51 protein-coding genes and 1 tRNA gene (2 of these 52 running past the window's edge) are annotated in these 57304 nt (G+C 62.8%); 27 read left to right on the top strand and 25 right to left on the bottom strand.

The window, feature by feature from the left end:
• A protein-coding gene (locus V6767_RS00790; RefSeq protein ID WP_448471673.1) for an NAD(P)H-binding protein crosses the window boundary here: on the top strand, positions 1-123 show its end. 900 nt of this gene lie to the left of the window's left edge; 123 of the gene's 1023 nt are visible here — the last part of the coding sequence; its start codon lies off the left edge, out of view; its stop codon occupies positions 121-123.
• On the opposite strand, the gene V6767_RS00785 is transcribed toward V6767_RS00790, so the two are convergent.
• The 4 genes from V6767_RS00785 to trxB all read right to left on the bottom strand — a co-directional run bounded on the left by V6767_RS00785 (position 98) and on the right by trxB (position 5197).
• Positions 98-1192: a calcium:proton antiporter gene (locus V6767_RS00785; protein ID WP_448471672.1), complete on the bottom strand. Its 1095-nt coding sequence runs from the start codon at positions 1190-1192 to the stop codon at positions 98-100. The two genes, V6767_RS00790 and V6767_RS00785, sit on opposite strands and share 26 nt — an antisense overlap.
• A gap of 66 nt (positions 1193-1258) precedes the next feature.
• The gene (locus V6767_RS00780; protein ID WP_448471671.1) at positions 1259-2374 is read right to left on the bottom strand and encodes an alkene reductase; all 1116 of its coding nucleotides are present in this window, start codon (positions 2372-2374) and stop codon (positions 1259-1261) included.
• Between the two features lie 928 nt (positions 2375-3302).
• On the bottom strand, positions 3303-4199 hold the full coding sequence (locus V6767_RS00775; RefSeq protein ID WP_448429865.1) for a LysR family transcriptional regulator VtlR: 897 nt from the start codon (positions 4197-4199) through the stop codon (positions 3303-3305).
• A 20-nt stretch (positions 4200-4219) separates the two neighbouring features.
• Positions 4220-5197 (bottom strand): thioredoxin-disulfide reductase, encoded by a 978-nt coding sequence (gene trxB / locus V6767_RS00770; RefSeq protein ID WP_448471670.1) that lies wholly within the window; start codon positions 5195-5197, stop codon positions 4220-4222.
• 198 nt (positions 5198-5395) lie between these two features.
• On the opposite strand from trxB, the gene V6767_RS00765 reads away from it, so the two are divergent.
• Positions 5396-5863, top strand: coding sequence for an Lrp/AsnC family transcriptional regulator (locus tag V6767_RS00765; protein ID WP_230719010.1), 468 nt, complete (start codon positions 5396-5398; stop codon positions 5861-5863).
• Positions 5864-5907: 44 nt separating this feature from the next.
• Here V6767_RS00765 and V6767_RS00760 read toward each other — a convergent pair whose 3' ends face one another.
• Positions 5908-7044 carry a glycosyltransferase family 4 protein gene (locus V6767_RS00760; protein ID WP_448471669.1) on the bottom strand — a complete coding sequence of 379 codons (1137 nt, stop codon included), beginning with the start codon at positions 7042-7044 and terminating at the stop codon, positions 5908-5910.
• 235 nt (positions 7045-7279) lie between these two features.
• On the opposite strand from V6767_RS00760, the gene V6767_RS00755 reads away from it, so the two are divergent.
• Complete coding sequence (locus V6767_RS00755) at positions 7280-8011, top strand: hypothetical protein (protein WP_448471668.1); 732 nt, start codon at positions 7280-7282, stop codon at positions 8009-8011.
• 3 nt (positions 8012-8014) lie between these two features.
• On the opposite strand, the gene V6767_RS00750 is transcribed toward V6767_RS00755, so the two are convergent.
• Complete coding sequence (locus V6767_RS00750) at positions 8015-8344, bottom strand: hypothetical protein (RefSeq protein ID WP_448471667.1); 330 nt, start codon at positions 8342-8344, stop codon at positions 8015-8017.
• Positions 8345-8873: 529 nt separating this feature from the next.
• Here V6767_RS00750 and V6767_RS00745 point away from each other — a divergent pair.
• Positions 8874-10313: a cation:proton antiporter domain-containing protein gene (locus V6767_RS00745; RefSeq protein ID WP_448471666.1), complete on the top strand. Its 1440-nt coding sequence runs from the start codon at positions 8874-8876 to the stop codon at positions 10311-10313.
• A 226-nt stretch (positions 10314-10539) separates the two neighbouring features.
• Here V6767_RS00745 and V6767_RS00740 read toward each other — a convergent pair.
• Positions 10540-10629 (bottom strand) — tRNA-Ser (locus V6767_RS00740).
• A gap of 198 nt (positions 10630-10827) precedes the next feature.
• Between V6767_RS00740 and V6767_RS00735 the strand changes: the two genes are divergently transcribed.
• The 10 genes from V6767_RS00735 (at position 10828) to V6767_RS00690 (ending at position 21750) form a co-directional block, all read left to right on the top strand.
• Positions 10828-11994: a nucleotide sugar dehydrogenase gene (locus V6767_RS00735; RefSeq protein ID WP_448471665.1), complete on the top strand. Its 1167-nt coding sequence runs from the start codon at positions 10828-10830 to the stop codon at positions 11992-11994.
• Positions 11995-12220: 226 nt separating this feature from the next.
• Positions 12221-13375: a Gfo/Idh/MocA family protein gene (locus V6767_RS00730; protein ID WP_448471664.1), complete on the top strand. Its 1155-nt coding sequence runs from the start codon at positions 12221-12223 to the stop codon at positions 13373-13375.
• A 2-nt stretch (positions 13376-13377) separates the two neighbouring features.
• Positions 13378-14535: a dihydrodipicolinate synthase family protein gene (locus tag V6767_RS00725; RefSeq protein ID WP_448471663.1), complete on the top strand. Its 1158-nt coding sequence runs from the start codon at positions 13378-13380 to the stop codon at positions 14533-14535.
• Positions 14536-14539: 4 nt separating this feature from the next.
• Entirely contained in the window at positions 14540-15367 is an 828-nt protein-coding gene (locus tag V6767_RS00720; RefSeq protein ID WP_448471662.1) for a sugar phosphate isomerase/epimerase family protein, read from the top strand.
• Between the two features lie 161 nt (positions 15368-15528).
• Positions 15529-16539, top strand: coding sequence for a Bug family tripartite tricarboxylate transporter substrate binding protein (locus V6767_RS00715; RefSeq protein WP_448471661.1), 1011 nt, complete (start codon positions 15529-15531; stop codon positions 16537-16539).
• A 309-nt stretch (positions 16540-16848) separates the two neighbouring features.
• Complete coding sequence (locus tag V6767_RS00710; RefSeq protein ID WP_448471660.1) at positions 16849-17349, top strand: tripartite tricarboxylate transporter TctB family protein; 501 nt, start codon at positions 16849-16851, stop codon at positions 17347-17349.
• The gene (locus V6767_RS00705; RefSeq protein ID WP_448471659.1) at positions 17346-18884 is read left to right on the top strand and encodes a tripartite tricarboxylate transporter permease; all 1539 of its coding nucleotides are present in this window, start codon (positions 17346-17348) and stop codon (positions 18882-18884) included. The genes V6767_RS00710 and V6767_RS00705 overlap by 4 nt, the downstream gene beginning before the upstream one ends.
• Positions 18885-18896: 12 nt before the next feature.
• On the top strand, positions 18897-19553 hold the full coding sequence (locus tag V6767_RS00700; protein WP_448471658.1) for a TetR/AcrR family transcriptional regulator: 657 nt from the start codon (positions 18897-18899) through the stop codon (positions 19551-19553).
• Entirely contained in the window at positions 19553-20398 is an 846-nt protein-coding gene (locus V6767_RS00695) for a sugar phosphate isomerase/epimerase family protein (RefSeq protein ID WP_448471657.1), read from the top strand. The genes V6767_RS00700 and V6767_RS00695 overlap by 1 nt, the downstream gene beginning before the upstream one ends.
• Positions 20395-21750: an enolase C-terminal domain-like protein gene (locus V6767_RS00690; protein ID WP_448471656.1), complete on the top strand. Its 1356-nt coding sequence runs from the start codon at positions 20395-20397 to the stop codon at positions 21748-21750. Before V6767_RS00695 ends, V6767_RS00690 begins: the two co-directional genes overlap by 4 nt.
• 39 nt (positions 21751-21789) lie before the next feature.
• Here the strand turns inward: V6767_RS00690 and ggt are convergent, their stop codons facing one another.
• Entirely contained in the window at positions 21790-23373 is a 1584-nt protein-coding gene (gene ggt / locus V6767_RS00685) for a gamma-glutamyltransferase (protein ID WP_448471850.1), read from the bottom strand.
• A 185-nt stretch (positions 23374-23558) separates the two neighbouring features.
• The gene (locus tag V6767_RS00680) at positions 23559-23858 is read right to left on the bottom strand and encodes an ArsR/SmtB family transcription factor (RefSeq protein ID WP_018064143.1); all 300 of its coding nucleotides are present in this window, start codon (positions 23856-23858) and stop codon (positions 23559-23561) included.
• Between the two features lie 135 nt (positions 23859-23993).
• Between V6767_RS00680 and V6767_RS00675 the strand changes: the two genes are divergently transcribed.
• The 3 genes from V6767_RS00675 (at position 23994) to V6767_RS00665 (ending at position 28532) form a co-directional block, all read left to right on the top strand.
• Positions 23994-24197 (top strand): YgaP family membrane protein, encoded by a 204-nt coding sequence (locus V6767_RS00675; protein WP_230722567.1) that lies wholly within the window; start codon positions 23994-23996, stop codon positions 24195-24197.
• 76 nt (positions 24198-24273) lie between these two features.
• A complete protein-coding gene (locus V6767_RS00670) occupies positions 24274-25284 on the top strand; it encodes an efflux RND transporter periplasmic adaptor subunit (RefSeq protein WP_448471655.1) in 1011 nt (336 codons plus the stop codon).
• Positions 25281-28532 carry an efflux RND transporter permease subunit gene (locus V6767_RS00665; protein WP_448471654.1) on the top strand — a complete coding sequence of 1084 codons (3252 nt, stop codon included), beginning with the start codon at positions 25281-25283 and terminating at the stop codon, positions 28530-28532. Before V6767_RS00670 ends, V6767_RS00665 begins: the two co-directional genes overlap by 4 nt.
• 23 nt (positions 28533-28555) lie before the next feature.
• Here V6767_RS00665 and V6767_RS00660 read toward each other — a convergent pair whose 3' ends face one another.
• Positions 28556-30202, bottom strand: a complete 1647-nt coding sequence (locus tag V6767_RS00660; protein WP_448471653.1) for a sulfatase-like hydrolase/transferase — start codon at positions 30200-30202, stop codon at positions 28556-28558.
• 80 nt (positions 30203-30282) lie between these two features.
• Between V6767_RS00660 and V6767_RS00655 the strand changes: the two genes are divergently transcribed.
• Positions 30283-31209, top strand: coding sequence for a lysylphosphatidylglycerol synthase transmembrane domain-containing protein (locus V6767_RS00655; RefSeq protein WP_448471652.1), 927 nt, complete (start codon positions 30283-30285; stop codon positions 31207-31209).
• Between the two features lie 11 nt (positions 31210-31220).
• On the opposite strand, the gene V6767_RS00650 is transcribed toward V6767_RS00655, so the two are convergent.
• Together V6767_RS00650 and ribA are read right to left on the bottom strand one after the other, a co-directional pair.
• A complete protein-coding gene (locus tag V6767_RS00650; protein WP_448471651.1) occupies positions 31221-31964 on the bottom strand; it encodes a CDP-alcohol phosphatidyltransferase family protein in 744 nt (247 codons plus the stop codon).
• Positions 31965-31977: 13 nt separating this feature from the next.
• On the bottom strand, positions 31978-33039 hold the full coding sequence (gene ribA / locus V6767_RS00645; RefSeq protein WP_448471650.1) for a GTP cyclohydrolase II RibA: 1062 nt from the start codon (positions 33037-33039) through the stop codon (positions 31978-31980).
• A 257-nt stretch (positions 33040-33296) separates the two neighbouring features.
• Between ribA and V6767_RS00640 the strand changes: the two genes are divergently transcribed.
• The 4 genes from V6767_RS00640 to V6767_RS00625 are packed head-to-tail and all read left to right on the top strand — an operon-like array spanning position 33297 to position 36538.
• On the top strand, positions 33297-34295 hold the full coding sequence (locus V6767_RS00640; protein WP_448471649.1) for a zinc-dependent alcohol dehydrogenase: 999 nt from the start codon (positions 33297-33299) through the stop codon (positions 34293-34295).
• 13 nt (positions 34296-34308) lie between these two features.
• Positions 34309-34707 (top strand): 6-pyruvoyl trahydropterin synthase family protein, encoded by a 399-nt coding sequence (locus V6767_RS00635; RefSeq protein WP_448471648.1) that lies wholly within the window; start codon positions 34309-34311, stop codon positions 34705-34707.
• Entirely contained in the window at positions 34704-35747 is a 1044-nt protein-coding gene (locus V6767_RS00630) for a glycosyltransferase family 4 protein (RefSeq protein WP_448471647.1), read from the top strand. Before V6767_RS00635 ends, V6767_RS00630 begins: the two co-directional genes overlap by 4 nt.
• On the top strand, positions 35744-36538 hold the full coding sequence (locus tag V6767_RS00625; RefSeq protein ID WP_448471646.1) for a methyltransferase domain-containing protein: 795 nt from the start codon (positions 35744-35746) through the stop codon (positions 36536-36538). The genes V6767_RS00630 and V6767_RS00625 overlap by 4 nt, the downstream gene beginning before the upstream one ends.
• Here V6767_RS00625 and V6767_RS00620 read toward each other — a convergent pair.
• The 3 genes from V6767_RS00620 to V6767_RS00610 all read right to left on the bottom strand — a co-directional run bounded on the left by V6767_RS00620 (position 36519) and on the right by V6767_RS00610 (position 39384).
• Positions 36519-37274 carry a RibD family protein gene (locus V6767_RS00620; protein ID WP_448471645.1) on the bottom strand — a complete coding sequence of 252 codons (756 nt, stop codon included), beginning with the start codon at positions 37272-37274 and terminating at the stop codon, positions 36519-36521. The two genes, V6767_RS00625 and V6767_RS00620, sit on opposite strands and share 20 nt — an antisense overlap.
• Positions 37275-37432: 158 nt before the next feature.
• Positions 37433-38311, bottom strand: a complete 879-nt coding sequence (locus V6767_RS00615) for a D-psicose 3-epimerase (RefSeq protein ID WP_448471644.1) — start codon at positions 38309-38311, stop codon at positions 37433-37435.
• A 41-nt stretch (positions 38312-38352) separates the two neighbouring features.
• Entirely contained in the window at positions 38353-39384 is a 1032-nt protein-coding gene (locus V6767_RS00610) for a hydroxyacid dehydrogenase (protein ID WP_448471643.1), read from the bottom strand.
• A gap of 105 nt (positions 39385-39489) precedes the next feature.
• On the opposite strand from V6767_RS00610, the gene V6767_RS00605 reads away from it, so the two are divergent.
• From V6767_RS00605 to V6767_RS00590, 4 genes are all read left to right on the top strand, one after another.
• Positions 39490-40527, top strand: coding sequence for a LacI family DNA-binding transcriptional regulator (locus V6767_RS00605; RefSeq protein ID WP_448471642.1), 1038 nt, complete (start codon positions 39490-39492; stop codon positions 40525-40527).
• A 49-nt stretch (positions 40528-40576) separates the two neighbouring features.
• Positions 40577-41554, top strand: coding sequence for a sugar ABC transporter substrate-binding protein (locus V6767_RS00600; RefSeq protein WP_448471641.1), 978 nt, complete (start codon positions 40577-40579; stop codon positions 41552-41554).
• Positions 41555-41662: 108 nt separating this feature from the next.
• A complete protein-coding gene (locus V6767_RS00595; protein WP_448471640.1) occupies positions 41663-42670 on the top strand; it encodes an ABC transporter permease in 1008 nt (335 codons plus the stop codon).
• Entirely contained in the window at positions 42667-43455 is a 789-nt protein-coding gene (locus tag V6767_RS00590; protein ID WP_448471639.1) for an ATP-binding cassette domain-containing protein, read from the top strand. Before V6767_RS00595 ends, V6767_RS00590 begins: the two co-directional genes overlap by 4 nt.
• 38 nt (positions 43456-43493) lie before the next feature.
• Here V6767_RS00590 and V6767_RS00585 read toward each other — a convergent pair whose 3' ends face one another.
• The 10 genes from V6767_RS00585 to V6767_RS00540 all read right to left on the bottom strand — a co-directional run bounded on the left by V6767_RS00585 (position 43494) and on the right by V6767_RS00540 (position 54653).
• Complete coding sequence (locus tag V6767_RS00585) at positions 43494-44894, bottom strand: sulfatase family protein (protein WP_448471638.1); 1401 nt, start codon at positions 44892-44894, stop codon at positions 43494-43496.
• Entirely contained in the window at positions 44873-45835 is a 963-nt protein-coding gene (locus V6767_RS00580; protein WP_448471637.1) for a carbohydrate kinase family protein, read from the bottom strand. The genes V6767_RS00585 and V6767_RS00580 overlap by 22 nt, the downstream gene beginning before the upstream one ends.
• Positions 45832-46845: an ABC transporter ATP-binding protein gene (locus V6767_RS00575; RefSeq protein WP_448471636.1), complete on the bottom strand. Its 1014-nt coding sequence runs from the start codon at positions 46843-46845 to the stop codon at positions 45832-45834. The genes V6767_RS00580 and V6767_RS00575 overlap by 4 nt, the downstream gene beginning before the upstream one ends.
• Positions 46846-46849: 4 nt before the next feature.
• Complete coding sequence (locus V6767_RS00570) at positions 46850-47683, bottom strand: carbohydrate ABC transporter permease (protein ID WP_448428542.1); 834 nt, start codon at positions 47681-47683, stop codon at positions 46850-46852.
• A complete protein-coding gene (locus tag V6767_RS00565) occupies positions 47680-48624 on the bottom strand; it encodes a carbohydrate ABC transporter permease (RefSeq protein WP_448471635.1) in 945 nt (314 codons plus the stop codon). Before V6767_RS00565 ends, V6767_RS00570 begins: the two co-directional genes overlap by 4 nt.
• A gap of 67 nt (positions 48625-48691) precedes the next feature.
• Positions 48692-49960, bottom strand: coding sequence for an ABC transporter substrate-binding protein (locus V6767_RS00560; RefSeq protein WP_448471634.1), 1269 nt, complete (start codon positions 49958-49960; stop codon positions 48692-48694).
• Positions 49961-50141: 181 nt separating this feature from the next.
• Positions 50142-51695, bottom strand: coding sequence for a hypothetical protein (locus V6767_RS00555; protein WP_448471633.1), 1554 nt, complete (start codon positions 51693-51695; stop codon positions 50142-50144).
• Complete coding sequence (locus V6767_RS00550; RefSeq protein WP_448471632.1) at positions 51692-52957, bottom strand: Gfo/Idh/MocA family protein; 1266 nt, start codon at positions 52955-52957, stop codon at positions 51692-51694. Before V6767_RS00550 ends, V6767_RS00555 begins: the two co-directional genes overlap by 4 nt.
• Before the next feature lie 78 nt (positions 52958-53035).
• Positions 53036-54127: a GntR family transcriptional regulator gene (locus V6767_RS00545; protein ID WP_448471631.1), complete on the bottom strand. Its 1092-nt coding sequence runs from the start codon at positions 54125-54127 to the stop codon at positions 53036-53038.
• A gap of 283 nt (positions 54128-54410) precedes the next feature.
• On the bottom strand, positions 54411-54653 hold the full coding sequence (locus V6767_RS00540; protein WP_448471630.1) for a hypothetical protein: 243 nt from the start codon (positions 54651-54653) through the stop codon (positions 54411-54413).
• A gap of 68 nt (positions 54654-54721) precedes the next feature.
• Between V6767_RS00540 and dnaE the strand changes: the two genes are divergently transcribed.
• Positions 54722-57304 carry the 5' portion of a DNA polymerase III subunit alpha gene (gene dnaE / locus V6767_RS00535; protein ID WP_448471629.1) on the top strand. The gene runs 885 nt beyond the window's last position, so only the first 2583 of its 3468 coding nucleotides appear in the window; the start codon lies at positions 54722-54724; its stop codon lies off the right edge, out of view.

The following is a 57304-nucleotide window of genomic DNA, read 5'->3' as shown; positions in this document are numbered from 1 at the left end:
CGCGAGCCGCGCATCCCGCTCGATACCGCGATCCGCAACGCGCTTGAGGATATCGGGGTCACCCCGCCGCGATCCTCCGCCCCGGAACCGCTGCGCATCAAAGGCCCAGTATCGAGAGCATGATGAAGGTGGCAAACAGCACGAAATGCGTCATCCCCTCGATCGCGTTGGTCTCGCCGTCATTGATGTTGATGGCGGCGACGACCAGCGTGATGGCGGTCATGGTGATCTGAACCGGGGTCATCGCCATGGTGAAGGGCTGGCCGGTGAAAAGCGCGATCGCCTCGATCACCGGAACGGTCAGGATCACCGTGGAAAGCGATGCGCCGAGCGCGATGTTGACGACTGCCTGCATGCGGTTTTGCAGCGCTGCTCGCAGCGCTGTCAGGATTTCCGGTCCGGCAGCGATCGCGGCCACCAGAATGGCGGTCAGCGCCAGCGGCGCGCCCGTGCCTTCCAGCCCGTCATTGAGAAAGGCGGACATGAACTCCGCAAGCAACCCGATCACGGCCACGCCTACGATGAGGGTGATAACGGAGGTCGTGGTGGAGCCTTCCTCTGCTGCATGGCCGGTCTCGCCTTCGGTGGCCTTCTTCATGCGCGGATAGCGATAGGCGAAGAAATAGCTGTGCTGGCCGACCTGCAGCTTCAGGAACAGCGCATAAAGCGCGATCATGGCGGCAATGGTGAAGCCGGAATAGATATGCCAGCTTGCCTGCGGCACGAAATCGGGCACGACCATGGAGATGCCCATGGCGGTCATGATCATCACCGAATAGGTCTTTCCCGAATCATCGTTATAGGGCTGCTCGCCGTGCTTCAGCCCGCCAAGCAGCGCCGCCAGCCCGAGAATGCCGTTGATGTCCAGCATGACGGCGGCATAGATGGTGTCGCGCACCAGCGTCGGCTGCTGGCTCTCGCGCATCATGATGACGAGGATGATCACCTCCACCAGCACGGCGGAAAGGGTGAGGATCATGGTGCCGTAGGGGTCGCCGGCCTTGGCGGCGAGGATTTCGGCGTGGTGGGCGACCCGCATCGAGGCGCAGGCGATCGATACGACCAGCAGGGCCGTGGCCAGAAGCGAAAAAATCTGCCCGGCATGCATAACGTCATGTTCGAGGAACCAGGCAAGCGCGCCCACAGGAAGCGCCTGCAGCAGCAGGATTTCACCGCGCAGAAAGGTCAGCATAGATTGACAAGGCCCCCATGATGGCGCCGATGGCGGCGCGTTGATCCCTGAGCGCTCCTGACGTGATCAGCCGCCGAGGGGAGGGTAGTCGACATATCCCTTGGCATCGCCGCCGAAAAGCGTTCTCTGATCCAACGCATTAAGCTGGGCATTGATCCGCAGCCGGCGCACCAAATCCGGATTGGCGATGAAGGCGCGGCCGAAGGAGATGAGGTCGGCCCGCTCGTTTTCGAGCGCATCAATCGCGAGCTGGCGGTCATAGCCGTTGTTGAGCATCCACGCGCCGGAGCCATCCGTGCGGTAGTAGGTCTGGCGCATTTCCTCGTAGTCGAAAGGCCGCGGGCCCTGGCTGTAATTGCGGTCCCCGCCGGTCGCGCCCTCTATGATATGGATATAAGCGAGGTCGTAGGCGCTGAGCTGGCTTGCCAGATAGTTGAACAGAACCTGCGGATTGTCGTCATGAACATCGTTGGAGGGAGCCACCGGCGAAAGCCGGATCGCCGTGCGGCCTGGCCCGATCTCGCGCGAGATCGTTCCGACGACGTCGAACATGAAACGCGCCCGGTTCTCGATCGGGCCGCCATAAAGATCGGTGCGATGGTTGCTGCCGGAGCGCAGGAACTGATCGATGAGATAGCCGTTGGCGCCGTGGATCTCGACGCCGTCGAAGCCGGCCTCCAGCGCGCGGGCTGCGGCGCGACGGTAATCGTCGATGATTCCCGAAATTTCGAAGGGCTTCAGCGCGCGCGGCATCGAGGTCTCGATGAAGTCGCTGGTCGCATCGGAATAGACCACGAAGGTCTTGGCGCGCGCCTGCAGGGCCGATGGCGCCACCGGCGGGTCGCCGAAGGGCTGGAGCGATTTGTGCGAAACCCGGCCGACATGCATCAGCTGGCAGAATATCTTGCCGCCGGCCTCGTGCACCGCCCTGGTGACATTTTTCCAGCCCTCGACCGCGGCATCGGTGTAGAGGCCCGGGGCGTTGGAATAGCCCTGGCCCTGCTCGGTGATCGCGGTCGCTTCCGAAATGATCAGGCCCGCGCTTGCCCGCTGGCGGTAATAATCGACATTGAGTTCGTTCGGAACGGCTTCAGGCGAGCGATTGCGCATCAGCGGCGCCATAATGATGCGGTTCTCGATTGTGACATCGCCGATCGTTATGGGGTCAAAGAGGTTAGCCATCAAATTCCTTCCGGTGCCTACTTGTAGCGGAGGCCCGGCGCAGGCGCAATTTACAGCCTCCGTCCCGGCTTGCCGTCGCGACGGCAGCTTTCCCAAGCTTGCCTGCCGTCTTTCTACATGGCTTACGCTCTAATGTATAAACCAAAAGAAAGCGTTTACGCACCTCAAAGGTCAGCGTTTCGAAGGACGCCGGCGATGCACAAAAAAAAGGGCCTCCGAAACGGGGCCCTTGTAAGTGTGAAGGTAAAACCTCCAGAGGGGAACAGCTGCTGCAATACGGCTGGGATGCCGTATCGAACGCATCAGCTATAATCGATATGGTTCTTTTTTGTGCGCGTTGCAATAGTTTTCATCGCAGATTGCGGAAAAAAACAACAAATTCCTGCGGGCAAAAAAAAGAGGGCCACCGGAAAAACCGGGGCCCTTTGAGTTAGAAGGTCTCTCAAAACCTCCAGAGGGGAACAGCTGCTGCGGTGCACCAGGGAGAAGTTGGGCACCACCTGCATCAGCTGCGCGCTATATGCCCCCGAATTAGGCATTTCACAATGCATCTTTGTGCATGGCTGCCATGCGAAAGATGAAAAATGCAGCAGTTTTTGCTCAAATTTAGGACGGACGGCAATATAGCTTAAAAAATAGGCGAAATTTACCGGAGTATTGACAGCCCTCTTCACCCCCTCGGCGTCATCCTCGGGCTTGACCCGAGGATCCAGGCAGGTTGGTACAGCGTTAAAAAACAACCCTATAATTCAATTGGTTGGTCAGTATGGATGCTCGGGTCAAGCCCGAGCATGACTCTCTGGGTGGGGCATCAACGATCGAAAACTCTGAAGCCGCGGCTCTGTCAGCAGTCTGATTTACCGCGTGTTTTTCGTGATAATGCCGCTGCAAGCGAGGGATTGCCGCGCAGCCGAAGGGGGAGGGAGCCTCAGAAGCTCCAGTTGCGGGCCTTGGCGACGATGAAATCGCGGAAGACTTTCAGCTTGGCGGAGTTCTTCAGCTCGTCCGGGTAGCAGAAATATGTGTCGAAGCTCGGTACATCGGCATGGGTGACGAGCTGCAGCAGGCCGGGATCGCGGCCGACGATATAATCCGGCAGCATGACGATGCCGATTCCCAGGAGCGCCGCCCGCTTGATCGAGGTCAGCGAATTGATCTGCAGGTGCGCCGGGCGCGGGCTGTCGGGAGATCGGCCGGCGATCTCCAGCCAGTTCACGTCGAGCAGATAGGCGGGCGCCGGCTCGCCGAAGGTGATGATTCGGTGATTGTCGAGGTCTTCCAGCGACTGCGGCTCGCCATGCCGGTTGATATAGGAGGGCGAGGCGTAAACATGCATGTGCACGGTGAACAGCTTGCGCTGGATCAGGTCCGGTTGCTGCGGCTGGCGCAGACGGATGGCGCAATCGGCATGGCGCATGTTCACGTCCAGCTCCTCATTGTCGAGGATGAGCTGGATCTGCATGTCCGGGTAAAGCTGGAGGAATTCCTGCACCTTGTCGGTGAGCCAGCCCTGGCCGAGGCCGACCGTGGTGGTGACCCTCAGCTTGCCTGACGGCTTTTCCTTGGTCTCGGTCAGCCGCGAGCGCACGCTTTCGAGCTTCAGCAGCACGTCGTTGGCGGTGCGATAAAGCAGTTCGCCCTGTTCGGTGAGAATCAGGCCGCGGGCGTGGCGGTGAAACAGCTTGACGCCGACATCCTGTTCCAGCGCGGAGACCTGCCGGCTGATCGCCGATTGCGAGAGATGGAGCTTGTCGGCGGCATGCGTGAACGATCCTGCCTCCGCCGCGGCATGAAAGATCCTGAGCTTGTCCCAGTCCAGAGGCATGCTCGTACTTTTCATTTGCCTTACTCCGCGGCAGCCAGCGTGCCGGTCTTTTGCCCTGTCAGAAAGCGTTCCGCCTCAAGTGCGGCCATGCAGCCCATGCCGGCCGCCGTCACGGCCTGACGGTAATTGTCGTCCGTGACATCGCCGGCGCCGTAGACGCCCTCGATGCTGGTCTTGGTCGTGCCCGGCTCGGTCCACAGATAGCCGTTGGGCTTCAGGCGGAGCTGGTCGCGGATCAGGTCGACCTGCGGCGTGTGCCCGATCGCGATGAACACGCCATCGGCGGGGATGGTCTGCTTCTCGCCGGTCTTGACATTCTTCACCGCAACGCCGGTCACCGAAGGCGGAAGCGGCGGCACGGCGCTGGTGCCGACGATTTCTTCCACCGCGTGATCCCAGACGATCTTCACGTTTTCGAGCGCGAACAGCCTTTCCTGAAGGATGCGTTCGGCGCGGAACGTGTCGCGCCGGTGCACGACCGTCACGGACTTGGCGATATTGGCAAGATAAAGCGCTTCCTCGACCGCCGAATTGCCGCCGCCGACGACCACCACGTCCTTGCCGCGATAGAAGAAGCCGTCGCAGGTTGCGCAAGCCGAAACGCCGCCGCCATTGAAGGTCTGCTCGCTCTCCAAGCCGAGCCATTTGGCCTTGGCACCGGTCGCGAGAATCACGGTATCGGCGGTCCAGATCTCGCCGGAATCGGTGGTCGCGGTGAAGGGCCGCCTGGAGAGGTCGAGCTTGGTCACGACATCGTTGACGATCTCGGTGCCGACGTTTTCAGCCTGGGCGAGCATCTGCTCCATCAGCCACGGGCCCTGGATCGGATCGGCAAAGCCCGGATAGTTCTCGACATCGGTGGTGATCGTCAGCTGGCCGCCCTGTTCGAGGCCCGCGATCAGCACCGGCTTCATCATCGCGCGCGCCGCATAGATCGCGGCGGTATAGCCGGCGGGACCGGAACCAATGATGAGCACCTGGGTGTGGTGGTCTGCCATCTCAAAATCCTTTTGGCGCGCCACAAAGAGGGGCACGCCGCAACAGTTGCAAGTCTGCCCCCATTTATGGCTGGAAGGCCGTCTGTTTCAAGGCCGGACGGCAAGCTACCAACAGACCATTTCTCCCAGTTGAAAGAATCTGGCTGTATGTTGTAATAAAATTGCGTATACGCCCGATTTTTCCCGCCGCAGGAGCCCTTGATGCGCGCCGATCTCGATTCTGTCGATCTTAAAATCCTGCGCGAACTCCAGCGGGACGGCCGCATGACCAATGTCGAGCTCGCCGAGCGGGTCGGCATTTCCGCTCCGCCCTGCCTGCGCCGGGTGCGCCGGCTGGAGGAGGCGGGGATCATCGAGGGCTATAATGCGATGCTGAACGGGCCGAAGCTCGGCTACGATCTCGTCGCCTTCTGCATGGTCGGTCTGAAGCATCAGTCGGAGGTGGAGCTCAAAGCGTTTTCTCGCGCGAGCGAAGACTGGCCGATCGTGCGCCAGGCCTGGATGACCTCGGGCGAGACCGATTTCCTGCTGCACTGCGTGTGTGAAAACCTGATGCAGTTCCAGGACTTCGTCATCGAGGTTCTGACCGCCAACCCCCATGTCGATACCGTGCGCACCATGCTCACCATCCGCCAGATCAAGAAGGAAGGTCTGGTGGCGATCTGAGACGCTGCCGGTGAGACAGGGCGGAAGTCCGACCCCGGTGATAGCTACGCGCTCATCACCGCCTCATAGGCCGAAAATTCCTTTTCCAGCATCATCTCCACCGTGAAATTGGCGAGCACATGGGCGCGCGCGGCCTCGCCCATCGCCTTCAGCCGCGCCGGGTCGGCAAGCGCCGCGTCGATGGCTTCGGCAAGGGCGTCGGCGTTTGCGGGCGGGACCAGAAAGCCGGTCTCGCCGTCGATGATCGTCTCGAGGCTGCCGCCATGGGCGGTCGCGATCACCGGCGTTCCCATGACTTCCGCCTCGATTGCCACCCGGCCGAAGGCTTCCGGGCGGGTGGAGGTCGAGACGACGAGGTCAGAGGCGGCCATGATGGCGGGGATATCGCGGCGGCTTCCGGCGATGGTGACGCGGCTGCCTAGGCCGCGCTCGGCGATCAGAGCCTTGAGGTCGGCGATAATGCCTTCATTGCCCGATCCGACGATGGCGAGATGCCAGGTCTTGTTCGCCGCGCGATCGGCCGCCTCGACGAGGTAGCGATGGCCTTTCCAGTCGGTGAGGCGACCGACAATGGTGACGAGCGGCGCGCCGTCTTCCGCCCCAAGCTCCTTGCGGACTTGCGAGCGCTGCTCATCGCTGACAGTGGCGGGGTCGAACAGCGTCGTGTCGACGCCGCGCGGGGAGAGGATGATGCGCTCGGCCGGAAAGCCGTAGACCGAGATGATGTGGTCGCGGATGAAGGCGGAGTTGGCCACCACGACCGGCGCCTTCAGCATCACGCTGTTATAGGCCCGCTTGAACCCGTTGCCGTGGCTGTAGACGCCGTGGAACGTGGTCAGAAACCGAGGCTTGCGGCGCGACAGGCGACAGGCGAGCCAGCCGGCCCAGGCCGGCGCGCGGCTGCGGGCGTGCACGATATCGATCCGGTTTTCATCGATGATGCGGGCAAGCTTCCTGGCATTGACGAGGATCGCGAATGGCGATTTGCGGCCGACCTCCAGCGCAATGTAATGCGTGCCGGTGGCCTTCAGAGCTTCCAACAGCGGGCCGCCCGCGCTCGCGGCCCAGTTTTCGATATGCCTGCGGGCAAGATAGGACGCCATTTCAACGCTGCCGCGCTCAACGCCGCCATCGCCGAGCGCCGGCAGCAGTTGCAGAATTCTGGGTTGTGTCTTATCCATGCTGGCCAACGCCGCATATCGTGATGTGTTTCGCCAAATTCGGGCTTGCTCCGTCTGAAACTGGGGATAAAAAGGTGTCCGGAGAACAGGGGGCCGCACAACCCATCCGAATTTTCCCCAGTTCTCGATTACTGCCAAGGTTGCATTCGATGTGCCATATTACCTACATGGCTGACAAGTATCCCGGCCTCGTCCTGATGCGTCGGGTTCCCGCCGGAATTTCAAGGATTTGAACTTGCAGACCATTGTATGCATGAAATGGGGAACACGCTACCCTGCGCTCTATGTGAACCGTCTCTGGTCCATGATCAGGCGCAACACCGTGCGCCCGACGCGGCTGGTGTGTTTTACCGATGACCCCACCGGCGTTGATCCGGCTGTAGAGGTCTTTCCGCTGCCCGAAATCCACATTCCGGACGCGATCGCCTGGACGCCGTGGCGCAAGCTCTCGCTGTGGCAGTCTCCGCTTGCGAATCTGTCGGGCGATGTCCTGTTTCTCGACCTCGATATCGTCATCACGGGCGATATCGATGCGATGTTCGATTACAAGCCGGGCGTTTTCTGCGCCTGCGAGAACTGGACCCAGATCGGCAAGGGAATCGGCAACACCTCCGTCTTCCGGTGGAATGTCGGCCGCAATACCCATATTTTCACCGATTTCGAGGCCGATGGCGAAGGCACATGGCGCAAATACGGGATCGAGCAGGTCTATATTTCAAAGGTCATCGATCGGATGGAATTCTGGCCCAGCGACTGGTGCGTCAGCTTCAAGCACACGCTCGTGCCGTACTGGCCGCTGAATTTCTTCAAAACGCCAAAGCTTCCCGACGGCACCAGGATCGTGGCCTTCACAGGCAAGCCCGACCCCGACGAGGCGGCCATCGGCGTCTGGCCGGTCGAGCAGGCCTGGAAAAAGATCTACAAACATGCCCGGCCGACGCCGTGGATCGACGAATACTGGCAATAACGCTCAGGTCGATGCGCGGCGCTTGCTCTTCATGGCGTAATAGGGCGTGCGCTTGCGGTAGACCGGCTTTCCGACGCGCGAACGCGAACGGAACAGCCGCTTCTTGGGCACGGATTCGTCATGGCCGGCATGGGCGGTGAGGAAGCCGAGCCCGAACGCCAAAAGCCCGACCAGGGCCAGCGCCGAGCCGCTGCCGGCCGGATGTTTGCGGGCGGTGCGGGCCAGCGCATCCACCTCGTCGCGCACCATCGCGCTGGCGCGTTCCACGGGTGTTTTCTGGGAAAGGCGCAGGCGATCCATGATGTCGCTTGCGGAAGTCTTCTGTTCGAACATGTCTGTACTCCCATGCGTTTTGCGCGACCGTCGCACTGAATTGCGGCGGTAAACGGGCTTCGCGGTGCGCTCGAAAGCAACGCCGCGAAGTCCAGTCGTATAACGCGAAACCAGGGCCGCCGGTTCCTTGAAGGGCTGCATGCCCATCCGGCGCGGGACGATCCTTTAGATGAACAGCATGGCCGCAACGAAAACGAAGGCGGCTCCGATCAGGATCGTATGCAGGGAACGTGATAAGCTCATATCGTCTCCTCCATTTATGGTTACGAATATATGACTATTTTCTGCGCTGACAAAGTGATTTTGTTGCTGCGGTGCGCAAACTGCGGCGAAAAAGCGGATCGTTTTTCGCGCGTTAAGGCTCGCCCGAAGCGCCTAAACCGTTTACAAACAACGGCTTAAGGTGCGATGCCTTTTGGTTATATAGTGATTGCTCAGGCTTATATCTTTTTTTCCACCGCGCGGCACGCTTGAGCTTTTGAGGCGTTACCGCCTATGTTCTGATCCATAGCAAGTCGAAAGGAAATCGATGGAGCAGGTTGTCCACGAAGCCGTTGCGCAGGCGGGGTCCCATGGCGGCGATTTCGCGGCCGTCGCGCTGGTCATTGCCATTGCCGCGCTTGCAGGTCTCGGTTTTCTGTGGCTCAGACAGCCGCCGCTCGTCGGGTTCATCCTGGCCGGCATCCTGCTCGGGCCCACCGGTCTGGGGCTGATCGAGAACAATGACAGTGTGGCCTTTCTGGGCGAAATGGGCGTTGTCGTGCTGCTGTTCTTCATCGGCATGGAGCTGTCGATCAAGGCCTTTGTGCTTTCCCTGCGACAGGCGCTTCTGGTGGTTGGTGGGCAATTGGTCAGCGCGGCCGTGCTGGCGGTGCTGATCGGTATGTTGCTGGACGTTACCGCCCGCGAAATAGTGATTCTGTCCTTCGTCATCGCGATTTCATCGACCGTGGTGGCGATGAAGATGCTGGACGAGATGGATGCGCTGCGCGGCGATGCCGGGCGGATCGCCGTCGGCGTGCTGATCGCGCAGGACATCGCGGTCGTGCCGATGCTGATCTTCGTCTCGAGCTTCGGGGGCGAGGGCTTCGATATCACCGCGACCGCGATCCGGGTGCTGGTCGCCGTGGGCATCATGGCAGGGCTGCTCTGGTATTTCGGTCGTTTCGGCAAGCTCAAGGTGCCGTTTGCCGAAAAGGTCGAGGACAAGGTGGAACTCTTGGCGCTCGGCGCGCTGGCGCTGTGCTTTTCCGCCGCCGCGATTTCGGGCGTCGCCGGGCTTTCGCCGGCCTATGGCGCGTTTCTCGCCGGGATCTGCATCGGCAATTCCACCCTGCGCAGCCGGGTCATTCCGGTGGTGGAGCCGATCCAGAGCGTGTTGCTGGTGATCTTCTTCCTGTCCATCGGGCTGTTGATCGACCTGACCTTCATCTGGGACCATCTCGCGATCGTCCTGCTGGCCGCCGTCGGCGTGGTTGCGGCGAAGTCGGTGCTCAACGTCATGTTCCTGCGCTGGACCGGCTCGTCGCCGCAGACGGCGCTGATTGCCGGGCTTTCGATGGCGCAGGTCGGCGAGTTTTCCTTTGTGCTTGCCGCCGCGGGGCTTGCCGCCGCGGCACTCAGCGACGATCTTTATCGTCTCGTGATCGCGGTCACGGCAATCACGCTGCTGGTCTCGCCGGTCTGGGTCTCTGTCATGCGGCGCGTGGAGGCAACGCTGACGGAGGGGCTGGAAAGCTACCGCAACGCGCTTGCCGTGGCCTATGCCCAGGAACTGCGCGAGGTCGGGCGCGGCCGGGCCTTTGTCGGCCACGCAGTCGCCGGTTCGCGCGCAAGGCTGATCGCCTTCAACCACGCCCGCCGCGAACGCCGCCGCCGCAAGGCAGAGCGCCGGGCGGAGAAAAAGGCGGCCAAGCATGCGACCGCTGAGGCGTCGAAAGCCGAGCCTGACGAAGGGCATCAGCACTGAGAGGGGTTGCATTGCCATCGGTCGCGGCGCCACAACCCCTAGGTTGAGCAAGCCGTTGCGTGTTCGCCGAAACTGGCCCTGCCGCTGGAGCAATTCCAGGTGAAGTAGAGGCCGGTTCATCTCCGGAACCGCGCAAAAAAGTAGGTCGCTTTCGCGATTCGAAGAACAGTGGAAACGAACTAGGTACAAACTGTGACCTAGGTCCTCGGGCTGTACAGTTCCGAAGTGGCGGAGAGGAAGGGATTCGAACCCTCGATACCATCTCTGGTATACTCCCTTAGCAGGGGAGCGCCTTCGACCACTCGGCCACCTCTCCGGTCCGGCCCTGATAGGCGCTTTTTCTACGCCGATCAAGACGCTCGGCGTATTTCTGCTTAAAAAAACAAGGGCTGTTTGCCGGGCCGGAATCGCAATTCCTGAAGGACTAGCGGCAGCGGCGAGGTTGCCAATTCAAGTGTCGCAAGCGATAAACCCAGCCGTGGTGTGCCGGTCACTGAAACAGCTGGAGTGAAACATGAAAATCGCGGTTGCCGGTATCGGCTATGTCGGGCTTTCGAACGCGGTGCTGCTGGCGCAGAACCATGATGTGGTCGCCGTTGATATTGACCCCAACCGGGTGGATGCACTGAATGCCGGCAGAAGCCCGATCGTCGACGCCGAGATCGAACGCTATCTGGCGGAAAAGCCGCTGCGGCTTAAGGCGACGACCGAAGCGGCGCCTGCCTATCGCGAGGCCGATTTCGTGATTGTCGCGACGCCGACCAATTACGATCCCGAGACCAATCACTTCGACACCTCGTCGGTGACCAAGGTTATCAGTGATGTGCTGGCCTCGGGCAGCGCCGCCACGATCATCATCAAGTCGACCGTGCCCGTCGGCTTTACCGACCGCACGCGGCTGGCCTTTCAGAGCGACCGCATCATCTTCTCGCCGGAATTCCTGCGCGAGGGGCGGGCGCTTTACGACAACCTCAACCCCTCCCGCATCGTCATCGGCGAGCGTTCCGCCCGGGCGGAGATCTTTGTCGGCCTTCTGGTCGAAGGCGCTTTGAAGAAGGATGTTCCGGTGCTCTATACCGGAGCGTCGGAGGCCGAGGCAATCAAGCTGTTCGCCAACACCTATCTTGCCATGCGCGTCGCCTATTTCAACGAACTCGACAGCTATGCCGTGACCCACGGGATGGATTCGCGGCAAATCATCGAGGGCATCGGCCTCGATCCGCGCATCGGCGACCACTACAACAATCCCTCCTTCGGCTATGGCGGCTACTGCCTTCCCAAGGACACCAGGCAGCTTCTGGCCAATTATTCCGAGGTGCCGCAGAACTTGATTCGCGCCATTGTCGATGCCAATGCCACCCGCAAGGACTTCATCGCTGAACGCATCATCGCGCTGCAACCGAAGTCGGTCGGCATCTACCGTCTGGTGATGAAAGCGGGTTCGGACAATTTCCGCCAGTCCTCCGTTCAGGGCATCATGAAGCGGATCAAGGCCAAGGGCATACCGGTCACCGTCTACGAACCGGCGCTGAAGGAAGAAGCCTTCTTCAATTCGCCGGTGGTTCGGGACCTTGAGGCATTCAAGCAGGAGGCCGACCTGATCGTCGCCAACCGAATGACCGATGAGATTCGCGATGTCGCGGAGAAGGTCTTTACCCGTGACCTGTTCGGCGCGGATTAATCGGCTGCGACACCATTGTAACGGCATGGTCAGGCGGCCTGATTTGGGAAGGCGATCTGCCAGTCTTTTGCGCTGATATGCCATCGCGGACGGTTTGTCGTGTCTGGTTTCGACCGAAAGAGCAGCTGTTTCAGTTGCCGCTTTCACCTTTCATTTTTCGAAGTTTGCCGTGTTGACGCGTTTATTACTAACTGGTAGGTAATAAACAAGTTCAGGGAGGAATTCTATGGCTGATACCAATCGTATCGGGATCATCATGCACGGCGTCACCGGCCGTATGGGAATGAACCAGCATCTTATCCGCTCGGTGCTCGCTATCCGCGATCAGGGTGGTCTGCGCTTGAGCGACGGCTCGCTGGTGATGCCGGATCCGATCATCGTCGGCCGCAACGCCGCCAAGATCGAGGAACTGGCGAAGCGCCACGGCGTCGAACGCGTCACCACCGATCTTGATGCGGCGCTTGCCGATCCCTATAACGTGATATTCTTCGATGCCGCCTCAACCAAGCTGCGCCCGACGTTGCTGAAGAAGGCGATCGATGCCGGCAAGCATGTCTATTCCGAAAAGCCGGTCTCCGAAGGTCTGGAAGAGGCCGTCGCGATCGCTCGCTATGCCAAGGAAAAGGGCGTAAAGAACGGCATCGTCCACGACAAGCTCGACCTGCCGGGCCTCGTCAAGCTGAAGCGTCTGCGCGACAATGGCTTCTTCGGCAAGATCCTCTCCGTGAAGGGCGAATTCGGCTACTGGGTTTTCACCGGCGAGGACCAGCCGGCCCAGCGCCCAAGCTGGAACTACCGCGCCGAGGATGGCGGCGGCATGGTTTCCGACATGCTGTGCCACTGGCGCTATGTGCTCGACAATGTCATTGCTCCGGTGAAATCGGTTTCCTGCACCACCGCGACCCATATTCCGACCCGCTTCGCCGAAGACGGCAAGGAATACAAGGCGACCGCCGATGACGCCGCCTATGCCACCTTCCAGCTCGAAGGCGATATCGTCGCCCACATCAATTCGAGCTGGTGCACCCGCGTTCGCCGCGACGATCTCGTGACCTTCCAGATTGACGGCACCCATGGTTCCGCCGTTGCCGGTCTGCACAAGTGCTATAGCCAGCATCGCGCCAACACGCCGAAGCCGGTCTGGAACCCCGACGAGCCGCAGAAGATGAACTTCTTCGAGGACTGGCAGGAAGTGCCGGACAACACCGTGTTCGACAACGGGTTCAAGGTGCAGTGGGAGCAGTTCCTGCGCCATGTGCTGGAAGACGGCCCCTGGGCCTATACGCTGACCGAGGGCGCAAAGGGCGTGCAGCTCGCCGAAGCCGGATATAAAAGCGCCCGTGAACGCCGCTGGGTTGACCTCGAAGATTTGGGGATTTGAGTATGACTGCCATCAAGCTTCCGGCCGCCTCCGGCGGCATCGAGACCTTCTCCTTTTCCGGCGCCAGCGTGACGCCCGATCGGGGCGAATGGAACCGCAAGGTCTTTGCCGCCGCTCATGTGGTGGTCGATCCGCTTGCAGACAACAATCCATGGTCGGACTGCAATGTCGACTGGGACAAGACGATGGCGTTTCGCCGCCATCTCTGGTCGCTCGGCTTCGGCGTGGCCGAGGCCATGGACACCGCCCAGCGCGGCATGGGCATGGACTGGCCGACCTCGCTGGAGCTGATCCAGCGCTCGGTGGCCGAAGCAAAGGCGGGCGGTCATTCGATCGCCTGCGGCGCGGGCACCGACCATCTGGACCCGGCCGACGCAAAGACCATCGATGATGTGATCGCGGCTTATGAAATGCAGTGTGAAGCCGTGGAAGCGACCGGCGGTCAGGTGATCCTGATGGCCTCGCGCGCGCTCTGCAAGGTCGCAAAAAGCGCCGATGACTATGCCCGCGTCTATGGCCGCATTCTTTCCGGCCTGGAGCAGCCGGCCGTGCTGCACTGGCTCGGCGAAATGTTCGATCCGGCGCTGGAAGGCTATTGGGCGAGCGCCGACCACATGGCGGCGATGGATACCTGCCTCAAGATCATCGAGGACAATGCCGCGAAGGTCGATGGCATCAAGATCTCGCTGCTTTCGGCGGAAAAGGAAATCGCCATGCGCCGCCGCCTGCCGGACGGCGTGAAGATGTATACCGGAGACGATTTCAACTATCCGGAGCTGATCGCGGGCGACGACCAGGGCTACAGCCATGCGCTGCTCGGCATTTTCGATCCGATCGCACCGGTTGCCGCCACCGGGCTTGCGGCCCTTGCGAAGGGCGATATGCAGCGCTGGGGCGCGGTGATGGAGCCGACCGTGCCGCTGTCGCGCCATATCTTCAAGGCGCCGACCCGCTACTACAAGACCGGCGTCGTGTTCCTTGCCTATCTGATGGGTCACCAGGACCATTTCACCATGCTCGGCGGCCAGCAGAGCGCCCGCTCGGCGCAGCATCTTGCCGATGTCGTTCGCCTTGCCGATGCGGCTGGGCTGATTGCCGACACCGAGATGGCCGCAGCCCGCACCGCGCGGGTGATGGCGACCCACGGCATTGGGGTCTGACGGCATGGCGGTGATCACCCCCGAAAGGCTTTCGCTGAACACCGCGACAACGCGCGCGCAGTGGACGCTCGGTCAGGCGATCGAAGGCTGCGCCCGTCACGGCTTCGGCGGCCTGTCGCCATGGCGTGACCAGTTGCAGGCGCTTGGTGCGGAAAAGGCGGCCCGTCAGATCCGCGATGCCGGCCTTGCTGTCTCGGGCCTTTGCCGCGGCGGCTGGTATACGGCCGAAGGCGCGCTGACGGAGGCCGTGCTGGCCGACAATCGCCTTGCCGTGGACGAGGCCGCCACCATCGGCGCCGAATGCCTGGTCATGGTGGTCGGCGGTATGCCCAAGGGAAGCCGCGATATCGCCGGTGCCCGCGCCATGATCGAGGAAGGTCTGGCAAAGACGCTCGAATACGCCCGCACCGTGAACGTGAAGATCGCCATCGAGCCGCTGCATCCGATGTATGCGGCCGACCGCGCAGCGGTGAACACGATGGCGCAGGCGCTCGACATCTGCGAACGGCTCGGCGACGGGATCGGCGTTGCAGCCGACGTCTATCACATCTGGTGGGACCCGCAGGTAAAGGCCGAGATCGCCCGCGCGGGGAAGGAACGTCTGATGGCGTTTCACCTCTGCGACTGGCTGGTGCCGACCACCGACATGCTGAACGACCGCGGCATGATGGGCGATGGCGTCATCGATATTCCGGACTTGCGCGCCGCTGTCGAGGCGGAAGGCTTTTCGGGGTTGAACGAGGTTGAGATTTTCTCGGCGGAGAACTGGTGGACGCGCGATCCGGACGAGGTGATGGCGGTCATCATCGAGCGCGCGGCCAGCTGCTGCTGAGCTTGAATTACCTGTTTGCGCAGGCAGGCGGCCGGAAGGCTGTGGGAGGAGCAAGAGGAGCGCTTCCCCGGCGGATCGGCCGGAAACTGCGGACACCGGTCACTTGACACGAGGTCGGGTGCCCGTAACCTACTATCCAGTAGTCAAGGGAGGAGACTATCATGTCCATGCTTTCGAAACTGGCTGTTTCCGCAGCCGCAATCGCTCTTTTCGCCGCCGGTTCCGCCTCGGCGCAAACCTGGCAGCCCGACCGGCCGATCAACATCATCGTGCCGTGGTCGGCGGGCGGTTCCACCGACCAGGTCACCCGCGTGGTCGCGCCCATCCTGTCCGAGGCGCTTGGAACGGAAGTCGTCGTGGTCAACCAGCCGGGCGCATCGGGCTCGATCGGCACCAAGGCGGCGATGGATGCCCCGCGGGACGGCTATACCTGGACGGCGAACGCAATCGCCAACAACGCCACCTATGCCGTCTCCGGCTTGCTCGAAGAATCCAACATCGACGATTACCGGATCTATCTCCACGTCGCCAACGCGCCGCTGATCTCGGTCAACGCCGATGCGCCCTACAAGGATTTCGCCGAACTGATGGAAGCGATGAAGACCGGCGATGTGACCGTCGGGACCGCTGGAGTCACCTCGTCCGGCGGCACGGCCTTTGCCACGCTGCAGGATGCGATGGGCGGCAACTTGTCGGCCCGCATGGTCGCCTATGACGGCGGCAACCCGGCGGTGATCGCCGCGGCTTCCGGCGAAGTCGACATGACCACCCAGCTTGCCGTGGAGCAGACCGAAATGATCAAGGCCGGCCGCCTGCGTCCGCTGGCCGTGCTTTCCGATACGCCGCTCGAGATCGAAGGCATCGACCCGGTTCCGCCGGTCACCGAATGGCTCGATATCGATGTCGCTCCGGACTATTTCGGCGTCTTCATCCCGAAGGGCGCGCCGCAGGAGGTCTATGACACGGTCGATCAGGTCTGGGCCGACAAGGTGATGAATTCCGAGGCGCTGAAGAAATACGCCAATGAGCGCGGCGCGAGCTTTGCGCCGAGCTATGGCGACGAGGCCCGCGCCCGCGCCATTCCGGTGGCGACCAACGAGGCCTGCGCCATGAAGGCCCGCGGCGAGGCGGTGAAGGACCCGTCCGAAGTCGGCCTGACCTGCCCGGAATAAGGGTGGCTTGGGAGCGAGGCCTTTGCCTCCTCCAATCTCTCCCCTTGAGGGAGAGATGCCCCGACAGGGGCAGAGAGGGGTAAACCCTCTCGATAGGTTCGGAGCTTGCGGTTTCTAGGGCTTTCGCCCTTTACCCCTCTCTGTCGCTTTCGCGACATCTCCCCCTCAAGGGGGGAGATTGTTGGCGGAGAGGCTCCCTGACAATGCCAGCGCCTGATGCGCTGAAACGTCTTGGCGGTGGGGTCGCCGACCATAAAAACAAACCGGGGCGGCGGAGCCGCCGCCTCATCCCGTTTCCTCGGAGGCTTCATGCTGAAAATCCGCTCCGTCGACATTGCCGTCTCGACCATCCTGCTCGCCGTCGGGATTGCCCAGCTCATTGGCGGCTACACCATGGACCGGCTGGAAGTGCGGCACATTCCGCCGGCAAGCTTCCCGGGCCTGCTGCCGATCGTGCTTGGTATCGCCATGACGATCGTCGCCAGCCTTCAGCTTATCGGCCTCCTGCGCAGCCGCGATGGAGACGACGAGCGCCGGGCGGGCGGGCTGGTGACCCGCGAGGAACTGGTGCGGCTTTCCGGGCTCATTGCCCTTTGCGCGGTCTACGCGATCGTGCTGGTCGGACGCGTGCATTTCTGGGTGGCGAGCAGCCTGTTCGTCGCCACCTTCATCCTGGCTTTCGAGTTCTCGCCCGGCATGCCGCGGCGCGCCATGATCATCACCATCGCTCGCGCGCTGGTGGTTGCGATCGTCTTCGGCGGCGCGGTGTCATACCTTTTTGAAGATCTGTTTCTGGTGCGCCTGCCATGACCCCTGTGATCGATGCGCTCGCCAGCGCCTTTTCCGAACTCACCACGCCGATGATGCTTTTCAACGTCGTCTGGGCGACCCTGCTCGGCATTTTCGTGGGCGCGCTCCCCGGCCTGACGGCGACGATGGGCGTGGCGCTCTTGACCACGCTCACCTATTCGCTCGACCGCAACACCGCCATCATGGTGCTGATCTGCATGTATGTCGGGGCGATCTACGGTGGTTCGCGCAGCGCCATCCTGCTCAATATTCCGGGAACGCCGGCAAGTGCGGCCACCGCGCTCGACGGCTTTCCGCTGGTGCGCAAGGGCAAGGGCAGCCTCGCCATGGCGATCGCCACCTTCGGCTCGATGCTCGGCACGCTGGTCGGCATCGCCATGCTGGTGATGATCGCGCCGCCGTTGGCGGAAGCCGCCTTCGGCTTCGGCTCCTACGAGTTCTTCTGGCTGGCGCTGTTCGGCATCATCATTTCCGGTCAGCTCACCCATTCCGGTGAACCGCTGAAGGGCTATATGGCCGGGCTGATCGGCCTCTCGGTCGCCATGATCGGCTCGGAAGGAATTCATTCCTATGTCCGCTTCAATTTCGGCATCCAGCAGATGAATGGCGGGATCGAGCTGATCCCGGCCATGGTCGGCGCCTTCGGTTTTGCCGAAGTGCTGTTCGCGATGACGCTGCCGGCGGCCGAGCTTGCCCGCAGCAAATCCGTGCCCGCGCCGCTTAAGGAGCTTTTCGGGAGCGTCTGGCGCTACAAGCGTACCGTGCTCGAATCCGGCGTCATTGGCACGCTGGTCGGCATCATTCCGGGCGTGGGCGAGGATATCGGCGCCTGGGGCTCCTATGCCGCCGCCAAGCGCCACTCGAAGGAACGCGACGAGTTCGGCAAGGGCAGCCAGGAAGGGCTGATCGCGGCCGAGACCGGTAACTCCGCCGTCGTGCCCGGCTCGCTGATCCCGACGTTAACGCTCGGCGTGCCGGGCTCGGCATCGGCCGCCGTGCTGATCGCGGCCTTGTTCCTGCATGGCGTGCGCCCCGGCCCGATGATCATGTTCGACCAGCCCGACATGATCTACACCATCGCCGTGATGCTGATCTTCGCCACCATCGCCATGGGCGTGTTCGGCATGGCGCTGACCCCGCTGTTCGTGAGGGTGCTTCAGATTCCCCGGACGATCCTGATGCCGATGGTGTTCACGCTCTGCGTCATCGGCCCCTATGCGCTGTCCCAGCGCATCTTCGATATCTGGGTAATGTTCGCCTTCGGTGTCGGCGGCTATATTCTCCGCCGTCTCAACTACCCGATGGCGCCGCTGGTGCTCGGGATCATTCTCGGAGCGCTGCTGGACAAGAGCCTCCGGCGCGGGCTGATCCTGTCGAATGGCGACATCACCGCCTTCTTCACAAGGCCCGTCTCGGCCGGTTTCGCGGTGCTGATCGCGCTCACCATCCTGTTCTCGATTCCCGCCTTCCGCCGGTTTGCAAGCTTCAAACGCTGGCGCGGCGATGCTAACGGGGAAGACGCGAAGACGAAATAGGGAGAAACGGGCGTGGCAAGGCGGACAGCGGTAAAGACGAAACGGGCAACGCGCGATGCGGAGGCCTCGCGTGCGGCGATCCTTCAGGCGGCGCTCGATGAGTTCTCGTCGGTCGGCTATGACGGCGCCCGCGTCGACCGCATCGCCGCCGAGGCCGGCCTGTCGAAACCGCTGCTCTACGACTATTTCGGCGACAAGGACGAGCTCTACAAGGCGGCGCTGCGCGAGGCCTATGTGCAGATCCGCGCCGGCGAGGAGAAACTGGCGCTCGAGGCGCTGTCGCCGGAGGAAGCGGTCGGGGCGCTGGTGAGGTTCACCATGACCCACTTCCGCACGCGGCCCTGGTTCATCACCATGCTCAATACCGAGAACCTGCGGCAGGGCTCCTCCGTCGGCAAGATAGGCGACCGGCGCGAGATCCAGTCGAAGCTTCTGATCAAGCTTGAGGAAGTGCTCAAAAGAGGCTGGAAAGACGGCGTTTTCCTGCGGAAGGCCGAGCCGGTGGATGTCTATCTGATGATTGCCTCGCTCTGCTATTTTCCGGTCTCCAACCGCTTCACGCTCGCCGAGGTCTTCGGCTTCGACGCGAGCGAGGAGGGCCTCAACGCCCACGCCCGCCGCGCCACCGAGGCGGTCGTCGGCTGGCTCAAGCAGAAAGACGCAAGCTGATGCCCCGCCTTGTCTGCTGCAACGAGTTGCTGAGCCGTCAGGGGCTCGATCTTCGCGCGCAATGCCGCTTCGCCAAGGCCGTCGGCTATGAGGCGCTGGAGCTTGCGATCGAGAGCTTTCCCGCCGATCCGCGCGCGCTTACGGACGGGCAGGTGAGGGCGATGCGGCAGACGGTGGCCGATGAGGGCATCGAGATTGCCGGCCTGCACTGGCTGCTCTCCTCCGCCCCGACACTTTCGATTACGGACCCCGCTGCTGCCGAAGAGACGACGGACTACCTGCTGAGGCTCGTTGACATCTGCGCCGCGCTCGGCGGCCATGTGCTCATCCATGGCTCGCCCCATCAGCGCCGCCCGCTTTCCGGTATCGCGGATGGGGCGACCTATGACCATGCGACGGAGCTGTTTACGCCCGTCGCCCGCGCCTGTCATGACGCCGGCCTGACCTATTGCATCGAACCGCTTTCGCGCGACCAGACGCCGTTCATCAACACGCTGGAGGATGCCCGTCGGCTTGTCGAGATGGTCGGCTCGCCGGCGTTCAAGACCATGCTCGACTGTTCCTCGGCGGCCCTTGCTGAGGAGGAGAGCGTTCCGACGCTGATCGAAAAATGGATGCCGTCCGGGCTAATTGCCCATGTGCATCTCAACGACAGCAATCGCGGCGCGCCGGGCACCGGAGCCGACGATTTTTCGACCATCATCGCCGCGATCATTGCCAGCGGATACGGCGGCGATCTTTCGGTCGAGCCTTTCACCACCCGCGTCAGCGCGGAGGTGACGCTTGCCATCGCGTCGGCCACCACGCGGGCCCATCTGCAAACCCATGGGAGGGCGATGCCATGAGCGCCGCACGGATTTCGCTGAAGGCGATCGCGTTTCGCACCCGCCCGGTCAACTTCCGCCTGCCGTTCCATTTCGGCAATACCGTGGTCACGGAAACCGATCAGGGCTTCGTTTCGGTGACCGTTGAAGTCGATGGTCGGGTCGCGGAGGGCCACGCGGCCCAGCTCATGGTGCCGCGCTGGTTCGACAAGCGCGCCAGCCGGACGAACGACGACACCGTCGCCGACCTGAAGCGCTCGCTCGCGCTTGCCTGTCGGTTGGTTGAGGACATTGCCTCCGAGACCATTGCCGCAGCCACGACCCGCATGCGTCGGGAGGTCGAGGCGGTCATGCCGGAGGGCACGCCAAGGCTCGCCGCCCATTTCGGCCCGGCGCTTGTCGAGATGGCGTTGATCGACGCGGTCTGTCGCGCGCATGACCTCAATTTTCCGCAGGCCGCAAGGGCCGACCTGTTCGGCGTCAGCACGCTGGCCGCGCCCGATATTTCGCCTGCCGCGATCACCGGCGCGCTTGCTGGCATCACGCCGCTGCCGGCGATCGCGCCGCGCCAGACCGTCGGCTTCGACGCGCCGGTTTTCGAGAGCGAAGCGGACCCGGGGAGGGTCGATGACGGGCTGCCGGTAAGCCTCGAAGCCATCATCCGCGCCACCGGCATCCGCGCTTTCAAGATCAAGCTCAAGGGCGACCCCACGGCCGATATCGACCGGCTCGCGCATATTTCCACCCTTGTGGACCAGATGGGCACTTACCGCGTCACGCTCGACGCAAACGAGCAATATCTGCCCGACCGTTTCGCAATCTTTCTCGAAAGCCTGCAGGGCGATCCCAGGCTTTCGCGTCTGCGCGCTTCCATCGCATTCGTCGAACAGCCCTTCGCGCGCGAGACGGCGCTGACGCTGGAGATCACGCCGGCGCTTTCCGTTTTCCCGCTGATCATCGATGAGAGCGATGACCATGACGACGCCTTCGCCACCGCGATTGCCCATGGCTGGTCGGGAACCTCGATCAAGAGCTGCAAGGGCGTGCTGCGCGCGCTTTTGAACTATGCCCGCATGGTCGATGGCCGCGCCCACGGAAAACGCCTGTTCATCTCGGCGGAAGACCTGACCTGCCAGCCCGGCCTCTGCTGGCAGCAGGATACGCTGGTGGCGGCAACGCTCGGCTGCCGCGATGTCGAGCGCAACGGCCATCATTTCGGCGGCGGCCTGCAGGGCTATGACGATCTCGAAAAGGCCCGCCTCCTCGCCGCCCATGCCGACCTGTACCGCCGGCGCGGTGATCGCATCGATCTCGTGATCGAAGACGGCACGGTCGCGATCGGCTCGCTGTTCGGGCCGGGTTTTGGGCGATAGTCGCCGGAGGTTGAATTTTTAGCTCTTGCTCTCCATGACCTAATAGCCGAGCGCTATGCCGTCCTTGCGGTGGTCGGAGGCCCCCCATAATATGCCGCGCTTGTGGTCGATCATGATCGCCTGGCAGCCGCCGAGCGGCTCGTCGGCGATCCGGGTGAGGTGGCCGCGCCGTTCCAGATCGCGTCTTATGTCGTCGGAAATCGTCGGTTCCAGGCTGATCGCGCCTTCGGTGAAGAAGCTGCGCGGCTGGTCCGAGGCCATCTGGATATCGAAGCCGCGATCGATGACCTGCGAGATGAAATGGGTGTGGCCGTTCGCCTGATACTGCCCGCCCATGACCCCGAAGGAGAGGAAGGGCTTGTCGCCGTCAAACATCATGGCGGGAATGATTGTGTGGAAGGGGCGTTTGGAGGGGCCGATGCAATTGGCATGGCCGTCGGCCAGCGAAAAGCCGCTGCCCCTGTTCTGCAACAGCACGCCTGACCCTTCGGCATAGATGCCGCTGCCGAATGAGGCGAAGATCGAGTTGATCAGCGACACGGCATTGCCGTCGCGGTCGACGACGCTGACATAGACGGTGTCCTTGTGGACCGGCATGTCGAGCGTCTCGGCCGGGGAAGCGCGGTCAAGGGCGATGGCGGAGCGGATGGCCGCGATCCGGTTCTCGTCCAGAAGCTCTTCCACCGAAACGGCCATGTGGGCCGGGTCGGCGATATGGAGATCGCGCTGGCGATAGGCCGATTTCGCGGCCTCCGCCAGAAGGTGGATGCGGTCCGCCGGCGAGACCTTGCCCTCGCCAAGATCGAACCCGTCGAGAATGCGCGCCATCAGTAGCGCCGCGAGACCCTGGCCGTTTGGCGGGCATTCCAGCAGTCGATAGCCGCGATAATCCGCTTCGATCGGTTCGGCGACGTCCGGCCGGGCGCGTTCAAAATCGGCGAGCGTGTGGAGTCCGCCGAGCGCATTGAGGGTGGCAACGATATCCTCTGCCACCGCGCCTTCGTAGAAGCCCTTGCGCCCCTCGCGCGCGATCTTTTCCAGCGTGTCGGCAAGCGCGGGGTTGAAGAGCCTGTCGCCGGTCACCGGCGCCTTGCCCCCTGGCAGGAACTGGCGCGCAGCGGGTTCGTGGCGGCGCAGCCGGTCGGCATAGCGCGCCCAGTCGAGCGCGACGCGCGGCGTAATGGTAAAGCCGTCGCGCGCGGCTCTGATCGCCGGCTGAAGGATCGCGTCGAGCCCGATCCGCCCGTATGTCGTGCTCAGATAATCCCACGCGCCGACGGCGCCTGGCACGGTGACCGAATGCACCGAGAGGTCGGAGATTGCGGTCATGCCCTGTTCCCGGAAAAATTCCGGATGGGCCGCCGCGGGGGCGCGGCCGGAGCCGTTGAGCGCGACCGGCCTGCCGCCGGCGGGTGTGAACATGGCGAAGCAATCGCCGCCTATTCCCGTCATATGAGGGTCGATAACGCCCTGGAGCGCGACCGCCGCAATCGCCGCGTCAACTGCATTGCCGCCGGCGCGCAGAATATCGAGCGCCGCCAGCGTCGCCTGCGGATGCGATGTCGCCGCCATCGCGTTTTCGGCAAGCGCGACGGATTTTCCCGGCGCCATGAAGTCTCGCATGATCATGTTGATCCAATCCCCCCGAACGGCTCAGCTTTCCCGGAAATGCGGAACCGCGTGCTCTCCTCGTCGGGCCGTAGTGTCACTGTCATCAGTGAATTGAACTGATGCAGCCGGCCTCCGCAACGCATTACACCAATCGGCCTGGCAACGGAATGCCGCAGGAAGGGCGTCCGGCCATGCCGCTATTCTTTCCTGCAAAAAGCGCCGTGGAGCGCGTTGATCACGGTCAACACCTCTGGACGGGTGATGGCGTAGTATACCGTGGTGCCTTCCCGGCGGGATTCGACAAGCCCGTCGGCCCTGAGCCGCATGAGTTGCTGCGACATCGGCACCTGTTCGATGCCGAGTTCCCGGCGCAATTCGGCGACCGATTTCTCGCCATCGACAAGGGCGCAAAGCACCAGCAGCCTTTGTGGATGGGAAAGGCTGCTCATGAGTTCAGCGGCCGCTTCGGCGGCGGGGATCATCTCAGTGACATTCATGTTCTTGAATTTAATATCTTTGAATGTTATATGCAAGCCAAACGTTTACGTTGTCGCGCGAACGGCGTTGAACCGGGAAGTTCCAACCGCGTCGTCCTGTGCGCAACGTATTGATCCAACAGAAGGAATGGTCAAATGACGCTCGATCGTGCCGTGATGATGTTCGCGGGTTTCATGGTTCTTCTCTCCCTGGCGCTCGGCTTTTATGTCTCGCCCTGGTGGTTTCTGCTCAATGCCTTTGTCGGTCTCAACCTGATCCAGGCATCGGTGACAGGTTTCTGTCCCGCAGCAATTGTGTTCCGGAAACTCGGAGTCAAGTCGGGTTCGGCGTTCGAATAAACGCGCCAGCCTCGTTATCACACATTTATCCCGGGCGCAGAGGTTAAACTCTGCCGCCGGGAGGAGCTTTGGTCCTATGCTACAAGCCGTTTTCCGATTGACCGCCGCCCTTGCCGTGACGACGCCGCTTGTCGTATCGGCCGCGGCTGCCGCCGAGTTTACCGTCGAGCCCGTGACGGTGACCGAGATGAAGGCCGTTTTCGGCCGGGTGGAAAGCCGGATCGTGGTGCCGGCGCGCGCCAGGATCGGCGGCGTTGTCGAGGACGTCCGGATCGGCGAAGGCGATACGGTCGCCAAGGGCGACACCATCGCGGTGATCGTCGACGACAAGATCGCGCTGGAACTGAAGGCCGCCGATGCAAGGCTCGAGGCCCTGAACTCTCAGCTCGCGAACGCGCGCACCGAACTCGATCGCGCCCAACAGTTGCGCACCTCCGGCTCCGGCACCCAGGCGCGCCTCGATCAGGCCACGATGCAGTTCGACGTCACCACCAATCAGGTTGCCGCCGCCATTGCCGAAAAGGCGGTCGTCGAGCAGCGCGCCAAGGAGGGCGAGGTTCTCGCCCCGGCAACCGGCCGGGTGCTGACCGTGCCGGTCACGCTCGGTTCGGTCGTGATGGCGGGCGAGAATGTCGCCCGCATCGCGCCGGGGCCGTATTACCTGCGCCTGTCGCTGCCTGAGCGCCATGCCGCCGAGATCGTCGAGGGCGCCGAGGTGCAGGTCGGCGAGCGCGGGCTTGTGCCCGGCACGGACGCGCTTCCGGCCGTCAGCACCGGGCGCATCAGCAAGGTCTATCCGGAAATCGCCGACGGGCGCGTGATCGCCGATGTCGAGATCGAAAGCGTCGGCGACTACTTCGTCAACGAGCGCACGCTGGTGTCGATCCCGGTCGGCAAGCGCGCAGCCCTCGTCGTGCCCCCCGAGGCCGTCAAGACAGTGCACGGCGTCGACTATGTGCGGATTGCGACCGATGACGGCGGGATGGATGTCGCGGTCGTCCTCGGCGAGATCGTGCGCGACAATGACGCAGAACGGATCGAGGTCCTGTCCGGCCTGCGCGCCGGTGATCGGGTTATACTGCCATGAAGCTCGGAATTGCAGGCGGGCTCACCCGCACCTTCATCACGTCGCCGCTCACGCCGCTCTTGCTCCTGGCCGCGATCGCGCTTGGCCTGATCGCGCTCGTCTCGCTGCCGCGCGAGGAGGAGCCGCAGATCTCGGTGCCGATGGTCGACATCCATATCAACGCCAACGGGCTGAAGGCCGAGGACGCCGTCAAGCTCGTCACCGAGCCGCTGGAAACCATCGTCAAGAGCATCGATGGCGTCGAGCATGTCTATTCGCAGACGGATGACGACGGCGCGCTCGTCACCGCCCGTTTCGAGGTCGGCACCGACGCCGATACCGCGATATTGCGGGTGCATGAAAAGATCCGCGCCAATATGGACCGCATCCCGGTCGGTGTCCCGGAGCCGCTGATCGTCGGTCGCGGCATCGACGATGTCGCTGCCGTCGTCGTCACCTTGCGGCCGACCGCAGAGGCTGCGGGGCGCTGGACGGAAAACGACCTGACCCGGCTGGCCCGCGAACTGCAGGTGGAAGTCTCCAAGCTGCCGGATATCGGGCTCACCTATATTGTCGGCGAACAGCCCGAACAGTTCCGTGTCGAGCCCGATCCCGAGCGGCTGTCGCTGTTCGGCATCACGCTGCAGCAATTGGCCGCGAAGGTCCAGGGCGCCAATCGCTCGTTCCGGGTCGGCACGATCCGCGAGGATGGCGGGCAGCTTCCGGTTATCGCCGGGCAGACGCTGCAATCCTTGCCAGAGATCGGCAATCTTCTGCTGACCGCCCGCGACGGCCGTCCGGTCTATGTCCGCGACGTCGCCGATGTCGTGCTGGCAACTTCGCCGGCCGAACACCGCGTCACCGATATCCGCCGCACGGATGCCGGGCTGGATCGCGCCGCCGCCGTGTCGCTGGCGATTGCCAAGCGTCCCGGCACCAATGCGGTCGTGATTGCCGAGGAAATCGTGCACAGGCTGGAGCAGGTGCGCGGCCAGATCTTCCCCGCCGATGTCGAAATGACGGTTACCCGCAATTACGGCGAGACCGCCAATGAGAAGGCCAACGAGCTGCTGTTCCATCTGGCGCTTGCGACCGTCTCGATCGTCGTGCTGGTGGGCATTGCCATCGGCTGGCGCGAGGCGCTGGTGGTTGCCGTCGTTATTCCGACGACCATTCTGCTGACCTTCTTCGCCTCATGGATCATGGGCTACACGATCAACCGCGTGTCGCTGTTCGCGCTGATCTTCTCGATCGGCATCCTTGTCGACGACGCCATCGTCGTGATCGAGAACATTGCCCGCCACTGGGCGATGCAGGATGATCGCTCGCGGGTTCAGTCGGCGATCGACGCCGTTGCCGAGGTCGGCAATCCCACCATCGTTGCCACGCTGACGGTGATCGCGGCGCTGCTGCCGATGATGTTCGTCTCGGGCATGATGGGCCCCTATATGAGCCCGATCCCGGCCAATGCCTCGGCGGCCATGCTGTTCTCGTTCTTCGTTGCCGTCATCCTGACGCCGTGGCTGATGATCAAGTTCGGCGGCAAGGGAGCCGGCCACGGACATGGCGACGCCGCGGCCGCTCATGGCGCTGCCGGCGGCGGCCGTCTTGGCCGGTTCTACGTCGCGGTCGCCCGGCCCGTTCTCAAAAGCCGGGCGCGGGCCTGGACGTTCATCGGTCTGGTGGCGCTGGCAACCTTTGCCTCGCTTGCGCTGTTCTACACCAAGGATGTCACCGTCAAGCTGCTGCCGTTCGACAACAAGTCCGATCTTCAGGTCGTGGTCGACTTGCCGAAAGGGGCATCCGTCGAGGATACCGACCGGGCGCTGCAATCGGTTGTCGACAGGCTTGCGGAGATGCCGGAAATCGTCTCCTTCCAGACCTATGCCGGCACCGCGGCGCCCTTCGATTTCAACGGGCTGGTGCGTCACTATTATCTGAGGGCCAATCCCGAGCAGGGGCAGGTCGCCGTCAACCTTCTGCCGAAGGGCGAGCGCGACCGGGCGAGCCACGCCATCGCGCTCGATATGCGCGAACGGCTCGATGGCCTCGATCTGCCGCAGGGCACGGTGGTGAAGGTGGTGGAACCGCCGCCCGGTCCGCCGGTGATGGGCACGCTCTTGGCCGAAATCTACGGCCCGGACCCCGAGACCCGGCGCGCGGTCGCGGACAAGGTACGCGAGGCTTTCGCGAGCGTGCCGTTCATCGTCGATCTTGACGACAGCTATCACAACCGGCCGGAACGGGTGCGGATCGCCATCGACCAGGACAATCTCGAATATTACCGGGTCGAGCAGTCCGATGTCTACGACACGCTCAGCTATCTCTATGGCGGGGCAACGGTCGGCTATTCGCATCGCGGCGACGGACGCCAGCCAATCCCGATCCGGCTTGCGCTGCCGAAGGCGCACGACACGCTGGACGAACGCGCGCTCTCCACCCCGGTGCCGGCCAATGCGCTGCCGGGCGGGCGCGGCGTGGTCGAACTCGGCGATGTCGTCAGCGTCACGCAGGAACCGGCATCCTATCCGGTGTTCCGCCACAATGGCCGCGCCGCCGAAATGGTGATGGCCGAGCTTGCCGGGGCGTATGAAGCGCCGATCTACGGCATGCTGGCGGTGCAGGATGCGATCAATGCCATGGATTGGGGAGATCTGCCCAAACCGGAGATCGTGCTCCATGGCCAGCCCGACGACGAGACCCATCCGACGCTTTTGTGGGATGGCGAGTGGGAGGTGACCTGGGTGACCTTCCGCGATATGGGCGCTGCCTTCATGGTTGCGATCATCGGGATCTATATTCTGGTCGTTGCCCAGTTCGGCTCGTTCAAGCTGCCGCTCGTCATCCTGACGCCGATCCCGCTGACCTTCATCGGCATTCTCTGCGGGCACTGGCTGTTCGGCGCGCCGTTCACCGCGACATCGATGATCGGCTTCATAGCGCTTGCCGGCATCATCGTGCGCAACTCGATCCTGCTGGTCGATTTCATCCGCCATGCGCGCACGCCCGGCCGGCCGCTGATCGACGTGCTTCTGGAAGCCGGCGCGATCCGCTTCAAGCCTATCCTGCTCACCGCGCTTGCCGCGATGATCGGGGCGGCCGTGATCCTGACCGACCCGATCTTCCAGGGGTTGGCGATCTCGCTGCTGTTCGGCCTTGCCTCCTCGACGGCGCTGACCGTGCTGGTCATTCCCGCGATCTATGTCGTGTTGCGGGGAGACCGGAAGAACAGTGCGGCGGCGAGCCCTGAAGGCACGGCATCGGCATAGGCGTCGAGCCGGGCCGGCGGGCGTTACATCGCCGGCCCGGAGCCGTCGCCAAAGATGTCGATGAGCCGCCCCCGCATCGTGTCCATGCCTCTCTCGGGCGCGTCCGGCGCAGGGATCATGCCGGGGGTGAAGCCGTCCGCCTCGAAGCGTTCGATCAACGCCTGATCCTTGCTGATGACGTGTATCGGAACCGCCCGCGAGGCATCGGGCCCGGTGACGACCGGGGCCGGCTGATGGTCGCCGAGAACGATGAATACGGCGTCATCGCCGAAGCGGGCGATGTAGTCGCCGACCGTCTGCAGCGAATAGTCGATGGTGCGGATATAGTGGTCGCGGATATCGTCGCGGTTGGACCACACCTGTTGCGGCGTTTCACCGCTCTCCGCCTGGCTATCGAACACCGTTCCGTCGCCGACATCATCCCAGTCAATCAGGCTCGGCACCGGCGTCCATGGCGCATGGCTCGATATCAGCGCGATTTCCGCCATCAGCGGCGTGCCCGCGGCATGTGCCGGCTGGCGCGCCAGCCGATCGAACGCGGATAATGTGTACTGGTCGGGCATGGTGATCCAGTTGAAGGGTTTGCCGCGATAGCCCAGATCACCCGAAGCGAAAACCTCGTCATAGCCGTAATAAGAGGCCTCCGGCCAGTCCATGGTGATGGCCGGCATGACTGCCGCCGTGCGCCATCCGGCCTGCCGGAAAAGCCGGTTCAGGCTCTGCCGGTCGCTGATCATCAGCCGGTCGTAGCGGGCCTGGCTGTCGGTCCATAGGCCGGAAAGAAACGTGCCGTGCGCAAGCCAGCTCAGCCCGCCCATGGTGGGGGAAACGAGCCAGCCGGAGGCTTCCGAAAAACCAGCATCGGCGAGTTCGTTTTGCACGTTCTCAAGCCTCGGAACCGTCACCGGACTGTAGAGCGGGTCCTCCACGGCGCTGCGCCCGTAGGATTCGATGAAGATGAGGATGACGTCGCGGCCCCTGATCGCGCCAAACAGGTTGCTGCCGGACGCGACCTCATCCGCGGCGGCCAGATCGCGCTCGAACCGCTGCATATCCGCGACCGATTTCTGCACCAGCGCCAGCCTGTTACCGAGATAGGCGACGGCCTTCATCTCCGCCCGCACCGGGGTCTCGACAAACTGAAGCGCGGCGCCGATCGCGAGCAGAACAAGCGCCGCGATCACCGGTCCGCGCTTTTGCCGGGCGCTCAACCTTATAAGCCGTCGCTCCGCGCCGAAGTAAAGCGTCAGAAGGCCGACGAACGCGGCAAGCACCGCTGCAAGCGCGAGGCCCGCCTTCCATGCGCCAAGCGTTCCAGAGAACACATTCCAGCCATCGGCCAGCATCTTCATGTCGAGATAGGGGTTGAACCGCCGCTGGAACGCGGATTGCACGCCGATATCGGCGATCTTCAGGAACAGCAGCGTGAAGATGGCCAACGCAAACAGGACAGCCAGCACGGTCGCGATCCGTCGCGGCAGCACCAGCAGCGCCAGCACCATGATCGGGACTTCCAGCTGAAACCGCAGGAAAGCCGCGCCGTAAAACGCGCCCGGATGATCCGGCAGGATCAGCGCGGCAAAGCTGAGGACGACGAAAAATACGAAGGCGATCCAACCCGCGCGGGATGAGACGGTTCGCCCCTTGTCAGGCCTGTCGCTTCTTGTCATCAAACCATCACCGCGCGCCATACGTTTCACCAACAGGCGGCGCGTGCGATTTCGGGCCGCATGTTGCGAAGGACCAGAGCTTGAACAAACTTGCCGTCTTTTCGGTTATCGCCTGTCTGGCCTTGCTTGCCGGGCTCATCGCTATGACCGGCCCGGACCGTCTGGTCGCCGCGTTCCGCGATGTTCCTCCGGCCCTCGTTATCCTGGCGCTTGCGCTGGTGCAGGTGCAGATTATCGCCTCGGCCTGCCGCTGGCGTTTCACGGCCAAAAGGCTCGGACAGGAGATCGGGCTCGGTCTCGCCATTCGCGAATATTACATCAGCAGCGCGCTCAATCTGGTCCTGCCGGGCGGCATGGCGGGCGATGCCGTGCGCGCCTATCGCAGCCGGCTGGAAGGGGCGGGCGGCTGGAAGCGACCGGCAGCGGCTGTGTTTCTGGAAAGACTGTCCGGGCAGATCGCCTTCTTCGCGCTGAGCTTTCTCGGTCTTCTCGCCTGGCCGGTGTTCCTGAGCGAACGCCTGCCGGAGCAGGCTGATGCGTTGATATGGGGCGTCAGCGCGGTGTTCATCGTTGGCGTTCTGATAGCCGCCGTATTCTGGGCGGAGTGGCTGCCGCAGCGCTTCCGCGCGCTGGGAGCCGATATTGCCGCCGTGTTCTGGAAGGACCGCGCGTTTCTGGTGCAGGCAGGGCTCAGCCTGCTGATCGTGGGCGGCTACATCGCGGTGTTCCTGATTGCGTCGCGCGCGGTCGGCGCGCCCTTGCCGGCGATCGCGGCCGTCACCGCCATTCCGCTCTGTCTGATGACCATGCTTATACCCGCCGGCATCGGCGGCTGGGGCACGCGCGAGGCGGCCGCCGCCGCGCTCTGGCCGCTCTTCGGCTTCACCAGTGCCGAGGGTGTGGCCGCAAGCCTGCTTTACGGTGTGATATCGCTGGCGGGCGCTGCCGTGCCCGGCGGCATCTCGGTTGCCGTTTCGCTCTACCGGGGCAGGATCGCCAGATCCTGAGAAGGGCGACCTCATGACCGGCTCTTGCGCAGCAGATAGAGGACGTCGGCGGCGAATGAATAGACCAGCAATGCCAACGCGATGAGCGCCGCAATTGTCGAAACCGGCGGCACAACCGTCGGAACGAGGATGACGCACAGCGTTGCCACCTGCACCACGCAGATCAGTTTCCTGCGAAATGACGGGGGCAGGGGCTCGCCCAGCGCCGGTACGAAATATTGCGCGCCGACGAAGAGATAGCGCATCAGCCCGATCAAAAGCACCCACCAGCCGGCCTTGCCCAGCATCAGGGCAGCCTCCGACAGGACCAGAATGAGAAGCGCATCGACCTCCATATCGAAGCGGGCGCCAAGGGCGGATTCCTGGCCGAACCGCCGGGCGAGATAGCCATCGAAGCCATCGAGGACGAAAGCTGTCACCACGAGCGCGATCAGAATCCAGACCGCCGATTGCCCCCCCATGTCAGCGGCGAAAAACACGAAAGCCGTCACCAGACTGACGATCGCCGTCCGGATTGCGGTGATCGCGTTGGCCGCGCCGAAAGAACTGTGCGGATGATAGGGCAGGGCGCTGAGGACGACGGTGAAGATCGCAAACAGCAGCAACGCCGCGAACATCACCGCCCAGCGTCCGAGCATCAGGTGCGGGCCAAGCACCTGATAGGAAACCAGCGCGACGGCGAAGACCACGCCCAGCACGAGAAGCGCGCTGGCTTTGAGCTGCGGCGGCGGTGCGGGGCTCGGCTTGTCGGTCATGCGGCTCCCAGTTTTATTTCGTTGTCGCGAGCATTTCGGGGTCGAATATGTGATCGGCCTTCGACGCCTTGGTGCGCAGGTAATTCAGGTTCTCCGCCGTTATCTTGCCATGAGTCGGCATCCGCCCCACTACCTTTATGCCTGCGGCATTGATCGCCGCGATCTTGGTGGGGTTGTTGGTGTGCAGAACGACGCTCGATATGCCGAGCAGCCGCAGGATCGCGATTGCCGCCTCATAGCGGCGGTGGTCCGGCTCAAGCCCGAGCTCGGCGTCGGCGTCGATCGTGTCGAGGCCCTGGTGCTGATAGCCATAGGCCCGCATCTTGGAGCCGATGCCGGTGCCGCGCCCTTCCTGATCGAGATAGATCAGCACGCCGCCGCCCGCCGCCCTCAGATTGGCAAGGCCGTTGCGCAACTGGTCGCCGCAATCGCATTTCAGCGAGCCGCAAAGGTCGCCGGTGAGGCAGGAGGAGTGAATGCGAACAGACACCGGACGGCTGAAATCCGGATCGCCGACAATGATCGCGATCTGGTCCTTCTGCGCAAGTCCGCCGCGAAATACCGCAAACTGCGCATCGCCGAGATCTTTCAGCGGAACCCGTGTGCGCACGACCTCGGTGAATTTCTGGCGTGCGTGCCGGGTATCGGAAAGGTGGGCGCAGTCGAGCCTGTGGCAGGCGTCGAAACGATCCTCTATGCCATCGATTTCGGTGCAGACCATGGCCGGCAGCAGCAGCGCCATTCGCGCCAGCTCCGCGGCGGCCGTCATTGCCGGATCGGCCTCGCGCCATTCACCCGGCGCCCTGGCATCGAGCGCGTAGGAAAGCCTTGCTGCGGCATCGAACGACATCCCTTCGGCGGGCACGGCAATGCCGAGGCTCGATGAAATGCCCAGGCAATGGGCTCGCTGCGCTGTGACGAACAGCGCGTGGTGATCCTCACTTGCGGCCGCGAAGGCATCAAAGGTCTCGGGCGCGGCGCAATCGAGCGCCAGCACGGCATGGCTTTTTTCACCCTGATTCAAAATGACCGGGCGCCCGAAGCGCAGTTCGGCGACGGCCCGTTCGATCTCCATTGCCGGGGTGCAAACTCGAAAACTGAACCTATCCATCTGTTCCTGCGTTGATCTGCTATGTTGCACGCATATGATTCCGCCGCCTGGCGACATCATCGTTTTGTCACAAAACCATCGACTCGTCCCGGTTCGCAAACGGGCAGCGCGTCGAAGTTATTGGAACCTAATACGTAATTAGAGCGTAAGTGGATTGGTTCCAGTCGCACGCTGCGACTGGACTTTAACAAAAAAGTGTTCGCCGGAAGGAGCGTCGAAAATTGAAGGGAAGTTTTGGCGATGATGACCGCGCCGGCCGCACGGCGCGGGCGCTCTGGTTCCCGGCGGCGCGGACCTGCGCCGTGCAGGAGGAAGAACTCGGCGTGGTCGACGAGGGGGCGGTGCTCGTCCGGACGCTTTTCAGCGGCATCAGCCGGGGCACGGAATCACTCGTTTTCAACGGCCTGGTGCCGGAAGGCGAGCGTGATCGCATGCGCGGACCGCATATGGCGGGCGATTTTCCGTTTCCGGTCAAATATGGGTATGCCCTGGTGGGTCGCGTGGAGACCGGCCCTGACCATCTGGCCGGCCGGATCGTCTTTTGCCTGCACCCGCATCAAAGCGCGGCCGTCGTGGCCGAAGGCATGGTCACGCCGCTGCCGGATGGGGTGCCGGCCGAACGCGCCATCCTCGCCGCCAATATGGAGACGGCGCTGAACATCGTCTGGGATGGCGGAATTATGCCCGGCGACCGGGTGGCGGTATTCGGCGCGGGCGTTGTCGGCGCGCTCACCGCCTTTATCGCGAAAGCGATCATCGGCACCGAGGTGGTTCTGGTCGACCGCAATCCGGCGCGGCGGGCGCTTGCCGATAGGCTCGGCGTCACTTTTGCCGAGAGCGGCGCGCTCGACGGCGAATTCGATCTGCTGATCAATGCCTCCGCCTCCGGCGAAGCGCTCGCGGAAGCGCTGGATCACGCCGGCTTCGAGGCCCGCATCGTCGAGGGGAGCTGGTACGGCGACAAAAAACTGACGCTGCCGCTCGGTGGCGCTTTCCATTCGCAACGGCTTTCGATCGTCGCTTCACAGGTCGGCTCGTTGCCGCCCGCGCAACGTGCCCGCTGGAGCTTTGCGCGCCGTCTGGCCAAGGCGGTTACGCTTCTTGAAGACGACCGCCTCGATGCGCTGATCTCCGGCGAGACCGCGTTCGAGGACATCGCCGCCGCCTATCCCGGCATCATCGATGATCCGGAAACGCTCTGCCACCGTATCCGATACTAAAAAGAGAGAAGTCATGTTTGCAGTCGAAGTCCGCGATCACATCATGATCGCCCACAGCCTCCCCCGACCCGTATTCGGCCCTGCCCAGGGCATGCACGGTGCCACATTCGTGGTCGATGCCGCCTTCTTCACCGAGGATGTCGATGATGACGGCCTCGCCGTCGATATCGGGGCGGCGACTGAAACGCTTGCCGAGGTGCTGAAACCGCTCAACTATCAGAATCTCGATGAGGTCGAGGCCTTCAGCGGCAAGATTTCGACCACCGAAGTGATCGCGAAGCACATCTTCGTCCAACTCGCATCCGCCGTTGGCGAGAAGAAACTCGGCCCGGGCAGTCACCGGATCGCGAGAATCCGCGTGACCCTGCACGAATCCCACGCCGCCCGCGGCTGGTATGAGGGCGCGCTTTGACGGCCCAGCTTGTCTTTGCCTATCCCGGCGATCTTTCAACCCGAACCGGCGGCTATGGTTATGACCGGCGGATGATTGCCGGGCTGGAGGCGCTCGGCTGGGACGTGGAATTGCTGGCGCTCGGCGATGGCTTTCCCGCACCGGAACCGGCGGTGAAGCAGAACGCCGAACGTCTGCTCTCGGCCCTGCCGGACGGGGCGCTGGTGATGATTGACGGGCTCGCCTTCGGCATTCTGGACGACTGGGCCGTCCGAGAGGCGACTCGCCTGCGGATCGTGGCCCTGGTGCACCATCCGCTGGCGCTGGAAACCGGGCTCGATGCCGGTCGGCAGGCCGTCTTGCGAGAAAGCGAACGCAGGGCGCTCGCTCATGTCCGCCATATCGTCGTAACCTCGCAAGCGACAGCGCAAACGCTTGTCAGCGGGTTCGCGATACCGGCGGACGACATCACCGTCGCGCTTCCCGGCACGGACCCTGCGCCGGTATCCGCCTGCGATGGCGATCCGCCCCATATCGTTTCCATTGGCTCGCTGATCCCGCGCAAGGCGCATGATGTGCTGGTCGACGCGCTGAAACGGATCGAAAACCTTCCCTGGAGAGCGACCATCGCCGGCAGTCGGGATATGGACCCGCCCACCGCTCGGGCGCTCGAACGGCAGATCGCCGCGCTCGGGCTCGACGACAGAATTCTGCTGGCCGGCGACTGCGACGACACCCGCGCCCTGCTTGCCTCGGCCGATATATTCGCGCTTGCCAGCCGCTACGAAGGCTATGGCATGGTGTTCGCCGAGGCGCTGTCGCAGGGCGTTCCGGTGATTGCCTGCCGCGCCGGTGCGATCCCCGACGTGGTGCCGACGGACGCCGGCATTCTGGTTTCCGTCGATGACAGCGCGGGTTTCGCTGAAGCCCTTGAAAGGATGATCACCGACAAGGCATTCCACGCCGAAATGGCGGCAGCGGCCCGGCGCGCGGGCGAGAGACTGCCGGGATGGGAGGATACGGCGCGCACAATTTCCGAGGCCCTGGAGGTGATTTCATGAGCGGCTTCGAGACCGATTGGCTGGCGCTGCGCGAACCGGCGGACAGGCTCGCCCGCGCCCCGGCTCTGCTCGACATCCTGTCGCGCTACCTGCAGGCCATGCTGGCGCCGGCGATTGTCGATATCGGCTGCGGCACGGGCTCGACCTGGCGCAGTCTCCAAAGCCATGTCCCCAACCACACGCGCTGGCTGCTGCTTGACCATGACCCGGCACTTCTCGAAGAAGCGGAACGTGGCATCGGAAACGATCAAGGCGTCGCCTTTCGACGCTTCGATCTCAACGATCTACAGGACCTGCCGCTAGAAGGCGTCCCAATGGTAACGGCCTCGGCGCTGTTCGATCTGGTTTCGGAGGACTTCTGCGTCGCTTTCTGTGATCGACTCGTTGATCAAGGCTGCGGTCTCTACGCGGCGCTGAACTATGACGGCATCATACGCTGGACGCACCGCCATCCGCTCGATGACGATATGGTCGAGGCCTTCAACCGTCACCAGCAAACCGACAAGGGCTTTGGTAGGGCGCTCGGCCCGGCGGCGGGCGCCTGTCTTGAGCGGCTGCTGGAAGCGAGAGGCTATCAGGTTGAGGCGATGACCAGCCCATGGCGGATGGACGCAACGGCGGCGGCCCTGCAGAAAGCCTTCCTGTCAGGTTTTCGCCAGCCCTTGCAGGAAATGTCAGGGCGCAGTGAAGCCGATATCGAGGACTGGCTTGCCTTCCGCATGGCCGCCATCGCCGCGCCGGAGAGCCTTTGCGAGGTCGGCCACATCGACCTCATTGCCATGCCGGTCTGACAACTGGCTTGAGCGGGCAATCGAACAGGATGTCGGTTCCCAGACTGTAGATCTGTGCCTCTGGCCGGAGCGCGTCCGAAAGGCGATCGACCGGGGGCAGGACGATCCCGCTCGGTCCCGATCCGATGATCAGCGGCGAAACAGCGACATGCAGCCGGTCGACCAGTCCGGCCTCGATGAAGCGGGCAATCGTGCGCGCGCCGCCCTCGACAAGCACGCGGCGCAGGCCGAGCCCGGAAAGCGCAGCCAGCATCTCCTGCGGTGCGAGCCCGTTCTCGTGGCGGCGAAGACGAATGATCTCGGCATTCGGAAGATCGTTGCGGCGGACCTCGTCGCTCTGAAAAACGATCACCCGCGCGCCGCCGTCATGAAACAGGCCTTCCCGTCCGGTAAGCCGCCCATGGCAGTCGATGACCACACGCACGGGATCGGGGCCGTCGACAAGGCGCACGGAAAGGCGCGGATCATCGCAACTGACCGTGTTCTCACCGACTATGACGGCATCGACCAGCGCGCGACACCGATGCAGATGCGCCAGACCCTCCGGTCCCGAAATATCACGCGCGTCCCCCGAAGGCGTTGCCACCCGCCCGTCCAGCGACTGGCCGACCTGCGCCAGCACGAATTGCTCTGAAGCCCCGGCGATGGGCCCGTAGAGCGCGCCTTCGGCCCCCGGCGGCGTCGGAGCGCTTCCTTCGCGCAAGGCAAGGAGTTGCGTCCATATGTCGTCGCTCATGTTGATCGCGTGTACTGTCACGGCGTCCTTTTCGGGCCCTCCGGGCCGTATTCAAATTCAGGCCGGAAACGACCGCAAGGTGACGCATTCCGCGTGACGGAATCGTGCGTCACAAACGGATAGGTAAGGCCAAAAGCGAATTTGTCCAGGCGGGTCTCTCAGGGCTTGCCGCCAGCCAGCACGTAGCGCGAAAAGGCCAGCGCCTCTCGTGCGTCCTGATCCATCCGCGCCTCGTCTGCCCCATCGCTCAGATCACGCCAGACGCGGATATCGTTCCCGATGCCGCCGCCGGTCTTGACGAAGGGCTCCATCACCACCGCGCCCTGATAGTCGATCTCGCGGAGCGCCGCGCCGATCTCGTGCCAGGGAAGGCGGCCCTTGCCGGGCACCCGCCGGTCGCTCTCGCCGGTGTGAAAATGGCCGAGCAAGGGACCTGCGGTGCGGATCGCCGCGCTGAAACTGTCTTCCTCGATATTCATATGGAATGTGTCGAGCATCACCTTGACGTTGCTCTTGCCGACATCGCGCACAAAGGCGACGCCTTCCTCCGCGGTGTTGATGACATGGTTTTCGAAGCGGTTCAGAACTTCGATGCAAAGGTCGATCCCGAGATTGGCGGCAAAATCGGCAAGGCTTGAAATCCCCTCCACGCCGCGGGCCCGGTCGCCCTCCTTGTCAACGGGTTTGGTATAGTCGACCGGCCAATAGGAATGAAGCGCGCCGCCAATGATGTGGACATCGAGCTTGGCGATGTTCACCAGCGTTTCCTCGAAGAAGGCGCGCCCGGCCTTTCGCACGGCGGCGTCCGGCGAGGACAGGTTGCGCTCCTGCGACGGACCGAGCCCGGATGTCACCGTGATGTTGTTGTCGCGGGCCGCCCGCGCGATTTCATCGATATGGGCCGGGCTGAAGCTGTTCAGGTGGTGGGCGGCGATCTCGATCACGTCGAAGCCGAGCTTTGCGACCTTCTCGACATGGCGCAGGCAGTCCGCGCTCCACTCCTGCTCCCAGTAGGAATAGTAAATCCCGAATTTCATGTCGTTCTCCCTGAGCCGACGCAGTTCGCTCTGTTTTTCTTTCAGTTCACATCAACCGGCTTGGAGCGCATGCGGCGCGCCGTTTCGCGCTCGGCGCGCTTGCAACGCATGGGCGGCAGGTCGCGGTCCATCAGCGCCATGTCCTCCAGAACCATGTCGCCCATCTGCTTGAAGGCGATATCCATGGCGCCGGCGCGGTGGGCGGAGCGCAACAGGCCCGTGGCCGTGCGAGCAGGGTGGTCAAGCGCCAGCGGTTCATCCGGAAACACGTCGCTTGCCGCAACGATATGACCGGAGCCGACCGCTTCGAGAAGCGCATCGAAATCGACGACATCGGCGCGTGACATCAGAATAAAGGCTGCGCCCTTGCGCATGGCGGCAAATTCTTCGCGCCCCAGGAAGCCGCGGTTTTCCGTGGTGACGGCGGCCATCACGAAGACAAAATCGGATTGGGTCAGTACATCATTGAGCGAGGCGGGCTTTACGCCGTGATCGCGCAGAATGGATGGCGGCAGCCAGGGATCAAAAACCTTGATATTGCATCGGAAGCCGGTCAGCAGGCGGTTGAGCGCGCGGCCGAGGTCGCCGAAGCCGATAATGCCGACATCGGCATTGGTAAGAAGGCGTGCCGAGCCGTTGCCTTCGCCGCCCCATTTTTCGGTTCCGTTGCGGAAGGCAAGATCGGCGTCGGTGATGCCGCGGGCGAGATCGATCGCTAGGCCAAGGCCGATTTCCGCAACCGGCACGGCGAATACGGCGCCGGTGGTGATGACGTGGATGCCGCGCGAAAAGACCTCCTCATAGGGCATGTTGTCGAGCAGATTCGATTCGACATTGATGACCGCGCGCAAGGATTTCAACTTCGCAAGCGTTTCGGAGGAAATCGGCGGTTGGCCGAGGATGTAGCGGGCTTCGGACAGCACGGTTTCATCCAGGTTTGCCACCTTGTCTTCCGTGGTCTCGACAAGCGTGTAGCGCTCCTCCAGAAGGCGTCGCTTTTCGGCGGTGAAGATCAGGTCGAGGCTGCGCGGCTCGGGGGCGCAGATCACGAGCGGCTTGTTGTTCATGGGCATGGGCAATCCTCCTGTCAAAAAAAATAAACCGATTTACTTTTAAAGTAAACTGATTTACTTTTTTGAGAACGACATTTTAACGGCTTCGAAAATCGCGCGAGACGCATGTCCAGAAAGAACGAAAACCGCCGGCCCACGATCCATGATGTCGCTGCCAGAGCTTCGGTCTCGGCGGCGACGGCGTCGAAGGTTGTGCGCGGCGTTGCGGGCGTGAAGAAGATGAATGTCGAGCGCGTGCGCGCCGCGATGGTCGAACTGAATTATCGCATGGACCCGATCGCGTCCGGGCTGCGCAATGAGCGCCGCCGGATCATCGGCGCGATCGTGCCCGATCTCGAAAGCGCCTTCTTCGGCGCGCTCCTGACCGAGCTTGAAAAGCTTGCGGAGGAGGCGGGGTATCATCTGATCGTTTCCTCCGCGCGCGGCAGCGAGGTGCGCGAAGCCGATCTGGTGTCACGAATGAATGACTGGCGGGTGATGGGGACGATCCTTGTGCCGGTTCGCTCGGAAAGGGGGCTCGGGGCGGAGAAGCTCAGAGAACTCGATATGCTTGCGGTGTTGGTTGACCGCGTCAATGTCGATGACCGTTACGACACGGTCACGGCCGACAATAGTGCCGCGTCTGCCTCGGTCGCCGATCTGCTTCTGGGGCAGAACCATCGTCGCATTCTGATCCACGGGGCAACGCGCATCTCGAAATCGATCCGCCTGCGCATGGAAGGCTTCATGGCTCGCGTTCGGGAGATCGACGACACGGTGCGGATCGATACCCTGCTTTCCGATGAGACGTTGGACATCCAGCGGCAGGCGATACGCGACTATTTCGATGAAGCGGCAGACGAGCATCCGACGGCGGTTTTCTCGCTGTCGCAGCATTCCACGCTGCTGGTGCTGTCGGAGCTGCGCCGCCGCAATCTGCGCATCCCGAAGGATGTCGCTCTTGTCGGTTTCGACGATACGGACTGGATGCAGACGACGTGGCCGAGCATTACGGCGGTCGCGCAGCCTGTGGAGGCAATGGCGCAGAAGGCGCTGAACGTATTGCTGGCGCGAGCCGGCGATGAGGTGACGGGGCCGCCGGAACACCATCTGGAGCCCTGTCAGTTGTTCGGTCGACAATCGACCGAACGGGAGGTGGACTGAAGGCGGCAGGAGACGCCGGTCTGCTAAATTTCAATCGGAGGAGAAAACAATGATCAAGGTAACCACCAAGGGCAAGCTGGGCATTGCCGCGCTGATGCTGCTTGCATCGACCGCGCCGGCCATGGCCGATGACGAGTATGGCGTGCTGATGAAGACACTCGCCAACCCGTTCTGGGGCGCGATGGCCGAAGGCGTCAAGGCAGGCGCGGATGCCGCCGGCGTAAAATACTATCTGCAGGCCGTGGAAAACGATCAGGCCGCCGAGAGCCAGTTGAACGTCTGCAACACCATGCTGGAGCGCCAGCCGGTGGCGATGATCACCGCGGCGATCAATTCGACAAACCTTCTGCCCTGCCTGAAGACCGCGCAGGAACGCGGCATTGAGATCGTCGATCTCGACGGCAATCTCGATCCGGCCATTCTCGAGGCCGAAGGCATCGATATCACATTCTCCATCGGTTCCGATAACGTGAAGGCCGGCGCGCAGGGCGCTGAATATATGGCGAAAATGCTTGGCGCCGATGCCAAGGGGCCGGTTCTGGTGATCGAAGGCCTGTCCGGCAACATTACCGGAGAGAAGCGCACCACCGGCTTTGCCGACCGTCTGGCCGAACTGGCGCCGGGCCTTGAAATCGTCGCCTCTCTGCCGGGCGACTGGGATCGCGGCAAGGCGGCCAACATCACCAACGATATCCTGACCCGCAATCCGGACCTGAAGGGCATTTTCGCCGCCAATGACGGCATGGCGCTCGGGGCTGTCGAAAGCGTGTTCGCGGCCGGCAAGGGCGGCGATGTCGTCATCATCGGCGTCGACGGCAATTCCGATGCCGTCAAGTCGATCAAGGACGGGCGTCTGACGGCCTCCGTGGCACAGCTGCCCTATCTGGTCGGCATGGAAGCGGTCGAAAATGCCAAGAAGGTCGCCGATGGCGGCACGGTCGACAAGCAGATCAACGTGCAGACCCTTGTTCTGACCAAGGACATTCTCGACGCCGGCACCGATCCGGTCCTCGAATACGTGAAGTAGCCTCTGGTGCGGGGCCGGCGGCCACTGTGCCGCCGGCCCTGCCTTCTTGCTCGACAGACGTATTCCGGCGTTCGCGCTCCACGAAGCTGTGCCTTCCGAGAGATCAAGATGACCTATTCTCATACCAAATCCACCCATCCCGAGCCGGGCCTCTGGGGCCGGCTTCAGGCTGGATCGATCGAGCGATTGCACATAAGGCTCGAAAGCCTGCTCGTGCTGCTGATCCTGTGCGTGGCGATGACCATCCTGTCGCCCTATTTCCTGTCCGTCAGCAACATGATGAATATCCTGCTGGCGACCTCGACCATCGGCGTGCTGGCGATCGCGGCGACCTATGTGCTCAGTTCCGGCGGCCTTGATCTTTCGATCGGCTCGGTGATGGGGCTTTCCGGCGTCGTCGGCGCTGCCTTCGCGGTCAATCTTGGCATGCCAACGCCCGTGGCGGTTCTTGCCACGCTGGCCGCCGGCACGCTGGCGGGCCTCGTCAACGGCCTCGTCATCACCCGCGCTTTCGTTCCGGCTTTCATCGTCACGCTCGGCATGCTCGGCATTGCGCGCGGCCTGGCGCTGGTGATTTCCGACGGGCGGGTGATCTACGGCCTGCCCAATGCGATGGTCTATATCGGACAGGGACGCCCACTCGGCATTCCCATGCCGGTTATCATCTTCCTGGCGACGGCCCTCATCACGCATCTGGTTCTGGCCTATACAAGGTTCGGGCGCCATACGCTCGCGATCGGCGACAGCGAGAATGCCGCCCGCACCGCCGGCATCAATGTTCGCCGTCACCGGCTGGTGCTCTATATGCTGTCCGGCGGTCTCGCGGGTCTGGCCGGTCTGCTCTATTCCACACGCATCAATTCCGGCGATCCGACCGCGGGTATCGCCTATGAACTAACGGCGATCACGGCCGCGATCATCGGCGGAACCAACCTTTTCGGCGGCCGCGGCTCCATCCTTGGCACCATGGTCGGCGCGCTGATCATGGGTGTTCTGCAGAACGGACTGAACCTTCTCGCCGTCCAAAGCTACTACCAGCAGATGGCCATCGGCAGCGTTCTGATCCTGGCCGTTTTCATCGACCAGTGGCAGCTCAGAAAGGAGAGCCGGGTATGACCCTCCTGAAAATCGAAGGCGTGACCAAGAGTTTCGGCGCCGTCTCCGTTCTGCACGGCGTGAACCTGACGGTTGGGGCCGGCGAGGCGATCGGGCTGGTCGGCGACAATGGCGCGGGTAAATCGACACTTATGAAAATCGTCACCGGCATCTACCAGGCCGATGACGGTGCGGTTATCATGGATGGCGAGGACATGTCGCCCTATTCGCCGGGCGAACGGCGGACCAAGGGCATCGAGATGATCTATCAGGATCTCGCGCTCGCCCGCCAGCAGGATGTCGCCGCCAATATCTTTCTCGGCCGCGAGCCGACCCGTAACATTCTCGGCATGAAGTTTGTCGACGGCAAAAAGATGCGCCATGAGGCGCAGGCGATGATCGACCGGCTAGGCGCGAAGCTGCCGGCGATCAACCGCCCGGTCGGTTCGTTTTCCGGCGGCCAGCAGCAATCGGTCGCGATTGCCCGCGCGCTGACCTTCAATCCGCGCATCGTGATCATGGACGAACCGACGGCAGCACTTGCCGTGCGGGAAGTTCAGGGCGTGCTCGACCTGATCCGGCAGCTCAAATCTGAAGGCATCGGCGTCATCCTGATTTCCCACCGGCTCAACGACGTGCTGTCGGTGACCGACAGGATCGTAGTATTGCACCAGGGCTACGCCGCCGCCAATCTGAAGACCAAGGAAACCGACATGACGGAAGTCGTCTCAGCCATTGTCGGCGGCGGCGATGTCGCCGAGGCCGCCGCGCATGAGCTTTCAGCCGGGAACCACCGCGTGCGCTAAGTTGTCTCGTGGTGGTTTGCGCCGCGAACAGGGAATGCCTATCGCGAGCCGGGATTGTCCGGGTCGAAATCGAAGCGGTCCGGCACGGCGAGGCCGTTTTCGAGGTGCTTTTCGATGGCGCGCAGCGATACGCCGTCGCGATAGAGCCAGGGGTCGCGGGTCTCGCGCTGCCAGGCTTCTGTCGCGGCGCGCATTTCAAGCAGGCGATCCAGATGGGCAGGGTCTTCGGCCAGGTTGTTCACCTCGTATGGGTCCGCCTCTAGGTCGTAGAGCTCCTCCGGCGGACGGCGGACATAGTCTTTGACCGACCGCCTGCCGATCATCGCCGGGTTTTGATTGCGGACCCCCTCCCATGTCAGCGAACCGTAGAGATCGCCCGAGAAGGGGAAATCGAGCTGCCAGGCGACATTGCGGTGGTATTTGTAGCGTGTGGTGCGCATGAAGCGCGTCGGCCAGTAATTGGTGATTTCGTGGAAGGTGTGCGAGCCGAACACCGCCTGCCAGTCGTCCTCAAGCGTTTCTGATTCGAGGATAGGGAGCAGTGAGCGGCCCCTGCGTTGGCCGGGCGGCGGCGCGTGACCCGCCCAGTCGAGAAAGGTCGGCAGGATATCGGTGAAGGACACCAGATTGGGGTTGGCGACGCCACCGCGTCCGCCCGGCTTGCGGATGATCAGCGGCAGGTGCACGCCGGCATCGTAGAGTGTGGTCTTGGAATTGAGGAAGGGCGAGCCGTTGTCGGAGAGGAAGACGATGAGCGTGTCATCGGCAAGGCCGGTTTTTTCCAACTCGTCGAGAACCATGCCGACGCCCTGATCGAGCCTATTTATCGAGCGGCAATAATCGGCGAGCTCCTGGCGTACCTCCGGCAGGTCGGTCAGGAAAGGCGGGACGGCGACGTCTTCCGGCGCAAAGACGCGATCCTCGACGCCGGGATAGGCGCGGTCATTGCCGAACCCGCCGCGGGTCTCATCGCGATGCGGATCGATGAAGCCGATGGTGAGGAAGAAGGATTTTTGCTCGGCTTTCGCGCCCCGGAAAAAGACGGAGGCGCGGTCGGCCACCCAGCGTACATCGCGTTCCCAGCTCTCCTCACGCACCTGCCAAGGATAGACGGCATCCGGCCCGACATGGATCTTGCCGATGATCCCGGTCTTCATGCCAGCCGCGTTCAGAAGCCCCGGCGCGGTTTCCACATGATCGAAGGTCATGAAGTGATGATGGTCGTGATTGAGGCCGTATTGCCCGGTCTCGTGGGTGTGGAGGCCGGTATAGATTACAGAGCGGCTGGCCGAGCATGAAGCGGTCGAGGTGAACGCCATGTCGAAGCGCGTGCCGGCCTCGGCAAGCCGGTCGATATTGGGCGTCGCGATCGCGGTCTCACCATAGCACCCCGTCATCCGGCCGAGATCGTCGGCGATCAGGAGGAGGATATTGCGCATGAGACATCGCTCCGTTCGATCGCAGCGCTGCTGCGGGGAAATTCGCTGATCACGGCGGAGGCGACATCGATGCCGCGCCTCAGCGCCGCGCGCTCGGGGGCACCTTCCGCGATGGCGCTCAGATACCCGGCGTTAAAGGCATCTCCGGCGCCCACCGTGTCGATCACATCAAGGGCGCGGGCGTGTTCGATGATATAGTTGCGGTGCCGGTAGCAGGCGGCGCCTTCAGGGCCGCGCTTGACCACCAGCGCGGCATCGGGGCGCATATGGGGGCCGAGCGCCCGGCAGGCGGCATGGACGGCGTTTTCGCCGGAAAGGCCGAGCGCTTCCTTGTCGTTCAGCAGGATATGGTCGGCAAGGCCGATCCATGCGCGGGCGTTGGCGATGGCGGCATCGGTCCAGCCATCGCCCGGCCAGCCGGGATCGATGGCGATGGTTGCGCCGCGCGCTCTCAGCTGCCCCAGAAAGGATGTGTGCTCCGCCATCAGGCCGGGCAGGGCGAAGCCGCCGGAGACCAGCGCGATCGCGTCTGCAAGCGGCCAGTCTTCCAGCGCTGCGGAGAAGAAGGCCGCATCGAGCCCGTCGAGATGGCCGTTGGTGGAAAAGAAACTGCGCTCGCCGCCTTTCTGCAATATGCCGACGGACATCGAGGTCGGACCGGGCCGGGCGGCGATCCTGTCCAGCGCGCCGGCGAACTGGTAGGTGATCATCGCGCCCGCCGCATCGCCGCCGGTTGCCGAGGCCAAGCCGACGGGGTGGCCCAGCCGCTGGAGCACGAGTGCGGTATTGGCCGCCGATCCGCCGATGCGGAAATCCGAGCGTTCGAGAAACACCTCCGTTCCCCATTCCGGCCAGTCGGCGATGCTGCCGGTGACGAGGTCGAGATTGGCGTTGCCGATGACGCAGATCGGGCGCGGCGGTTCGGGTGGTCTGCTGTTCATGGCCGCTCCTGGATCGCCGCGCCGGCAGCGTCGAAGCGATGCAGCGCCGTCTCATCCGGCGTCACGAAGACCGTCTCTCCGGCTTGGAAATCCTGCGCGCCCGGCGCACGGACATTCAGCATGCCGGCATTCTCGGTTTCAACGTGAATGTAGGTATCACTTCCAAGTTCCTCCGAAAGCAGCACTTTCCCGCTCCAGCGGCCGTTTTCGCGCGAGATCGCAAGATGTTCCGGACGGATGCCGCAAGCCGCAGCGCCGAAACCGTCCGCAATCTCGCCCTCGATGACATTCATGCGCGGCGAGCCGATGAATTCCGCGACGAAGCGGCTGGCGGGTTTCATGTAGAGCTCCATCGGCGTGCCGACCTGTTCCACATGGCCTGCGTTCAAAACCACGATCCGGTCGGCAAGCGTCATCGCCTCGACCTGGTCATGGGTCACATAGATCATGGTGACGCCCTTCATGCGCTTGTGCAGCGCGGCGATCTCGATCCGGGTATCGACCCGGAGTGCCGCGTCGAGGTTCGACAGCGGCTCGTCGAACAGGAAGATGCGCGGCTGGCGGGTGATCGCCCGGCCGATGGCGACGCGCTGGCGCTGGCCGCCGGAAAGCTGGCGCGGCTTGCGGTCGAGATAGGGCGTGATCTGCAGCATCTCGGCCGCCTCGCGGATGCGCTTGTCGGCCTCCGCATTGTTCAGTTTCGCCTGTTCCAGACCGAAGGCCATGTTCTCGTAGACCGTCATGTGCGGATAAAGCGCATAGGACTGGAACACCATGGAGATGCCGCGCTTTGCCGGCAGCACATTGTTCACGCGCTCGCCATCGATCATCAGGTCGCCGCCGGAAATATCCTCAAGTCCGGCGATCAGGCGCAGCAGCGTGGACTTGCCGCAGCCCGATGGGCCGACGAAGACGATGAATTCACCCTTTTCGAAATTGAGGTCGATATCCTTCAACACCTCGACATGGCCGAAGGACTTGCAGATTTTCTTCAGTTCGATGGAGGCCATGAGATTATCCTTTCACGGCGCCGGCAGTGAGGCCGGAAACGATTTTGCGCTGGAAGACGAGAACGAGCGCGATCAGCGGCACGGTGACGATCACGGACGCCGCCATGATGTTGCCCCACGGCACCTCGAATTCGGACAAACCCGAGATCATCGCGATCGCCACCGGCACGGTGCGCTGGCTGTCGGTGGAGAGGAAGGTGAGGGCGAACAGGAATTCGTTCCAGGCGTGGATGAAGGCCAGAAGACCCGTCGTCACCATCGCCGGCCACATCAGCGGCAGGAAGATGCGGCGGATGATGGTGAAGGACGAGGCCCCGTCCATGATCGCCGCTTCCTCGATCTCGATCGGCATGTCGCGCATGAAGGTTGTCAGCACCCAGACCGTGAAGGGCAGGGTGAAGATCATGTAGGAGAACACCAGCGACCAGAGCGAATTGAACAGGCCGAAATTGCGGATCAGCTCGAACAGGCCGGAGAGCACCGCGATCTGCGGAAACATCGAAACCGACAGGATGGTGAACAGCAGCAGCCCGCGACCCCTGAAGCGGATGCGGCTCAAGGCAAAGGCCGCGGTGACGCCGAGAAACAGCGAGAAGATCACGACCACGGTGGCGACGAAGATCGAGTTGAAGATCTGGTGGCCGAAGACGCCGTCGGTCAGCATGTGCTGGTAGTTGTCGAAGGTGACCGCCTTCGGCAGATAATTGACCTCGAACAGCGCCTGGCCGTTTTCCAGCGAGGTCAGGATCGCGTAGTAGAACGGAAACAGCGCCTGGACGAGGATGACCAGAACAAGCGCGTAAAACGCGATGCGTTTGACGGGAGCGGGGATGGTCATCTGTCGCCTCCAAGGTTCATGCGGGTGGCGCGGATGAAGCCGATCGTCAGAAGCGCGATGATCAGGAACAGCAGAGTGGAGGCCGCCGAGCCATAGGCGAACTGGTCGAAATCGAACAGGTTTTCGCGCGCGAACACCGACATGGTGGCGGTGTTGGCATTGTTGGGGGTCAGCACATAGACGATGTCGAAGACGCGCAGCGCATCGAGCGAGCGGAACACGATCGCCACCAGCACGGCCGGCATGATCAGCGGCAGGGTGACCTTGCGGAACACGCGGACGGGATGAATGCCGTCGAGCTTCGCCGCCTCATACATGTCCTTCGGCACCATCTGCAGGCCGGCGAGGATCAGGAGCGCCATGAACGGCGTGGTCTTCCAGATGTCTACGATCAGCACGGCGAGAAGCGCGGTGTCGGGATTGGCCGTCCAGGCCACCGGCTCGGCGATGATGTGCAGTTTCATCAGGATATCGTTCAGGATGCCGAACTGGTCATGCATCATCCAGGCCCACATCTTGGCGGAAACGATGGTGGGGATTGCCCAGGGGATGAGCACGGCGGCGCGCACCAGCGCGCGGCCGGGGAACTGGGTATTCAGCACCAGCGCGATGATCATGCCGAAAATCGTTTCGAACAGCACCGAGAAGAAGGTGAAGCGCAGCGTGTTCCAGACGGCCCGCCACCAGTCGGGGTCGGCCAGCAGCCCGTAGAACTCGCCGGTGCCGTCGCCATAGTCGAGATATTCGAGATAGTTGCGGAAGCCGACCCATTGCGCTTCGCCCGGAAAATCGATCGAGGCATCGGTGAAGCCGAAATAGATCGTTCTGACCAGCGGATAGACCGCGACCACGGCCAGCACCGCCAGCATCGGCGCCAGGAACACCCAGGCCGAGACGACGCGCTGTTGCGACAGGGTCGATTTTTCGACCGGTTCTGCCATGTTCCGTTCCCTTCTTCTCTTGCGAAAAACGGCGCCGCGCCGGCTATGCGGGCGGCGCCGTCTTGTCTTACCAGCCGTTGCCGCGCAGGCGCTTCAGCTTGGCTTCCAGCTTGGCGAGGTTCTGCTCGGCGGTGCCATCGCCCGAAAGCGTATCATGCACGGCGGTCCAGAATTCCGAGGAGACCTCGTTATATTTGCGCTTGGTGGCGGCCGACGGACGCGGCAGTGCGTTCAGCACCACCGGCTTCCAGCGCGGGATGAAGGGCTGGGCCTCGGCTACTTCCGGGTCGTCGTAAACGGCCGTCACCGTCGGCGGACGCGAGGTTTCGATCGCGCGTTCCTTCTGGTTTTCGAAGTTGTTGAGGAACTTCACCAGTTCGATCGCCTCGTCCGGATTGGGCGAATATTTGGAAACGGCTAGGTGCCAGCCGCCGAGCGTCGCCGCCGAGCTGTCGCCTTCGCCGCCGACCGGCAGCGTGGTCACGTCGAACTTGCCCTTGACCGGGGAATCCTCGCCATCGGCCAGCGCATAGGCGTAGTTCCAGTTGCGCATGAACACGGCATTGCCCGACTGGAACACACCGCGCGCGTCCTCTTCCATGTAGTTCAGCACGCCCTGGGGCGCGATGGTGCCGACCCAGGACTTCGCCATGTTCAGCGCCTCGGCCGCTTCCGGATTGTTGATCGCGATCGAACCGTCAAGCTCGACGATCCGGCCGCCGCCATAGGAATAGATCCATTCCTGGCCGTTGCAGGTGAGCCCTTCATAGGGCGCGCCCTGGAACACGAAGCCCCACATGTCGTCATTCCCCTCGGCCCGCTCGCCATCCATGATGATCTTCGCGGACTCGGTCATCTGTTCCCAGGTTTCGGGCACCGGCCGGTCGTATTTTTCCAGAAGATCGCTGCGGTAGTAGAGCGCCGGCGCACCGAGGAACATCGGCAGCGCGACGAGCTTGCCGTCGACGGTCTGCGATTCGACGGCTGCCGGCACGAACTGGTCGATGATATCGGCGGTCGCCTCCGTCAGGTCGACGAAATGGCTGGCGAGCTGCGGCGCGCCGATGACGTCGATGCGGTAGACGTCGATATCCGGCGACTTGGCCGAAAGCCAGAGCTTGTACTGGCCGAACTGGTCGGTGGTCGATTCCGGCATCGACACGATATTGACGGTGTTGCCGGTCATCTCCTCATAGCGGTCGAGCTCCTTGCGCAGGACTTCGTTATCCTTGCCGATTGCGCCGTGGACGATGTTGAGTTCGACGGCGCCGGCCGAGACCGACATCAGCGCGCTTGCGGCGAGCAGAACGCCCGTGAATTTTCCAAGATGTTTCATTGCCTGTTCTCCCTCCGGCCTTTGTCAGGTCCGGTTTTCAAAAGTTCCCGCGTCTGAAAGCCGGTCCATCGGGGGCCGCTTTCCTGTTGTCTGGGCAATCCGGCGCGCAGCCGTATCGCGGCCTTGCCGTCATTGCCCGCATGGCCGGATTTTGAGATCCGGCGGTTTCGCCTGTTTCGTCTCATGCCTCCCTTCTGCAGAAAATCGGCGAGGTCCAGGCCATCTGCCCGGTCTTCTCGCGCAGTCGCACATAGATGTTTTCGCCGTCGGCCAATGCGCCGAGCGCGACCGCGCCATGCCATTGCCACTGGTGCGGCCGGGGCAGGGCGTGGAAACGATAGGCGGGGCTGTCGATCGGGCCGAGATTGCCCGAGAGCGCGCCCTCGAAGAGCTGGTCGAGCGGAACGTCGAGCTGCTTGCCCGAAAGCGTAGCCTTCAGCCGCGCCCCGGGCCTCGCCTTCAGCCGGAGGGCGAAGCCCTGTGTGGCGGAGGTCACATTGTTGGGGTTGGCCGCAGCCGTGACGGAAAACCGGACGTCGCCCTGTTCAAGGCACAGGCTAGGCAATCGCGCCGCCTCGTCCTCTCCTTCGAGCGGCGAGACGATCTCCGCGCCGCGGAACCTGGGCTCAAGGCCAAGAACCTCGCCGCTTTCGAGACGAAGTTCGCCAGCCCAGTCATGGCTTCTGCCACGCGCGCCCCAGCCGAGTTCAACAAACAGGATGGTCTCCGTTTCCGCTTCGCTCTCGATCGGGGCTGGGCTCAGCTCGGGCGAGATGCGCTCGAACAGTTCGCCGTTGCGGAAGATATCGATCGCGTCGATGAAGCCACCGCCGATGGCCTCGATCTCCAGCGCGGCGTCGGGCGAGGGCGCGGTGATGCCGCCCTGCACGACATCGCCGATTGCCGTCAGCAGATGAATATTGTTGCCGGTGAGCGCATTGGTGCGGCGCGCGCGCATGGCCGAAAAGATCGCGTCCCGGCTGTCATCCTCGGCATAGACCGCCATGCGGCCATGGCCGTAGGAGCCGGGGAATGCGGAATGATGATCGGTATTGCCGACCACGCCGAAGACCGCGCCGCGCTTCAGCCCCGCGCGCATGGTCGACGTACCGTTCACTGGCCCCATGGAATGCAGGTAGGAGCGCTCGGATTCGGACTCTTCTGCGCAACCATGCATCGAGAACATCTCGACGAAGGGCGAGAGTTCGGGATCGAACGTATCCCAGTTGATGCCGCGCGCGCCCTGGCGGTAGCCAATATGGTGCGGGAAGGCGAGGGCGTTGTCGCCCTTTGCGTTTCGAAGCGCCTGCTTCAGTTCGGCCGGGCTGTCGGCAAGTTCCGGTTCGGCTACAGCGAGGTCGCCATAGACGATCGTGTAGTCGCCATGTTCCGAGGAGTGAATCTCGTAGCCGGGAAAAACGGCGAAGCGGCCGGGATTCTCGAAGGCTTTCAGCACTTCGAAATGGTCCTTCCAGTTGGCCTTCAGCTTTGCAAAACCCTTGACGTGGAAATCGACGATATGGGCGACCTCCGGCACGTCGACCGGCATGTCGGGCCATGCCGCATGGCCAGTAATGGAAACGAAATCGAGCTGCAGCGCGGCCCGCGCCAGCGCATCCTCAAGCCGGCCATGGCCATAGGACAGCGCGCAGTGATTGTGGATGTCGCCGAACAGCGGCTGAAGGCCGAGCCGGTTGGCAAGCGGGGTCAGGCGTTCGGGAAAACGGCGCGTCATTTCGTAAATTCCTGGGTTTCCGGATCGACGGGCATGCCGCCATTCTTCATGGATTTCTGCGCCGCCAGAACGATCCTGAGCGAGCCAACGCCGTCATCGATGCCAACGGGCGGGTTCTCCCCATCCATGAAGCGGCTGAGCGTGCGCACGAGCTCTAGATCGGCGCCGAAATGGGTCGAGCTGCGGTCCGGGCTGGTGAAGCCGAGCGTGCCGTGCTTGCGGCCGTAATCCTCGACGATATCGATTTCGCCGGAATGACGTTCCATCCTTATGCGGCCGGAGGAACCGACGATTTCCAGCGTTTCCTGATCCTCGGCCCAGGGGCCGAATATGGCGAAGAACAGACAGGCCGAAACGCCGTTCTCATAACGGATGGTGACGATTGCGTGGTCATCGATATCCGCGCCCGGCCGATAGACGCAGGTGTCGTTGCGGTCGACCGGCAAAGCTGCCTCGCCCCAGCTCGGGTTGGCGATGGCACCGGCGCCCTCGAAGCGGTCCACCAGGGTTTCGTGCCGGCGATAGGGACAGTCGCGGTCGCAGAGCGAACAGCGCTCCGGCGCATTCGGATCGGGCGGGAAAACATTGCTGCGGCCGCCGATCGCGGTGACGGAGACCGGCGTGGATGCGGCGACCCAGTTCAGAACATCGAAATGGTGTGAGCACTTGTCGTTGAGCGCGCCGCCCGACAGCGCCTGCTTGCGGTGCCAGAGCTGCAGATAGCGCGTATAAGGAATGACCGAGCGCAGCAGGATCATCTGCGGATCGCCGATGCGGCCGGAATGGGCAAGCTTCACCGTCTCGACCCAGGGCTTTTCGTAGCGCCGGGTGAACGCCATCAGCACTGGCTGACCGGAGCGCCTTTCCGCCGCCTGAATGGCCTCGGCGTCATCGAGCGTCACCGAGATCGGCTTGTCGAGATAAACACGCTTGCCGGCCGCAATCGCCGCCTCGACCGGCGCGCGGTGGGCATTGGTATGGGTGGTGACGATCACAAGGTCGACGGACGGATCCTCGACGGCGGCCTCAAGGCTCTCGAATATCCGCACGGCATGGCGGATGCCCGCCTTGCCGTAGAGCCCGTTCAGATGATCGGCGGCATAGCCGGCGCGGTCTTCCAGCCGATCGAAAACGCCGATGATGCGAAAGCCGGTCTCCGCCGCGATTTCGGCCATGCGCGAGCCGACATAATAGATGCCGCGTTCGCCGGCGCCGATAATGGCGACGCCCGTGGTTTTCTGCTGGACCGGCTCCTGGAGCATGCAATGCCTCTGAACTTGTTCTTGTTGTCGGCATCGGATGCTATTTGAGTATATATATGTGTACAATAATTGATGTACTCAATCGGTGTGGAGATCGATCACCGATCCATGGCGGACGCAGGAAATGGGGAGATAATGGGTTTGCGGCTCGTCCGCCCTGTCGGCGATCCGTTCACGGATGATCCGCTCGAACACCGCAAGCTTCTCGTCATGGCTGTTGCCGACCACATCGAACCGGCCGAGATGCTCCGACTGAAAGTCCGTGCTGCCGAGCATGATGACGCTGAGATCACGACCCGCCTCGAGGCCGAGCCTGGCGAGCGCGCGTTCCAGAATGAAACCTTCCACGACGCCCCAGGCGATCAGCGCCGTGAACGGAAGCCGGCCCTCGGCATCGGCATGCCGACCGATGGCCGCGGCGATGTCATCGATCTGGTAGCTGCCGGGCAGTGCGTTCAGCTCGATCAGAAAGCGCTGATCCGGATCGGGCAGAAAGCTGCCGAGCAGGTGGAATTCGCGGCGCGCCATCGCGATCTGGCGGGCATGATGGGCCGATGTCAGAAAGGCGATCTTGTCGTGGCCGCTTTCCCTGAATGTGCGGAAGGCGATCGACAACGCCTCGCGCCAGTTCGTGCCGATGGCGTCGACATCGATGCCGGTGGCCGAAACCCCGTCGATGACGATATGGTCGGCCTGCCTGTGGAGCGCGGCCAGGAACGCGACGGTCAGGATCTCGAAATTCACCTGGATGAGGCAGGCCCGGAACCGCCCGATCCGCTCCAGCACATCGATCGCCTGGGCGTCGCTCGAAAAGCCGAGCTGCAACACCGAAAAACCGGCGGACTTTATCCGCGTAGCGACCTCCTGCAGCGTCACCCGCGCCAGCCTGCTGTCGGAATTGCGGTAGAGGATCAGGAGATCCGCGGCATAGCTGTCGGGCTCCTTTTGCTCGGCCTCACCGGCGACCACGATGCCCGCGCCGGGGCGGGCAATCAGTCGGCCGTCCTCGAGAAACGGCTTCAGCGCCGCCTCCACGGTGCGCTGCGCCGTTCCGAATTCGCGCATCAGATGGCGAACGGTTGGAAGCCTTTCGCCGGGCGATGCCTTGTCGATCCTGTCTTCCGTCCACCGACCGATCGCGGCGACAACCTGCTTGGTCTTGTTCTGCATCCGGGTATTATGAGTATAATTTATACCCAACGCAAGTCGCGAATGGAGTTTGGGCCTGCTTTCGACCGGGGCTATCCGAAAAAGCAAAATCGGGAGCGTCTTTTGCACTTTCGCGGCCGACGACTTTGGGCGAAGTCTTCGCTCTTGTCGAACCCGAATTACGGTGCCGGGAGCATTCGCACGGCGGATCGAACTGCGCCATGAAACCTGAATAAAGGCGCCGGAGAGCGACCTCCGTCGCGTTTTTTTCAGGAACGGAGTTCCATCAATATAGTACATATTTTCAGATGCTTGCCCGGAATTCGAGCATCTCTGTGCGCTTTGGTCCGTCTTCGCCGGCAATAAACCGGCTTGCAATGAGAACAAAAATAGAACATAAAAGGACTATAAGCAAAACGGAGGCAATCATGACCGATATTCTGCGCGACATCGCGGCTTTCTTCTCAGTCAGCCTGTTTCTGGCCAGCATGGCGTTGATCGTGAGCTCGCTATAGGTTTCTGTGCATTGCGAGACGAGCGATTGCACCGGCGTTGCTCGCCTGCCAAAATCGGGTGACGTATCTGATTTGGCGGCGATGAAGGAGTGATCTCGAGATGCAGGCTGAAGGCAAAGAGCAGGCGGTTCGTTTCGTGCATTTGCGCGTTCACTCGGCCTATTCGCTGCTCGAGGGCGCGCTGCCGCTGAAGACGGTGATGAAGCTCGCCGTGGCAGACAGGCAGCCTGCAATTGCGGTGACCGATACCAATAATCTCTTCTGCGCGCTGGAGTTTTCCCAGAAGGCCGTGGGCGAGGGGCTCCAGCCGATCATCGGCTGCCAGTTGTCGATCGACATGGAGGATGGCGGCGACGGCGAGCGCCGCAGCGGCGGGCATCTGCCGCCGAAGAAACCTTCGATCGTGTTGCTCGCTGCCGATCCGACCGGCTATGCCAATCTCATGCATCTTGTCAGCGAGGCCTATCTCGGCGGTGAGGGGCATGACAGCATATATATAACGAAGTCATGGCTCAGCGCGCATTCGGACGGTTTGATCGCGCTCACCGGAGGGCGGACCGGGCCGATCGACGAGGCCGTTATCTCCGGATTCGAGGCGAAGGCCGCCGAAAGGCTCGCATTCCTGAAATCCGCTTTCGGTGATCGGCTCTATGTCGAAGTTCAGCGGCACGGCAACTTCGACGTCCAGCACGAGCGTCGGGTCATCGCTCTCGCCTATGAGCTCGATCTGCCGCTGGTTGCGACCAACGAGGCGTTCTTCCCGACCCGCGATGATTTCGAGGCGCATGACGCGCTGATGGCGGTGGCGCACAACGCCATTGTTTCCGACGATCGCCGATTCAGACTGACGCCGGATCACTATCTGAAGTCGCAGGATGAAATGGCGGAGCTGTTTGCCGATCTGCCCGAGGCGATCGAAAATACCGTGGAGATCGCGCGCCGATGCAGCTTCGTGCTCGACACCCGCATGCCGATCCTGCCGCGCTTCACCGGCGCCTCAGATGATCCCGAAGAGGCGGAGCGGGCGGAAGCTGCGGAGCTGCGTCGGCAGGCGCGCCAGGGGCTGGAGGCGAGGCTTGCCCATGTGGGCCTGAGCCCGGGCCACACGCGCGAGGATTATTTCGAGCGGCTCGACTATGAACTCGGCGTGATCGAAGGCATGAAGTTTCCGGGCTACTTCCTGATCGTTGCCGACTTCATCAAATGGTCGAAGGAGCGCGATATACCGGTCGGGCCCGGCCGCGGCTCCGGCGCGGGCTCGCTGGTCGCCTACGCCCTGACGATCACGGATGTGGATCCCCTGCGTTTCTCGCTGCTGTTCGAACGCTTCCTCAATCCCGAACGCGTGTCGATGCCGGACTTCGATATCGACTTCTGCCAGGACCGGCGTGAGGAAGTCATCCGCTACGTGCAGGAGAAATACGGCCGCGCGCAGGTTGCCCAGATCATCACCTTCGGATCGCTGCAGGCCCGCGCGGCGCTGCGCGATGTCGGCCGGGTGCTCGAGATGCCCTATGGCCAGGTCGACCGCATTTCCAAGCTCGTTCCCAATAATCCCGCCAACCCCGTGACGCTCGCTCAGGCGATCGAGGACGAACCCAAATTCCAGGAGGCCGCGGAAGAGGAGCCGATCGTCGGGCGGTTGCTGGCGATCGCCCAGAAGATCGAGGGGCTCTATCGCCACGCCTCGACCCATGCGGCGGGCATTGTTATCGGTGACCGATCGTTGTCGCAGCTGGTGCCGATGTATCGCGATCCGCGCTCCGACATGCCGGTTACCCAGTTCAATATGAAATGGGTGGAGCAGGCCGGCCTTGTGAAGTTCGACTTTCTGGGGCTGAAGACGCTGACGGTGTTGAAGACCGCAGTCGACTTCATTGCTCGCCGCGGTATCACGGTCGATCTTTCGCTCGTCCCGTTGGATGATGCCGAATCCTACGAAATGCTGGCGCGCGGCGAGACGGTCGGCGTGTTCCAGGTGGAAAGCGCGGGCATGCGCAAGGCGCTGATCGGTATGCGACCCGACCGCATCGAGGATCTGATCGCGCTGGTGGCGCTCTATCGTCCGGGCCCGATGGAAAACATCCCGGTCTATAATGCCCGCAAGCACAATGAGGAGGAGATCGAGTCGATCCATCCGCTGATCGACCCGCTGCTGGCCGAGACCCAGGGCGTGATCATCTATCAGGAACAGGTGATGCAGGTGGCGCAGGTGCTGGCGGGCTATTCGCTCGGCGAAGCGGACCTTCTGCGCCGCGCCATGGGCAAGAAGATCAAGGAGCAGATGGACAAGCAGCGGGTTCGCTTTGTCGATGGCGCGGTGGAAAAGGGCGTCAAGAAGCAGCGGGCCAACGAGATTTTCGATCTGCTTGCGAAGTTCGCCAATTACGGCTTCAACAAGTCCCACGCCGCCGCCTATGCGATCGTGTCCTATCACACAGCGTTCCTGAAAGCGCATTATCCGGTCGAGTTTCTTGCAGCGTCGATGACGCTTGATATGGCCAATACCGAAAAGCTGAACGATTTTCGCCATGATGCAAAGCGCCTCGGCATCGAGGTTGTCGCCCCCTCGGTGCAGACCAGTTACCGGCATTTCGAGCCGGGCGAAGGGCGGATCTTCTATGCGCTCGCGGCGATCAAGGGCGTGGGCGAGGCAGCGGTCGACCATATTGTTGCGGTCAGA

It is taken from the genome of Martelella sp. FLE1502, assembly GCF_053484255.1.
This window is presented reverse-complemented; position numbering and strand designations above follow the sequence as displayed.

What these genes read in the sequence shown, in the direction of transcription:
- V6767_RS00715 (WP_448471661.1), top strand. Translation starts at nt 15,529, where the DNA reads ATGTCCATGCTTTCGAAACTGGCTGTTTCCGCAGCCGCAATCGCTCTT.
- V6767_RS00620 (WP_448471645.1), bottom strand. Translation starts at nt 37,274, where the DNA reads ATGAGCGACGACATATGGACGCAACTCCTTGCCTTGCGCGAAGGAAGC.
- V6767_RS00745 (WP_448471666.1), top strand. Translation starts at nt 8,874, where the DNA reads ATGGAGCAGGTTGTCCACGAAGCCGTTGCGCAGGCGGGGTCCCATGGC.
- V6767_RS00695 (WP_448471657.1), top strand. Translation starts at nt 19,553, where the DNA reads ATGCCCCGCCTTGTCTGCTGCAACGAGTTGCTGAGCCGTCAGGGGCTC.
- V6767_RS00580 (WP_448471637.1), bottom strand. Translation starts at nt 45,835, where the DNA reads ATGAACAGCAGACCACCCGAACCGCCGCGCCCGATCTGCGTCATCGGC.
- V6767_RS00565 (WP_448471635.1), bottom strand. Translation starts at nt 48,624, where the DNA reads ATGGCAGAACCGGTCGAAAAATCGACCCTGTCGCAACAGCGCGTCGTC.
- V6767_RS00710 (WP_448471660.1), top strand. Translation starts at nt 16,849, where the DNA reads ATGCTGAAAATCCGCTCCGTCGACATTGCCGTCTCGACCATCCTGCTC.
- V6767_RS00550 (WP_448471632.1), bottom strand. Translation starts at nt 52,957, where the DNA reads ATGCTCCAGGAGCCGGTCCAGCAGAAAACCACGGGCGTCGCCATTATC.
- V6767_RS00625 (WP_448471646.1), top strand. Translation starts at nt 35,744, where the DNA reads ATGAGCGGCTTCGAGACCGATTGGCTGGCGCTGCGCGAACCGGCGGAC.
- V6767_RS00665 (WP_448471654.1), top strand. Translation starts at nt 25,281, where the DNA reads ATGAAGCTCGGAATTGCAGGCGGGCTCACCCGCACCTTCATCACGTCG.
- V6767_RS00785 (WP_448471672.1), bottom strand. Translation starts at nt 1,192, where the DNA reads ATGCTGACCTTTCTGCGCGGTGAAATCCTGCTGCTGCAGGCGCTTCCT.
- V6767_RS00760 (WP_448471669.1), bottom strand. Translation starts at nt 7,044, where the DNA reads ATGGATAAGACACAACCCAGAATTCTGCAACTGCTGCCGGCGCTCGGC.
- V6767_RS00590 (WP_448471639.1), top strand. Translation starts at nt 42,667, where the DNA reads ATGACCCTCCTGAAAATCGAAGGCGTGACCAAGAGTTTCGGCGCCGTC.
- V6767_RS00705 (WP_448471659.1), top strand. Translation starts at nt 17,346, where the DNA reads ATGACCCCTGTGATCGATGCGCTCGCCAGCGCCTTTTCCGAACTCACC.
- V6767_RS00670 (WP_448471655.1), top strand. Translation starts at nt 24,274, where the DNA reads ATGCTACAAGCCGTTTTCCGATTGACCGCCGCCCTTGCCGTGACGACG.
- V6767_RS00560 (WP_448471634.1), bottom strand. Translation starts at nt 49,960, where the DNA reads ATGAAACATCTTGGAAAATTCACGGGCGTTCTGCTCGCCGCAAGCGCG.
- ribA (WP_448471650.1), bottom strand. Translation starts at nt 33,039, where the DNA reads ATGGAGATCGAACGGGCCGTCGCCGAACTGCGCTTCGGGCGCCCGGTC.
- V6767_RS00675 (WP_230722567.1), top strand. Translation starts at nt 23,994, where the DNA reads ATGACGCTCGATCGTGCCGTGATGATGTTCGCGGGTTTCATGGTTCTT.
- V6767_RS00730 (WP_448471664.1), top strand. Translation starts at nt 12,221, where the DNA reads ATGGCTGATACCAATCGTATCGGGATCATCATGCACGGCGTCACCGGC.
- trxB (WP_448471670.1), bottom strand. Translation starts at nt 5,197, where the DNA reads ATGGCAGACCACCACACCCAGGTGCTCATCATTGGTTCCGGTCCCGCC.
- V6767_RS00660 (WP_448471653.1), bottom strand. Translation starts at nt 30,202, where the DNA reads ATGACAAGAAGCGACAGGCCTGACAAGGGGCGAACCGTCTCATCCCGC.
- V6767_RS00635 (WP_448471648.1), top strand. Translation starts at nt 34,309, where the DNA reads ATGTTTGCAGTCGAAGTCCGCGATCACATCATGATCGCCCACAGCCTC.
- V6767_RS00575 (WP_448471636.1), bottom strand. Translation starts at nt 46,845, where the DNA reads ATGGCCTCCATCGAACTGAAGAAAATCTGCAAGTCCTTCGGCCATGTC.
- V6767_RS00555 (WP_448471633.1), bottom strand. Translation starts at nt 51,695, where the DNA reads ATGACGCGCCGTTTTCCCGAACGCCTGACCCCGCTTGCCAACCGGCTC.
- V6767_RS00595 (WP_448471640.1), top strand. Translation starts at nt 41,663, where the DNA reads ATGACCTATTCTCATACCAAATCCACCCATCCCGAGCCGGGCCTCTGG.
- V6767_RS00690 (WP_448471656.1), top strand. Translation starts at nt 20,395, where the DNA reads ATGAGCGCCGCACGGATTTCGCTGAAGGCGATCGCGTTTCGCACCCGC.
- V6767_RS00650 (WP_448471651.1), bottom strand. Translation starts at nt 31,964, where the DNA reads ATGACCGACAAGCCGAGCCCCGCACCGCCGCCGCAGCTCAAAGCCAGC.
- V6767_RS00780 (WP_448471671.1), bottom strand. Translation starts at nt 2,374, where the DNA reads ATGGCTAACCTCTTTGACCCCATAACGATCGGCGATGTCACAATCGAG.
- V6767_RS00720 (WP_448471662.1), top strand. Translation starts at nt 14,540, where the DNA reads ATGGCGGTGATCACCCCCGAAAGGCTTTCGCTGAACACCGCGACAACG.
- V6767_RS00610 (WP_448471643.1), bottom strand. Translation starts at nt 39,384, where the DNA reads ATGCCCATGAACAACAAGCCGCTCGTGATCTGCGCCCCCGAGCCGCGC.
- V6767_RS00680 (WP_018064143.1), bottom strand. Translation starts at nt 23,858, where the DNA reads ATGAATGTCACTGAGATGATCCCCGCCGCCGAAGCGGCCGCTGAACTC.
- V6767_RS00600 (WP_448471641.1), top strand. Translation starts at nt 40,577, where the DNA reads ATGATCAAGGTAACCACCAAGGGCAAGCTGGGCATTGCCGCGCTGATG.
- V6767_RS00585 (WP_448471638.1), bottom strand. Translation starts at nt 44,894, where the DNA reads ATGCGCAATATCCTCCTCCTGATCGCCGACGATCTCGGCCGGATGACG.
- V6767_RS00545 (WP_448471631.1), bottom strand. Translation starts at nt 54,127, where the DNA reads ATGCAGAACAAGACCAAGCAGGTTGTCGCCGCGATCGGTCGGTGGACG.
- V6767_RS00615 (WP_448471644.1), bottom strand. Translation starts at nt 38,311, where the DNA reads ATGAAATTCGGGATTTACTATTCCTACTGGGAGCAGGAGTGGAGCGCG.
- ggt (WP_448471850.1), bottom strand. Translation starts at nt 23,373, where the DNA reads ATGCGAGACTTCATGGCGCCGGGAAAATCCGTCGCGCTTGCCGAAAAC.
- V6767_RS00735 (WP_448471665.1), top strand. Translation starts at nt 10,828, where the DNA reads ATGAAAATCGCGGTTGCCGGTATCGGCTATGTCGGGCTTTCGAACGCG.
- V6767_RS00775 (WP_448429865.1), bottom strand. Translation starts at nt 4,199, where the DNA reads ATGCCTCTGGACTGGGACAAGCTCAGGATCTTTCATGCCGCGGCGGAG.
- V6767_RS00725 (WP_448471663.1), top strand. Translation starts at nt 13,378, where the DNA reads ATGACTGCCATCAAGCTTCCGGCCGCCTCCGGCGGCATCGAGACCTTC.
- V6767_RS00605 (WP_448471642.1), top strand. Translation starts at nt 39,490, where the DNA reads ATGTCCAGAAAGAACGAAAACCGCCGGCCCACGATCCATGATGTCGCT.
- V6767_RS00570 (WP_448428542.1), bottom strand. Translation starts at nt 47,683, where the DNA reads ATGACCATCCCCGCTCCCGTCAAACGCATCGCGTTTTACGCGCTTGTT.
- V6767_RS00750 (WP_448471667.1), bottom strand. Translation starts at nt 8,344, where the DNA reads ATGTTCGAACAGAAGACTTCCGCAAGCGACATCATGGATCGCCTGCGC.